Below are 53,865 nucleotides of genomic sequence, written 5' to 3'. Positions count from 1 at the left end.
CGGACAGATTGAGATGAGTGCTCCTGAGGGCTGATTGTCTCCGTTGGTCAACGCGATGCCAGCCAGCTGCAGTCTGCCATCGGGGGATCGGTCTACTTCGGCAACGACGGTGAACGACTGGTCGTACGAGTTGTAGAGGTTGGCGCGCACCAGGCTGCCGACGACGATCCCAGTCAACGACTCGGTGAGTGTGCAGTGGCTCGCATCGGCTGATCCGGGTACAGGCCCGAAGGCTCCAGGGTGGGTTCCGCAGTGCAGGGTCGGTGATTACGCTGAGGCTTTGTCGTAGGCGGCGATGATGTCGGTGGAGATCCGGCCACGGGTGGAGACTGTGTGGCCGTTTTCGATCGCCCAAGCCCTGATGGCGACGAGGTCGGTCCGGCGACCCGTCCGGGTGGCGGGGGTCGTGGTGGCGTGTCGGCGGGTGTTGCTGCTTTTGGTGCGGCTGGTTCGCCGAGCGTAGGGGGTCCATTGTTCGAAGGTGTTGCGCAGTTTGGTGGCGTTGGTTTCGGACAGGTCGATTTCGTAGGTGTGTCCGTCGATGGCGAAGGTAACGGCTTCTTCAGCGGTGGATGTGCCGTCGTAGTCGTCGATGAGGGTGACAACGACCTTGCGTGCCATGCGATTTCCTGTCTGTTGTGTCTGGTTGTGACTGTGTGAGGGTAGTCGCAGGTGGAGCGGATGCGGAGATCAGCTTCCTTGAACCGGACAAATCTCGAGCGCACGTTGCCCGAGGCGGGCTCGAGTTGGGTGGCCGTCTTCGCGATGGTGTCGGTGCATTCGAGGAGAGATCTGATGTTAAAAATGATCGAGCTTGGTGGGGCTCGTGTCGTTCACGACGATCGTTCTCTGTTGGGTTCCGGCATGCAGTTGCGTTGTTGGCCCGCATGGCATGAGTTGGCGGGTGATTCGAGTGCTATCGGTCGCTGGCTACAGCCTCAAATCGATCTGGCATGGCGTTGCATGGAATGATATGTTGCGCAGGCCAATTCACTCGCCATGACCGTGCCGGGAGGCTCCGTGGCCGTGGACGAGTGATATCCAATCCGAGGCGGGGGAGGACCCATGCGAAAAGCCATCTTTGCCATTGCGAGCACCTTCATCGGTACTGCTGTTGTGGTGATCAATGCCGGCGCGGCCCAGGCTGATTCCAACAGCATGCTCTGTGTGAAGGGTGGAGGGCACATCGTCGTTCAGAAGATGTATCAGCCGAAAGGTTGGAAGCATGTGTGCCAGGGCGGCAAGTACAACGGGCAGGTTCTGTCGAAGCACTACACCTTCTGAGTCGCCTGCCTGGTAGGTAGGCGGGAGTACCCGAACCCAGAAGATTAGGGGTTCGATTCCCTTAGCTCCACAATAAGTGCAGGTGAGGGCGGGTTCCGAGAAGTCATCGGAGCCCGGCCTGACTCATCTTCGCCAACCCCATCCGAGCCGCGGCCTATGCTACAGGCCAGCTGTCGCCGCTATCGTCATTACTTCGCCAGGAGGTAACACCGAGTGCCAAGATCAGGGCCACGTCGGCCGATTATCGGGCTCCGCATGGCAGACGAGCAGATCGAAGCTCTCGACGAACGCGCAGTGGCTGAAGATCTGCTTACCAAAGCGGGTGAGCCGAACCGCTCCGAGCTGCTAAGGATCATGATCGAGTATGCGAAAGAGCGCATGCCGGACGGCTGGCGGCCCGAAGGCTGGGAATATCGCGGCTGACCGAGTGTCCCGCCGTACACCTCCAGCGGGGTTTGCTGACAGGTGAGGGGCCTGGTGTCCACGCAGCACTGTCCCGTGGCCCCGTGCACACCAGGGTCTGGCCGCGACGGGTTCGTCACTTCGTGTGAATCGGCTGGCGCCCAGACGAAATTTCGGGTTTCATGGACTGTGGAAGAGCTGTTGACAGGGTTACAGGAGTTCTGTCATGTCACCTTCCAGTCAATCCTCTTCGCCGAATCCGGCTAACTGCCCGGTTGGGCCTGATGATGATGCCGAACTCGACGCAGTCCGCGTCGTCGGCCCTCGAGACCTATCCGTTCTCGATGTTGCTGCAGCAGATGCACTTTTGAGGCTGCTGCAGCGAATCCCGCGTTCAGAGCCCGTCCGCAGTCAGTTGGCAACTCCGGCAGAAGCAGCGAAGTACCTGCGAACTTCGGTCGGGAAGCTCGCCAATGACCGGCACCGTGGCGTCGGTCCCTCCTATGTGAAGTACGGCCGCAGGGTCCTGTATCCATGGGATGCTCTACGCGCCTTCATAGAAGAGCACACGGTCGGAGATGCCTAGTGCTACTCGCGAACTCTAATAGCCAACTTGCAGCTATCTTTACGGGCTTTCATGCTTGTCCTGGACTTCCTACGCTCTCGCTGGAAGTCATGGCTGATTGCAGAGCCCGAGCGGGCCGAGGAGGACGAGTGCCCGGGAAGTCGGTGAACCATGTCTCAGATCGAACTGGCGCCCGGAGTTCCGGGCAACTTCAGCGAGCCGAAGTGGAACGCTGCACGCCGTACATTCCAGATTTACTGTCTGGTGGGCGAGCCGTACGGAGAGCCGTCGAAGCTGCACGCTTCTGGTAATAGCAAGCCGAAAGCCCGCGCAAATCTGAAAAGGCGTATCGCGGAGTGGAAGCCGAGGGCCGAGTCGCTCGGTACGTACAGCTCGAATGTGACCGTCGAGGAACTGTGCCAGGCATGGCTTCATCGCTATGAGCGCGATGCCACGAAGCGACCTCAGAACGCCAAACATTATCGGCGCGAGATCTATCCCGCAGCGAAGGGTCGCGGCAACAAAGACAAGATCACGATTTCGGGTTCGGTGCTGGGCAAGATGAGGGCATCGGAGACTAGGCCGTTCCATGTCCGAATCCATCTGGAGCAGATGACCGGGACCGCGTACAAGAAGAACAGGCAGAAGTCGATCCTGCGCAACGCGTTCCAGTTGTTGATCGACGACGGACTCCGTGACGACAATCCGGTGAACAGCGTGGCAGGGAAGGGTGGGGCAACCAAGGTGCCCAGCGGCCGCGCGGGCCTGCGAAGTGCTGTCAACCCGTACTTTACTGATGAGCCGCGGCCGTTCAGTGCAGACGAGATGAGCCGATACTGGGAGGCGGAGCGTTGCTATTTTCCTCGTCCCAACGCCTGCCGTTGGTTCGAGCAGCGATACATGGACTTCACGCTTCTTGCTTACGAACTTGCTGCGCGCCCGAGCGAAGCGCTTGCAGTGCGGCTGGACGATGACGTCGACTACGACCGATGCGAAGTGACGGTTGCGGGCACCATCATCGATACCGAGCTGCGCGTACATCAGGTCAAGAGCATCGTCGAGCAGTACAACCTCCGGGACGATGAGATCGTCTTCCCCAGGGGCTGGCCGGATTTCGACGACGAGGACGTGGTCTGCGTCGCGTATCGGCAGCCCTTCACCAAGACGGCGAAGTCGATGCGCACGATCAAAGTCGGCTCCGCATGTATGGCTATGCTGCGGCGTCGAAGGATCGGCGCGAAACCTGGACATCGACTGGTGCTCCCATCTCGAACGGGAAAGGTGGTGAGGTCTGAGCAGATGTCGCTAACTTGGAGCAAGGTCGTGAAGGAAACCGGCCTGCAATGGTCCACGCCTAGGACTTTGCGCTCCACGCGCGCAACCCGTGTCGCGGAAAAGTACGACTTGCCAGCAGCTCGGCTGATCCTTGGGCACGAGGTGGATTCGCCTGTCACCGCACAGCACTACGTTCCCGACGAACGTCGGGTCGTCGATCTGGCTGATGCCCGATGAGGACCGGTCATGTCGACTGACCTCGCGCAAAACGGCCACAAAACGGTCACACGCCAACCTCTCTCAGCAATAGCTACAGGTCAGGCTAGGTAGTGAGGCCGAAATAGGTATACCGAGCCGATCCTGCACCGGCGTCGTCGTGAGTTCAAGGCTGCGCAGAAGTAGTGATGGCGTGTGATTGAAAAGTAGCTCGTAGCAGCACTTTTCGTTCGAGGCCCCGCATCGGAGACGTCCGATGCGGGGCCTCTGTCGTCACCGGCGGTCGCCTCGGATACCGCTGTGCAGCGGATCGTGGCCGAGGCCACCGGCCGCGATCTCACCTGCCTCGAACTCACCGACGAGGAGGCGCGCACCCAGATGCTGGAGACCACTCCCGTCGAATACGTGGACGCCTTCCGCTGACAGCGCCACTGTTCAGCGTTGGCGGTGGGTGGCCGAGTCGGCGAGGCCGGTCAGGGCCTCGATAGCGGCCGGGTCGCCGGGCAGTCCGGACAGGGCGAGCATGAAGCCTGGAACAGCGTGCGGAGGGTGGGCCGGCAGATTGTCATCGGCCTGGTATCTGTTTGGCGCCAATGGTTGCTGACCGGCAGCTCATACTGTGAACCGTAGTGACTACTCGGCTGGCGTACAACGACTGCTCAGGGAGGTTGCTCGATGCATGCGAACGTCGGAGACCATCTGGTTGTCAACACCCGCGCTGTGGGGATGCGGGATCGCAGGGGTGAGATCCTCGAAGTCCGCGGGACTGATGGGGAACCCCCATACGTGGTGCGTTTCGACGACGGGCACGAGAGCCTGGTCTACCCCGGGCCGGACAGCCTGATCGAGCCGAGCTGAGCTCAGGACGCCGCACCGCCGATCCCAGGCAACTTGTCGACCGCGGTACGCGGAATCGCCGCGCACGATGCTTACAGGTGCGTCGGCGAGTTGCTGGGCGGAGAGGAAGCTCGGATGCCCGGGTCAGTTCAGCTGGACGTGGACGGCCACCGCGGTTTCGTCGATAGCGAAGATTCATTGCGCTGAGCGGGCGTAGGCGTTGAACCGGGCCAAGTCGGGTTCGGTCAGCTCATGGACGCTCGCCTGCCCCGAGCGCCATCGCCAGCCGATCTTGATCCGTACGCGCGGGTCGGCTTCGATATTGCGGACCCAGTCCGCGGCTCGCCCGTGCACAGCCAGCAAAAGCAGCGTGTCGCCGTCGCGAGGCCCACGGGCCAACGGGATTCGCCGCGGAAGCCTGCTGCGGCGGCCGATGGTTTCGATCACAACCCACCACGGGCTGATCGGTGCCAGCAATTTCGTGGGCGGTCCGATCACCTTCCACAGCAGCAAGGTCCCCGCCGGCCGTTCGGCTGTACTCCCCATGGGCACATGCTACGACGCGAGGCCGTCAGCGTTGGACGTTGTCGTGTCGACGACATGGGGGCTTCGATGTGGATGCCGGGGTTGGGTCTTTGACAATCGATCGTATCGCGGCAGTGGGGTGGTTCCACGACAATGGCATGGTGCTGCCGGATGAGGACTACGCGAGCTTGGTACCGAACCCGCCGACCCGGTTCGGGGTGGGTGAGCTTCGTGATGCTTATGTCGATGTCGTTACCGACGAACGCAATCCGCGGTGGATGGCCGAGGAACGCCGCGCCTACTTCGATGGGCTGTGCGGGCTGTTCGACCTGGATCTACCGACCTCACGCCAGAACGTCGGCCGCGGCCGAAACCAGTATGTGCACGGCCTCCTGCTCAACACTGTGGAGTCGTTGCAGCGCACCGGAACCCCGTGGGACGGTTACCTCGTGGCGGGAGCACTGCTGAAAGAGTTGGACCAACTCGGGATCGGTGAAGCGCACCGGGAGTTCGTGTTCGAACTGCGTGCGGCAGTGGACGCCTCGCGGACCAAGCATCGCGAATTGCTCGACCTGCTCCTGAGCGGTCTACTCGGTGACCGAGCGAAGCAGGTGTTCACCCTCGATGAACTCGAAGCAGCCGGGATCGAGCGCGCTGTCCCGATCCGCTATCTGCCCGACTGAACTTCGTCGTGTCGCCACAGTGGGGGCAGGGCGGTGAGAGGACTCATGATGTCGTGGAGTGCGCTGCGAAGGAGCCCGAGACGACCGTGACTGCGAGCCTGACAATCACCGCCACGGCCCAGACCGTCGCGATCCAACTCGCCACCCGCGAACGGCGACACGCCAGTCCATTTGTTGAAGCGCCGTCCTGACATACGCGATGCGCCACATGGGAAAATGAGCAACCGTATTCGATGGTGTTGTGTCACTGGCGTATTCGCGACTGCTCTGTAGATCCGAACGCGGGCCTGATCGTGCCCGCCCAAGGTCGCTGAGCCCACACCGTAGCCGCGCCCCTGCCGGGCAGACCCGAATTCGGCCTGACCATGGTCGGCTTCACCGACCTCGGGTTGTACCTGCGGTTCGACGGCTGAGGCGGGGAACGGCAGGCTGATCGGCAATCAGGGTCGAAACCGAGGACGAAGACCGGACTGGGTGACGAAACCTCGTTGACGGCGTGTCATCGGGGGGCTTCGCGGGAGTCGGCGCACACTACAGCACACGCATCGATCGCGAAGATTTCATACAGAAGGGCCTTCTGGATGAAGACATCGATTCTCGCCCTGCTCGGACGAATTCGCGTCGGAAATACGGTGCTCGCGCTGGTCGCGAGCACGCTGTCGGTGATAGCGGCTGTGCCCGGTCCGGCGATGTCAGCGCCCGCCGATTCCTTCACGTCCGCCGACGTCGGCTTCGCGGAAGGCTCAGGTGAGGGTGCGGACATCGTGCTGCGTCTGTCCGCCATGCAGTCCGCGGTGGCGCCCAAGGTTCCGGTGCTGCGCCTCGACCTCGACTGGTGGTCTGTCGAACCGGCTCGTGGTGCGCCGTTGCGGTGGGACCGGTTGGACCCGGTCGTTGATGCCGCCGCCGCCCGCGGAATGCGGGTTCTGCTCGTCCTCGCCTACGCACCGCCGTGGGCGAACGGCGGTCACAGCGGCGACAAGTGGTTCCCGACCCGCGACCAGGACTGGACCTCGATCGTGGATCGCACGGTCGCGCACTTCGGCGGCAAGGTCCAGGCATACGAGATCTGGAACGAACCGAACTTCGTGAACTTCGCCAACTTCGTCGGCGACCGCAAAGCGCGATACTGGCAGCTCGTCAAACTCGCCTACCCGCGGGTGAAGGCGCGCTGTCCCGGGTGTGTTGTTGTGGCCGGGGCGTCGGGGGCGGGGACGGTGCAGGGTGGGACCAATCCGAACGCGCCGTCGGTCTGGTTGGACTGGGCGTACAGCCGTGGGTATCGCGGCTATTTCGATGCCGTCGCGCACCACCCGTATCCGGCGTGGAACTCGGGCAAAGGCCCTGCCGACCCCGAATGCGTCAATCGTTGGTGGAATATGTTCGGGCCACCCTCGGAGGCCACGCCGTGTGGTGAGCTCGCCCTGGTGCACTCGGTGATGGTTCGCCACGGCGACACAACGAAGAAGGTGTGGGCTACCGAATTCGGCTATCCGACAGCCGGACTCGCAGCCATCCCGAGCGCGAGCACCGTCAGCAGGTACCTGGTGCAGGGCGTCCGGATGTGGCGTGCGCTGCCATACGCGGGTCCGCTGATCGTGTACTCCTACCGTGATCGCTGCACCGCCGCCGATGATCCCGAGTGCCACTTCGGCCTGGTTACCACGACGATGACGAGCAAGGAACCGATCACCGCCGATGTCAGCGCGGCCCTGCGTGGTGACGGTGGCACACCGGTCCCGAGTTGGCCCGAGCGGTTGGCAGCGGGCGCGACCCTGCCCCGCGCGTCCGCGCTCCGGTCCCGCAACGGACTCTACGAGCTGTGGCTACAGGATGACGGCAACCTGGTGCTTTATCGGACCAGCGGGGAGGTGCTGTGGTCCACCGCGACGACGAACGGAGAGAATCTGGTCAACCAGAACGACGGCAACCTGGTCCTGTACACCGGAAGCGGGGCCGCGGCGTGGTCGTCGAGGACGTGGACCATGGGCCCGTCGACGTTGGTTCTGGAGGACACCGGCAATCTGGTGCTCTACCGCAATGACGGAGGAGCGATCACCTGGTCCACGGGAACGGCACAAGGATAATCGAAGGTCCCGAAACAGAGCCCACACCGCCTGATCTGTCCTCGTCGACGCTAGGACTCGCTTCCTGCCGTCGCAACACTTCGTCCTTTGCCGACAACTACGCCAAAGCCGCTGAGGCCCGCTGCATTCCGATCTCGCGATACAGGATGATCAGGTAGTGAGGGCAAAATAGGGATACCGAACCGATCCTGCACCGGCGTCGGCGTGAGTTCAAGGCTGCGCAGAAGTAGTGCTGTCGAGTTCTTGAAAAGTAGCTTGTAGCAGCATATTTGGCTCGAGGCCCCGCATCGGAGTCATCCGAGGTGGGACCTCTGCCGTCACTAGAGATCACCTCGGATACGGCTCGTCACCCTCAAAAACGGTCACGGTACGAAAGTCGTGGCGAAAGTGGTGAATTCCGCGCGGAATTCGCGGTAGGTGCGGCGCAGGTCGGCACCCGGCCACGGTTGTGGCAGGAACTCCGTGGGCAGGATGGGGTCGTGCAGGATATGGCGCACGATCGCTGCTGCCACTTCGAGACGGTCACGCATCGTGTCGGCGGTGTCGAGGGCCGTCAGTAGTTCCGTCGCGGTGTCGGCCCAGTCGGCGGGGTGGAACAGACGGGTGGCGAGTTCGATGGGGTCGTCGGGGCGGCCGGTCACATAGGTCAGTCGGTGGGCCGCGGTGATCTGGGCGGTGCCCAAGTTGTCCGGGCGTCCCCAGACGCCTTCGCGGATCTCGCCGAACTTGTTGGCCTGCAGCGATTCCCGGAGCAGGGTACGTTCGGCCGCGGCCTCGGCGCCCGTGGTGACGATCGCCAGGCGCCAGTCGCCGTCGTAGGGGCGCAGGATCGGGTCGAGGGCGAGGTCCTGCAGTTTCTGGCGGTTCAGCAGCCTGGGGGTGAGCCGGTAGGTCGCGTCGTCGCGTTCGAGGTCGCCCGCAGACACCATGCGGGTCAGGGCCGCGCGCACCGTCGACTCCTGCAGGCCGAGTTCGGTCGCCACATGCACGATCGTCGCCGCCGACGCCTGCGCCGGGTGCGCGCCGAGCAGCACGCTCAGGATTGCCGATCGCGCCGTGAGCCGGCGCCGCGGCAGCGAGTTCCGCACCATCGGTCGATGGTAGCCAGTCGGCGGTGCGCGTCCGCGCAAAGATCGTCGAGCAGGCATTGCAATTTCTCGTCACGCGATGCAAACTTGCAATATCGGTCGCGAGTGAGCCGCGACACGCACTGCCGGAAGGATCAGCATGGCAACCCACGAGGTGACGAATCAGGTACCGCCGCTGGTCGACTACGACCCGGCCGACTACCCGGTGGTGCTGGAGGCGCTGCACCGCGCCGATGCCGGCCACGCCCTCGACGAGCTGCACGAGGTCGGCAGGCTGGCGGGCAGCGCGCAGGCGCAGGAGTGGGGCGACCTCGCCGAGGCGCATCCGCCGGTGCTGAAGACCCATGATCGCTACGGTCATCGCGTCGACGAGGTCGTCTACGACCCCAGCTACCACCAGTTGATGACCAAAGCCATCGGCTTCGGCCTGCACGCCGCGCCGTGGGCCGACGACCGCCCGGCTCCGCACCTGGTCCGGGCGGCCAAGATGAGCGTCTGGGCACAGGTGGACGCGGGCCACGGTTGCCCGATGTCGATGACCTACGCGGTGGTGCCCGCGCTGCGGGCGAATCCCGAACTCGCCGCGCGCTACGAGCCCCTGCTCACCAGTGCGGTCTACGATCCCGAATTGCGGGTGCCCACAACCAAACCCGGTCTCACCGCGGGAATGTCGATGACCGAGAAGCAGGGCGGCTCCGACGTCCGCGCGAACACAACCACCGCCGTGCCCCAGCCCGACGGTTCCTATCGGATCACCGGCCACAAGTGGTTCACCTCGGCGCCGATGTCGGACTTCTTCCTGGTGCTCGCGCAGGCGCCCGGCGGCCTGTCCTGCTTCTTCGTGCCCAGGGTGCTTCCCGACGGCACGCGCAACCCGTTCCGGCTGCAGCGGCTGAAGGACAAGCTGGGCAACCACTCCAACGCCAGCAGCGAGGTCGAGTACGAGAACACCGTCGGCTGGCTGGTCGGCCCCGAGGGCCGGGGCGTGCCGACCATCGTCGAGATGGTGAACCTCACCCGCCTCGACTGCATTGTCGGCAGCGCCGCGGGCATGCGGGTCGGGGTCACCAACGCGGCCCATCACGCCGCGCATCGCAGCGCCTTCGGCGCGACGCTGATCGATCAGCCGTTGATGCGCAACGTGCTCACCGATCTGGCCGTGGAGGCCGAAGCCGCGACGCTGGCCGGACTCTGGCTGGCCGAGCTGACCGACCGCGCGGCGGCCGGGGACGAGCACGCCTCGACGCTGCGCCGGATCTCGCTGGCGGTGACCAAGTACCACGTGTGCAAGCGCGGCCCGATCCACGCCGCCGAGGCACTGGAATGCCTGGGCGGCAACGGATATGTCGAGGAGTCGCGCATGCCGCGGCTGTACCGGGAAGCGCCGCTGATGTCGGTGTGGGAGGGCTCGGGCAATGTCGCGGCCCTGGACACCCTGCGCGCCATGGCCAAGCAGCCCGAGACCCTCGGTGTCTTCCTGGACGAGGCGAAGTCGTCGGCGGGCTCCTCGGCCGAACTCGACACCGCGATCGCTCGCCTCGAGCGGGAATTCACCGACTTCGAGACCATGCAGTACCGGGCTCGCCGCGTCGTCGGGCAGATGGCGCAGGTGCTGCAGGGTTCGCTGCTGGTCCGCTACGGACACCCGGCCGTCGCCGACGGGTACCTGCGGACCCGCCTCGCCGGTGACCGCGGCGACGTCTTCGGCACCCTTCCGCTCGGTATCGACACCGCGGCGATTCTCGAACGATCCACACCGAAGCTCGCCTGAGCCGGACAAGGAGCGCGATCAATGACGATCACACCCGAACGCAATGCCGCCGGCGAAGCCCTCGACTACGCCGAGATGCTGCACGAGTTGGCCGACGCCTCGGTCCGACGCGGCTTCAGCCCGTATCACGACATCGACTGGGACGCACCGGAATTCCAGGTGACGCCCGGCGACCGCCGCTGGATTCTCCCCGAATCCGACCTCATCGGCCGCCACCCCTGGTACCAATCACTGCCGGAATCGACCCGGATCGAGATCGGCATGCACCGGCAGGCCGGCATGGCGAAGGTGGGGCTGCAATTCGAGCAGCTGCTGATGTCGGGGATCATGCTCTACCTGCTCGACCTGCCCAACGGCTCGGCCGAATTCCGCTACGCCACACACGAAGTCATCGAAGAGTGCAATCACACGCTGATGTTCCAGCAGGCCGTCAACCGGGCCGGGGCCGATGTGGTCGGCTTCGGCAGGCTCTTCCGCGGTGTCGCGCCGCTGATCCCGTTGATCGCGCGGGTCTCGCCGACGTTCTTCTTCATGTGCATCCTCGCCGGTGAGGAGCCGATCGACCACATCCAAAAGGCCTTCCTGCGCGGTCATCCCGAGGACTATCACCCGATTCTCAAGGGTGTCATGCGGATTCACGTGGCCGAGGAAGCACGCCACATCTCGTTCGCGCACGAGTTCATCCGTAGGCACGTTCTGGAATCGGGGCCCGTCGCCCGGGGCGCGCTGTCGGTGCTGCTGCCGGTGGCCATGCGCGTGGCGTGCGAGCTGATCGTTCCGCCCTCGCGCGAGTTCTGGTCGCGGTTCGACGTGCCCGAGCACGTGCGGCGCGAGTTGTTCTGGGCGTCGGCGGGATCGCGCCGCGAACGGCGCGGATACTTCGGCGATGTGCGCGCACTCGCCCACGAGATGGGACTCATGAACCCGGTGGCGCGCGGTGTCTGGAAGCTGGCGGGCATCGACGGGCCGCCCACGCGGTATCGCGGTGAGCCGGTCCGTGAACCGGCGCCCCGAGTTGCCAGCTGATCGTTACCCGTCGAAACCGAAGGAGCACACTGTGTCCCACCCCGAGCCCGAATCCGGCGGACGACCGGCGGCCTGGTACGAGAGCTGGGCCGAAGGCCCCGACTCACCGTGGCGGCACCGCCCCGATCCGGACTTCGAGCGCGAGTACTCCACGCTCACCTACGAACGCGACGACCGGATCGCCCGGATCACGTTCAACCGCCCGGACAAGGGCAACGCGATCACCCCGCACACCCCGCGGGATCTGGCGCACGCGGTGGAGCGGGCCGATCTGGACCCGCGCGTGCACGTGATCGTGGTGTCCGGGCGCGGCAAAGGGTTCTGCGGCGGCTACGACCTGGACATGTTCGCCGAGCAGAGTTTCGCGGGTGCGGACGGACCGGACGAGGTCACCGGAACCGTGCTCGACCCGGTGGTCAACGCGATCAACCACAACCCGCAGGGGGTGTGGGATCCGATGATCGACTTCGCCATGATGAGCCGGTTCACCAAAGGCTTCGCCAGCCTGATGCACGCCAACAAGCCGACGGTGGCGAAGCTGCACGGCTTCGCGATCGCGGGCGGCACCGACATCGCGCTGCACGCCGACCAGATCATCTGCGCCGACGACACCAAGATCGGCTATCCGCCCACCCGGGTCTGGGGCATTCCGGCGGCGGGCCTGTGGGCGCACCGGCTCGGCGATCAGCGCGCCAAGCGGCTGCTGTTCACCGGGGACTGCATCAGCGGCAAGCAGGCCGCCGAATGGGGACTCGCGGTGGAATCGTGCCCCGCCGAGGAACTCGACGAGCGCACCGAGGCGCTGGTGGAGCGCATCGCGCGGATGCCGGTCAACCAGCTGATGATGGCCAAACTCGCGCTCAACTCCGCGCTGAACACCCAGGGCGTCGCCAACTCGGCCATGATCAGCACCGTCTTCGACGGCATCTCCCGGCACACCAGGGAGGGCTACGCCTTCCAGACCCGTTCCGCCACCGCGGGTTTCCGCGAGGCGGTGCGCGAACGCGACGAGCCCTACGGCGACCACAAGCGCGCCCAGTTCGAGCGGTGATGGGCGCCTCCGACGCGGTCTCGTCCGCGCCCCCGTGGGCCGCCGATCCCGAATCCCTGGCCCTGCGCGACACCGCCCGGAAATTCTTCGCGACCTCGGCGGTGCCGAATCGCGCTCGCTGGGCCGAACAGGGTTTCGTGGACCGGGAGTTCTGGCGCGAAGCCGGTGCGCTCGGTCTGCTCTGTCTCGAGATCCCGGCCGAATACGGCGGCGGCGGAGGAACATTCGCCCACGAGATGATCGTCCTCGAAGAACAGGGGCGCATCGATGAACCGGGCTTCGGCAACCATGTGCACAGCGGCATCGTGGCGCCCTACCTGCTGGCCTACGGCACCGAGCGGCAGAAGCGGGACTGGCTGCCGAGGATGGCCACCGGCGAGGTCGTCGCGGCGATCGCGATGACCGAGCCCGGCGGCGGCTCGGACCTGGCGAACATGAGCACCCGCGCGGTCGCGGAGAACGGGGACTACCTGATCTCCGGCGCCAAGACCTTCATCACCAACGGGGGCTCGGCCGATCTGATCCTGGTGGCCGCGAAGACCGATCCGGACGGCGGCGCCCACGGCGTCTCGCTGTTCCTGGTCGACGCGGCGACGCCGGGCTTCCGGCGCGGCCGGGTTCTGGACAAACTCGGCCAGCGCAGCGGCGACACGGCCGAACTGTTCTTCGACGAGGCGCGCGTGCCGGCGTCGAATCTGCTCGGCGAGGTAGCCGGGCAGGGCTTCTTCCAGTTGATGACGCAGTTGCCCCAGGAACGCCTGCTGCTGGCGGTGGGCGCGGTGGTGAGTGCCGAGAGCGCGGTCGACCTCGCGGTGGCCTACACCAAGGAACGGCAGGCGTTCGGCAAGCCGCTGTTCGCCAAGCAGCACGTCAAGTTCGAACTCGCCGAATGCGCCACGCTCACCCGGGTGGCCAGGGTGTTCGTCGACGACTGCGTGCGCAAGCACGTCGACAGGACACTCGACAGCGCGACGGCGTCGATGGCCAAATACTGGGCCACCGATGTCCAATGCCAGGTGATCGACCGCTGCCTGCAGCTGTTCGGCGGCTACGGCTACATGCGGGAATACCCGATCGCCGAGATGTTCGTCAACGCGCGGGCGCAGCGCATCTACGGCGGCGCCAACGAAATCATGAAAGAACTCATCGCCCGGTCCCTGTGACCGAGGAGGGCCTCACTCCCGTGACCGAGCATCTCGTGACCGTCGAACACGACGGTCCAGTGACCACCATCAGTATCAACCGGCCGCACGCCCGCAATGCGGTGGATCGCGCGACGGCCGAAGTACTGGCCGACGCCTTTCGCGCCTTCGACGCCGACCCCGGCGCGGCGGTGGCCGTCTTCCGCGGGGAAGGCGGAACCTTCTGCGCCGGAGCGGATCTGAAGGCTTTGGCCGCCGGCGACCCGAACCGTTTTCAGCCGGACGGAGACGCCCCGATGGGAGTCTCCAGGCTGCGGCTGTCCAAGCCGGTGATCGCCGCCGTCAGCGGCTACGCCGTCGCCGGTGGGCTCGAGTTGGCCATCTGGGCCGACCTGCGGGTCGCCGACGAGGACGCGGTGTTCGGCGTCTTCTGCCGCCGCTGGGGCGTGCCGTTGATCGACGGCGGAACCGTGCGGCTGCCCCGGTTGATCGGGACGAGTCACGCCATGGACCTGGTTCTCACCGGACGACCGGTGGGGGCCGAGGAGGCGCTGCGGATGGGGCTGGTCAACCGGGTCGTACCGACCGGACAGGCGACCGCCGCCGCGCAGGCACTCGCCCGCGAACTGGCTGCCTTCCCCCAGACCTGCCTGCGCCAGGACCGGCTCTCGCTGCTGGAGCAGGACGGCCTGACCGAAACCGCGGCGCTGGCCAACGAATTCGAGCACGGCGCCATCTCGATATCCCAGGACACCCTCGCCGGCGCGACCCGCTTCGCCGACGGCGCGGGCAGGCACGGCGCGTTCGCCCACCACGGAGAAGGAATCACCGAGCAATGAGCAGTCTCGCCGGAAAGTCGGCCATCATCAGCGGGAGCGGTCGCGGGATCGGCGCCGCCATCGCCCACAAGCTCGCCGCGCACGGCGCGCGGGTCGTGGTCAACGACCTGGATGCCGCGGCCGCCGAACAGACCGTGAGCGAGATCAGGGCCGCGGGCGGCACCGCGGTCGCCTGCGCGGGCAACATCACCGAGACCGGCTTCGCCGACCGGTTCGTCACGACGGCCGTGCGGGAGTTCGGCGGACTCGACATCATCGTCAACAACGCCGGATACACCTGGGACGGGGTGGTACAGAAGGTGAGCGACGAGCAGTGGGACGCCATCCTCGACGTGCACCTCAAGGCGCCGTTCCAGATCCTGCGGGCCGCGCAGCCGGTGATCAGCGCGGCGGCCAAGCAGGAGAAGGCGGACGGCGTCGCGGTCACCCGCAAGGTCGTCAACATCTCCTCGCTCGCCGGTCTGCACGGCAACGCGGGGCAGATCAATTACTCCGCGGCCAAGGCGGGCATCCTCGGCGTGACGAAGGCGATGGCCAAGGAATGGGGCCGCTACCGGGTGACGGTCAACGCGGTCGCGTTCGGGTTGATCAAGACCCGGCTCACCGAGTCGGCTGCCGACGGGGACGCCACCATCGACATCGACGGCCGGGAACTGAAAGTCGGCGTCAATCCGATGATCCTGCAAGCGGCACAGCACATCGCCCCGCTCGGGCGCCTCGGCACGCCGGAGGAGGCGGCGGGCGCGGTCTACCTGCTGTGCCTGCCCGAATCCGACTACGTCACCGGCGAAGTGCTGGCCTGCAGCGGGGGACTCGTCGGCTGAGCCGGGCTAGCGGAGGTCGTCGAGCATCTGCGCCCAGCGGTCGGCGACCTGCGCGCGGCGGCGGGAGTCGTCGTTGAGCATGCCGGCCAGGCCGAGGCCGCGGGCGCTGTCGAGGAAGGCCTGCACGGTGGTCCGGACGGTGGGGTTGTTGCCGTCCAGCCGCAACAACTCGATGAGCGCCCAGAAGCTGCGGGCGCCGACCTCGAGTTCCATGGCGGCGACCCGGGGTGCCAGCACCGGGTCGTCGGAGGCGGCGATACACAGTTGCAGGGCGGCCTTGAACGTCGGGCCCTGATGCAGCTCCACCACGCGGTGGACCGTCTCGCGCGTGCTGTCGGGACCGGGCGCGACGGTGTGCTGGAAAGCCTCGATCTCCTGGACGCGGGTTTCCAGGATGTGCTGCACCGACGCGGTGAACAGGCCGTCACGGTCCTTGAAATGGTGCTGCACCGCCCCGCGGGTCACCCCGGCGCGCTCGGCAACCTCGGCGACGCTGGCATTGCGCCAGCCACGGGTGGCGAGCACGTCCAGGGCCGCGTCGACGATGCGCTGGTGGGTCGCGACGCCGTTCTCGTTCTGCGGACCGCGTCGCGCGCTCGCCGTCATCGCCGGCCTACAGGTCGACGGTCAGAGTTCCCTTGGCACGTGACACGCATGGGAGGAAGTATCCCGCGTCCAGTTCCTGGGGGCTCAGGGCGGTCGACCTGTGCTCGGGCGTGCCGTCGAGCACCCGGACCGCGCACGACCGGCAGAAGCCCTGCTGACAGGAGTAGGTGGTGTCCGGTCTGGCGGTCAGGAGGGCGTCCAGCGCCGTCTGTTCGGCGCCGACGGTCAGGGTTTCGCCGGTGCCGGCCAGGCGGAGGTCGAATTCCTCGCCGTCGACTACCGGGGCGGGGGAGAACCGCTCGTAGTGGAACTCGACCTCGGATCGGCCTGCCAGCGCTACGCGCAGGGCGTCGACCATCGGCGGCGGCCCGCAGGTGTAGACCGCGGGGGCGCCGGCCAGCTCGCCCAGCAGCAGGTCCGGTCCGGCCAGGCCCGCTTCGTCGTCGCAGTGGACGGTGATCTTGTCCCCGTACGCCTCGAGTTCGGGCAGGAAGGCCATCGACTCCCGGTTGCGTCCGCAGTAGATCATCGTCCACGGCATCCCGACCTGGTCGAGGACCGCGAGCATCGGGAGGATCGGCGTGATCCCGATGCCGCCCGCGATGAGGCGGACCGCTGTCGTGGCCTGGTTGTAGCCGCCGACGGCGAGCGGGAAGGCGTTGCGCGGCAAGCCGATCCGCAGATGTGAACCCACCGGAAGACCCCGATGGACTTCGGCGGAACCGCCGCGACCGTCGGGGATGTAGCGCACCGCGATGCGGTAGCGGTGGCGTTCGGCCGGGTCACCGCACAGCGAGTACTGCCGCATCAGGCCCGAGGGCAGTTCGACGTCGAGGTGCGCGCCGGGCCGCCACGGCGGCAGCTCCGCGCCGTCCGGCAGTTCGAAGGTCACCGCGACGACGTTCTCGTCCCGGGCGACCACGCGGCGCTCGGTCACCACGACGTCGAAGAAGCGCTGCGGCCGCCCCAGCCCGAATTCGGGCGGCTCGGTGAACCCGTCGATCCAGTTCAGCGCCTCCCAGCCCCTGGCAAGCACCCACATCAGGGGGTCGCGGCGGAAGCGGCCGTGGGCGTGGGCGGGGATGTCGCGCAGGTGCGGGCGGTCCGTTTCCCTCATGCCGCGGTCCGGGATTCGATGGTGGCCAGGTAGGACAGCGCCTGCGCCATCGAACCGGTGTCGTCGGGCTGGTAGCTGGGTTTCAGGTAGTCCCAGACCGAGCTCAGCACCATGGTCAGCGTCGGCAGCAGTCCCCGCCGTCCGTCGCGGATGATCTCGTAGAGCACCCGCAGCCGGGAGTCGGTCGCGGCGGGGTCGTTCTTGACCAGGTACCAGATGAACCGGCTCGAGATCCAGACGGTCACCGGGAACACCACGAGCATGGTCCGCAGCCTGCGGAAGTAGCGGTCGTCGAAGTACTCGGCCATCTCGTGGGCGACGGTGCGGTGCTCCATCTCCTCGGCACCGTGCCACCGGAACAGCGCGGCCATGTTCGGGTCGGCGTCGTACTCGTCCCAGGTGCAGTTCAGGACGTAGTGGCCGAGGAACGCGGTGAAGTTCTCCAGCGCCGCGGTGATCGCCAACCGGTTGATCAGGTGCTGCCTCGTTCGTCGCGGATTGCGGTAGGTGCGCGGTCCGAGGACGCGGCGCAGGAAGAAGCGCGCCTGGGCCAGCAGCGGTTCGGGATCGATGCCGTTGCGCTGGAAGTAGTCGTCGAGCGAATCGTCGTGCGCGTTCGCGTGCATGGTCTCCTGGCCGATGAACCCCAGCACGTCCTCACGCAGGCGCGGGTCGCGTACCTCGGGCAGCGCCTCCTTGAACGCTTCGATGAAGAACCGTTCGACCTCGGGGAACAGCAGGTGGTAGGAGCTGATCGCGTGCGAGGCGACCGGCTGACCCGGAATCCAGTGCAGGGGAGTGTCGGTGAGATCGAAGGACACCTGGCGGGCCTTGAGCTGGAGCGGCCCGATGTCGACGGTGTCCAGCACGGGCCGGGTCCTCTTGCGCAATTTCATGTCAGGCTCCTTTGCCGACGAAATCGATGATGTGCCGAGTGACGATCTCGGGCTGTTCCAGGTGGGTGAAGTGCCCAGCGGCCGCGACGACGACGCGTCGGCTGCCCGGGGGGAGATGCTCCAGCGCGTCGGCGCCGGTGTCGACCAGTCCACAGGTGTCCTGGGCCCCTTGCAGATACAGGGTGGGAACCCGCGGCGGGCGGAAAGCCGCCAGCTGTTCGTAGCGGTGGGCCCGGGAGCGGCGGTAGAGCGGGTTCCAGACCGCGCGGTAGTAGCTGAACGCGGCGCGGCGTCGAGCGCGGCCCGCCAGGGCGATCAGTCCCTGTTCACGCTGCCGGGCCACCGCCGCGACCGAGTGCGGCGCCCAGGCCCGCCAGAGCCGGTCGATCAACCAGGCGCCGATCGCGTCGGAGACCCAGGGCGTCGAGACCACCGTCATGTACCAGCTGCGCGGGGCCTGGCGCACCAGCCGGGCGGCATTGACGCGCAGTCGGGACGGGGCGAACAGTGCCGTGATCGTGGCCAGCGGCGGAATGGCGATCAACACACTGCGGTGGAACAGATCCGGGTGTGCCGCGGTCAGCGCGCTGACGATCGCGCCACCCCAGTCGTGGCCGATCACGATCGCGCGCTCGTCGGCGCCGATCTCACGATGGATGTCGACCATGTCGCCGACCAGTGAGCCGATCGAGTAGTCGTCGTCGGTCGCCAGCGAACTCGGCGCGTAGCCCCGGGTGAACGGGGCGACGACATAGCGGCCGGTTGCCGCGAGGGCTGGCCCGAGCACGTCCCAGGTCCAGGCGCTGTCGGGAAAACCGTGCACGAGCAGCGCGAGCGGGTCACCGGGGTCACCCCAGGTGAGTGCCACGAGTTCGGTGGTGGTCGACCGGAACCGTCGCGTTTCCGGGGTGGGCGAAGACATGCGTGCCCTTTCGGTCCGTGGCCGGATCAGCCCTTGCATTTCGACATTCACTAGTGCATGGTTTTACATGTTACTTCGCGTCGCGTCAATCGTGAAGCGATAAGTTCCCAGGTAGACGCAGTGATAGAGCTGTATGGGTTCTCGAATCTCGATGTGAATGACATGCATGCAAGCATGAAGGGAGTCCGGTATGGGTAGCTACGACCTGCTGATCCGCGACGGGATCTGGTTCGACGGCGCCGGATCGGCGGCGCGCACCGCCGATATCGGCATCAAGGACGGCGAGGTCGTCGCGATCAGCTCCCGGCCACTCGACGTCACCGAGGCCGATGAGGTGATCGAGGCGGGCGGCAAGTGGGTGATGCCCGGCTTCGTGGACATCCACACCCACTACGACGTCGAGATGCTCGCCGCCCCCGCGCTGACCGAATCGCTGCGCCACGGCGTCACCACCACGGTCATCGGAAACTGTTCGCTCACCACGATTCTGGCGACCGACGTCGAATGCGCCGACATCTTCAGCCGCGTCGAGGCGGTGCCGCGCGAAATCGTGATCGGCACCCTCGGCGAGCATCGCACCTGGTCCACCCCGACCGAGTACGCCCACGCCATCGACAAGCTGAACATCGGCCCCAATGTCGCGACGTTCCTCGGCCAGTCCGACATGCGGATCCACGTCATGGGCATGGACCGCGCCGTCGACGACGAGGTCGAGCCCACCGCCGCCGAACTCGACCGGATGATCGCGATCCTGAACGAGGCGCTCGACGCCGGATTCCTCGGCATGTCGGCCACCACGAACTGGATCGACAAGCTCGACGGCGACCTCTACCGCTCGCGCTCGCTGCCCACCACCTTCGTCAAGCGCCGCGAATTCCGCGCGCTGAACAAGGTGCTGCGCGATCGTGAGCGCATCCTGCAGAGCACGCCGGAGATCTCGCTCACCCCCAACCTGCCCAAGTTCTTCCTCGCCGCGGGTGGCCGCTTCCGCCGCAAGGCCCTCAAGGTCTCGCTGCTCGCCGCCGCCGACTCCAAGGCGTATCCGCCGCTGGTGTACTTCATGATGTACGGCGCGCCGATCATCAACCGCCTGCTCAACGGGGTGTTCCGCTGGCAGCATCTGCCGGTGCCGTTCACGGTGTACGCCGACGGCATCGACCTGGTCGTGTTCGAGGAATTCGGTTCCGGCGCAGCCGCTCTCGACATCAAGGACCAGGTCGAGCGCAACGAGCTGCTGCGCAGCGAGGAGTACCGGCGCTGGTTCCGCCGCGACTACGAGAACAAATTCAGTCCGAAGATCTGGCACCGCAACCTCTACGACGCCACCGTCGTCGACAGCCCCGACCCGTCGCATATCGGCAAGAGCTTCGGACAGCTGGCCGACGAGCGTGGCATCCACCCGGTCGACGCGTTCCTCGACCTGGTCGTCGAGCATGGCCGAAAGATCCGCTGGCGCACCACGATCGCCAACCACCGCCCGAAGTACGCCGACAAGCTCGCCGCCAACAAGAACGTGCACATGGGCTTCGGCGACGCGGGCGCCCACCTGCGCAACATGGCCTTCTACAACTATCACCTGCGGCTGCTCGAACGAGTGAAGTCGGCGCAGGGCGAGCGCAAGCCGTTCCTCACTCTCGAACACGCCGTGCACCGGCTCACCGGGGAACTGGCCGACTGGTACAACCTCGACGCGGGCCACCTGCGCGTCGGCGACCGCGCCGACATCGTCATCGTCGACCCCGAGGGGCTCGACGGCGAGGTGCACGAGCTCGCTGAACAGGAAGTCCCCGAATACGACGGCCTGCGCCGCATGGTCAACCGCAACGACCGCGCCGTCACCGCGACCATCGTCAACGGCCGCGTGGTCTACCGCGAGGGGACGTTCGCCGACGGGCTCGGAAAGGGCTGGGGCCCTGGCCGTTTCCTGCCCGCCGGGCGCAAGGTCCGCGGCGCCACCCCCACTCCCACCGTCTCGGCGCAGTAGTGCCGGAAAGGAACACCGTGCTCGACACCTCCGAACTCGCGCGCTCGCTCACCCTGCCGGTGGTCGCGGCGCCGATGTTTCTCATCTCCAAGCCGAAACTGGTGATCGCGCAGGCCCGTGCCGGGATCATCGGCGCGTTTCCGACGCTGAACGCGAGGTCGGTGGAATCGCTGCGGGACTGGCTGGCCGAGATCGGCGAGTCGGTGGCGGGCGCGCCCTACGCCGCCAACCTGATCGTGCACCGGTCGAACACGCGCTGGGAGGAAGACCTCGCCGCGGTGGTGGATCACCGGGTTCCGGTGGTCATCACCTCGCTCGGCCTGCGCTCCGAAGTCGTCGGCGCGGTGCACTCCTACGGCGGCATCGTGCTGCACGACGTGATCAACAACCGCTTCGCCCGCAAGGCCGCCGACACAGGATACGACGGTCTGATCGCGGTCGCGGCAGGCGCGGGCGGGCACGCGGGCACGCTGTCCCCGTTCGCCCTGCTCTCCGAGATCCGCCAGTGGTTCGACGGGTTGCTGTTGCTGTCGGGCGCGATCGCGCACGGCCGCTCGGTGCTCGCCGCTCAGGCCGCGGGCGCCGATCTGGCCTATGTCGGCTCGGCGTTCATCGCGACCGACGAAGCCGACGCCGCGGACGCGTACAAGGAGCAGATATCCACCTCGGCGGCGGCCGACATCGTCTACACCAACCTGTTCACCGGCGTGCACGGCAACTACCTGCGCGGCAGCATCGTCGCCGCAGGTCTGGACCCGGACAACCTGCCGGTCTCGGACCCCTCCGCGATGAACTTCGGCTCCGGCGGCAACACCGACGCCAAGGCCTGGCGCGACATCTGGGGTTCCGGCCAGGGCATCGGGCCGATCGACGCGGTCGTGCCCGTAGCCACCCTGGTCGATCGCCTGACCCGTGAGTACGCCGAAGCGCGTCAGCGCCTGGCCGCCCTCACCGCCCAAGACCTGCTGCCCGCCCAGTGATCCGACACCCCGAGGACGTCATGGCCTACGAAGAGATCCTGTACTCGGTGCGCGACCACATCGCCACCATCAGCATGAACCGCCCTGGCGCGCGCAACGGGTACACGCTGACCATCGCCGCCGAACTCGCCGACGCCTTCACCGAGGCCGACCGCGATCCGGCGGTGCGCGCGATCATCCTGACCGGCGAGGGCACCGACTTCTGCGTCGGCATGGACCTGTCCGGCGGCACGCCGGGCGTCGACATCGACGACGAGTGGCTCGAACCGGCCGGACAGTGCTCGCGCCGGATCTTCGAATGCACCAAACCCGTCATCGCCGCCATCCGCGGCGCCGCCGTCGGCGCCGGCTCGACGATCATCCTGCCCGCGGACTACCGCATCGCCGCGACCGACAGCCGGTTCGGCTACGTCTTCACCCGACGCGGGTTCTTCCCCGAGGGCGCCTCGGCATGGCATCTGCCGCGCGTCGTCGGCATGGGCCGGGCGATGGACTGGATGCTGTCCGGGCGGGTGTTCCCGGCGGCCGAGGCGCTGGCAGGCGGGCTCGTCCACCAGGTCGTCGAACCCGATGAGGTGCTGCCTGCCGCCGAGGCGTACGCACGCGAGCTCATCGCGCACACCGCACCGGTGTCGGTGGCCGTCACCCGCCAGATGCTGTTGCGCCTGAGCGCTTTCGACAGCCCGTACCCGGCGCACGCGCTGGATTCGAAGCTCATCGGCGGACTGGCCGACAGTGCCGACGCGATCGAGGGTGTCACCGCGTTCCTGCAGCGGCGCAGCCCCGAGTTCCCTGGCCGCGTCCCCGCCGACATCCCGGCGTTCGTCCCATGGCACGGAATCGACGATGCCGCCGTCGTGTCGCCGGGCGACCGCCGATAGCCGCGCCACCGATACCGGGACGCCGATGTCACCCGACGACCACATGCGCGCCGCCGTGCTGGAAGCGGTCGGCGATCTGATCGCCGACCGCGGCTGGTCACGCACCAGCGTCACAGCGATCGCCGCACGGTGCGGAATCGACAGGCAGCAGATTTTCGACGCCTTCGGCACGCGCTCGATGATCGCGGCCGCCTACATCCATCACCGCCTCGACTACCTGCTGCTCGAAATCGAGGCAGTGGTGGAGTGCGGGCCGACACTCGAGGACAGTGTGGCGACCGCCTTCGAGTGCTTCTTCGACGTCGTCGACGACAGCTTCCTCGCCCTCGCACTGGCGGACCGGCGAAGACAGTCGTTACTGCTTCTCCGCACGGCCAATGAACAGGTCCTCACCCGGCTGGCAGAAGTGATACGCCTCATCGAGCCGACCCTGGCCCCGCCCGAAGCTCGCCTGGCCGCGGGCTCGGTGGCCCGTGTCGCCCTCGCCTATCTCATAGGCCCCGAGTTGCCACGATCTCGCGCCATCGAGCAACTCACCGCGCTGTCGCTGACCATCCTCGACGGAGCACACCGTTGAAGACCTGGGGATCGCCCTGCTCGGACTCGTCGGCCCTCCTTCCATTCACGCCGGACCCGGCCGCTCAGCACGCTTTCGCGGCCACCGCAGGCTGTTCGGGGTGTTCCAGTTCTTCGTCGATGTCTCCGGCGAGCCGGGCGACCATGGCGGACCGCAATCGCCACAGGTCGTCAGGCTTTCGGGGGTCCAAGCCGATGACCTCGGCGATCCGTTCGAGTCGATAATCGATCGTGTTGGGGTGCACGTGCAATGCCTTGGCCGTCCTCAGACGAGCCGCTCGGGTGGAGAGGTGGGTTTGCAGCGTTTCCAGCAGCACCGGTTGTGGGTTGAGCGGATCGAGGACGGCCGCAAGGTGGTCGCGGGCCGCTCCTGGACGGGTCAACTGGTATTCCACCGCAAGGTCCCCGAACAGGTGCAGGCCTCCGCGCCGCATACGGTGCATGAGTCGGAGCATCGCGTCCACATGCTCGATCGTCGCTGGGACGGAGTCGATGGTCGCGGGCAGGAAGGTGGCACGGACCGGGGCTTGTGCGGCGCCCGATATCGCATCGACGAAACGTTCGGCATCGGCTGTGTCCAGCTGGGAGGCGGGAACAAGTAGGGTTCCACCGCTGGCCGTCAACAACATCAGGACGTTGTTGCCGCACCAGCGGGTGACCTCTGTCCTGACCCGGCGGACCTTGCGGCCGGCGATGATCCGGCGATCGAGGCGCGAGTCCGACTCGTCGACGTGTGGCGCGATCTCCAGCGCGAAGACCAGGTAGTTCGCGGACAGTCGAAGCCCATGCGCGCGGGCCATGGCCGACGTCGCTGTGCCCGCCATCACCGCTGACACCAGGGCATCGACGGACTCATCTCGGCCATCGAGTGTTTCGGTCAGGTAGCCCTGCGAGATCGCCACGGCAAGCCGGTTCGCGATCTCGACGAACGCCCGACCTGCCACGATCATCGACCCGTCGTCGGCCCGCGCCCGCGCGGCGACGTGGTCGAATGTCCAGGCCAACCCTTCGTGCATCGCGTGATGCATCGCATCGACCGACGCGCCCGCGTGGGCCCAGTCCACAGCGCAGGTGCGCACCTCGGCGAGTGATTTCCGGGGGTCGACGCCGTCGAGCACGTCGGCTGCCACCGCCAGGCACGCACGCACCATCGCGAGGACATCGCGGCGCAGCATCGTGGTCGGCACCGTGGTGGGTAGTGGGCTAGTGATGACGAATCGGTCCATGATCTGCCCGGCGATCACCGCTGCCCCGGGTAGATCATCGGATATCCTTCGGCCCGTCTGTGTGGCGTCCTGCGGTGGGCGGGGCCTGTTCGGCATGCAGAGCTCCTGTCTTGGTCAGTGCTCGTCCATCGTGCTGGTCGGTGACCCAGCTCACCAATGGCAAAGCGCACCTGAAAGCCGACCGGCGGGTGCAACATGCACCAAGCTGCACCGAGGAACGACCACTGCTGTACACCGAAAGACCGATCGATGAGGCTTCGGCAGCTGTGAAATCTCCGTCGCAGCGCAGGTCGGCACGGATCGGCCGACCTCAGACCGCGAAACCGCCGCTCGGAATTCTGGTGAACGGGTGTGTACTATTCTGCTCGTGACGAGCTCAGACGCCCAGGTCAGGCACGGTTCGACCGGAGGCGTCCCCGCCCTGGACCGCCCGCGATGAACACGGTCGTCATCATCGTGCTCGCGATCCTCGTCGCGGGCGAAGCAGCCGGGTTGCTCACCCTGTCGATTCTGTTGGCCCGCAGCAGGCGCAGGCAGGCGATGCAGCGGCGGCCCACGACGACCCAACGGCTCGTCGGAACCAGCCGGGAGGCGGTGCGAACTGTCTGGCAGGCCGCTGACCTGGTGCGCGCCAAAGGCTTTCGGGCCGCCGTGCTCACCTCCGTGGAAGACCTCGCAGGCTGGGCGCGCGTCGAACGTCCGGACCTGGCGCGACTGGCACCCGACGGCAACGTCGTGATCATGTTCTCCGACATCGAAGAGTCCACGGCGCTCAACGAACAACTCGGCGACCGCGCCTGGGTGAAACTGCTCGACCAGCACCACCGTCTCGTCGAACGCTGCGTACGCGATCACAGCGGACACGTCGTCAAGAACCAGGGCGACGGCTACATGATCGCCTTCGCCGCGCCCGAGCAAGCGGTGCGATGTGGGCTGGCCATCCAGACCGCACTGCGCAAAGAAAGCGGATCAGAATCCCCGCAGTCCAGTTTCCGTGTGCGGATCGGTATTCATATGGGCAGCTCGGTGCGCCGGGGTGACGACCTGTTCGGCCGTAATGTGGCCATGGCCGCCCGGGTCACCCAGCAAGCCGACGGCGGGGAAACTCTTGTCAGCGAACCGGTACTCGCCGCCGTCGCGACCAGTGCAGGCATCTCGGTGGGGCAGGGCCGTGAGGTCGGCCTCAAGGGCCTGCGCGGCACCCACCTGCTGACCCCCGTCACCGGCTGACCGGCCGGGCGTCACCGATTTCGCGGCGCACTCTGGCGCCAGCGCAGCGCGTCGAGCGCGACCGCGACGTGCACGCTGTTGTCCGCCAGCGGGCGCGGCAGCAATTCCTCGGCCCGCGCCAGCCGCCGCATGACGGTGTTGCGGTGGGTGAACAGCCGCGCCGCCGCCCTGGTCACGCTGCATTGCTCAGTGACGTAGGCCAGCACGGCCTCATGGATATCGCTGTCGGCGTGTTCCAGCTCGCCGAGGGTGTACTTGATGAATCGGTCTGCCTGCGCGCCGTTCTCGGAGATCAACGAGGTCAACTGAACCTCGGCGAACGTGGCGAGACGGCGGGTGCAATGAGGGCGGGCCAGGATGCGATGGGTGGCCTGGGCATCGAGGTGCGAGGTCCGGAATCCGGCGATACCCTGCCCGGTCGAACCTACCGCTATCCGTACACCGGGGATGTGGTCCACGGCCTCGGCCAGGTCGGCGAGATCGGGCGGGGTAGGGCCGGGGACCCACACCCAGAGGGTGGCAGCGCTGGCCAGCAGGCTCAGCGATGTCGCCGCACCCGCGGCCTGCGCCAACGCACGGGTCACCCGGTGCGGTTCCTCGAGTTCGGCGCCGGGGGTGTCACTCCAGGCGATCGCGGCGGTGTGCGTCGTGTCGAGCCGGTAGCCGAGCCGGCTCGAGGCACGGTCGATATTGTTCGGTTCGCCTTCGAGGAGCAGCGAAATCAATTCGCGGCGTTCGGCGTAGGAGCCGTGTGACATCTCGTCGCGCTCACGGCTGATGACTTCGGTGATCGCCTCGATGGTGCCGTCCACGAAATCGGCGATCGACGCGGCCGTGACCTCGAAGACCTCCTTCAGTTCGAACGGGTCGGTCGTGAGGATGAAAACGATCGTCATCCACCGTTGCCAGACCACATCCTGGCCGACCCGATAGGCCTGAAGCGCCGTCTCGTTCGCCCCACGACGAACCAGATCCCGCACGATACCGATCTGCTCCGCGCCGAGATTGATCGGCACCGGCATCCCCGGGTCCGCAACGTTGGCCGAGGCCCAATGCAGCAGATTCGCGCGATTGACCCGTCGCACCGCCTCGGCCAGCAGCGGGTCCGCAGCGATCGCGCGCAGGCTCGTCTTGTACAAGGTGGCGTCATGCAGCTCGTCGAGCCACTCGTCCGGAGCGTTCAACGCGATCTCAGCACCTTGCCGGATCACCTCGCGAGCGCGGCCGGACAGACGCCGATCGAACAGACCCTCACCCACGTGCATCGCCTCATTATGCAACCCACGCGCCCGAGGACAGGGCGGTGTACTGGTCCGACCTCTGAACGGCGACGCTCGCTGATGGGACTTGATCACTCCGATTTCGCAACACGTCTTAGACGCGCTGGCGAGGTTGTCGGCCTGCGGGTTGATCAAGGGGTCGAGGCGTTCGAGAACCGATCGGTTTTCGACAGCCAGGTCGTTCGGCGGCCATCGGTGGCTCGGCCCGCCTGCTGGGGAATGCGATGGGCTGCTCACGCCCGTTCCGGGGATGAATCGGGCGCCGAGGACTGCCGTCAGTTCGGCGGTGGAGCGGTGCTGAAGATCGGCCAGCAGATCTCCGTGGCGGTGAACGCTGTCGGATCTGAGGGCGTGCCACCGATGTAGTGTTCGCGGATCGGCCCCTGGTCGCTGATCAGATGCTCGTTTGCGTATTTTCCCAGAGCCCCGTAACTGCGGTCGATACTTTCGTCATGACCGCCGGGGTGGGTGAGCACGGCGAATTCGGCCTGAGGTAAGACCTCGGCACGGATGCCCTCCGGCGGGTTCGCGGAGTGCGGCGCGGGTACGAACAGGGTGGCTTTGCCGCGTGATTCGAGGAACAGTGCCCGGTCGTAGAGGCCACCCGGTACCACCGCCGACGGTGTACCTGCTGTCGTGGCAATTGCGTCTCGCAGTGTCTTCAGGGTCGCCGAGAACCAGCTGTCGATCTGGGACACCTCGATAGTGGCGCCGATCGACCACACGGCGAGCGCAGCTTCACGGCGCAACTCCACGTGGGCGGGGGTGGGCACTGGAGAAAGCAACTCCCGCAGCGCGCCGACGGTGTCACGGGTCTGCCGCAGTTGCACCTCCATCTGTTCGAGATGAGTTGTGATGATCTCGGTGCGAGCCGCGGCGTCGTCTGTACTCAGCAGCGCCTTGATGTCGGGAATGGACATGCCAAGAGTGCGGAACCTGCGGATGATGTGTGCGTGATCGACCTGGCTGGTGTCGTAGAACCGGTAGCCGGTGTGGGGGTCGATGTGGGCTGGTTCGAGAATGCCGATGTCGTGGTAGTGCCGTAGCGCCTTCCTGCTCAAGCTGGTCATCACGGCGAAGTCACCGATCGAGACCCGTGCGCCCATGGCATCCTCCTCTGCGTTCGGCCGCCTGCGGACGGTGTGAGGCCATCCTGAAGTCTTCCCCTGGGGCAAGGTCAACATCGCGGCGTCAGCCCGAAGGTCCCGTCCCGTTTAAGGGTCCTCCCTGGGATCCGGGGGCCTGGCCGTCGGGGGCACGAATACGAGATTCGCCGTCCGAGGGTTGACCTTCCCCTTGGGGGAAGATCCAACGTGGGGTCATGACCACAGGATGGGACGCACTCCCGGACAACATCAAGACGTTCATGACCGCGCTCAGCACACCGGAGGACGGCCGAGCGGCCGCCACGTTCACCACCGATGCCGTCGTGACCGACGACGGCCGCACCTACACCGGCCGAGACGAGATCAGGGCCTGGCTGACCGCCTCGGCCGGGGAGTACACCTATACCTCCCAGTTCACCGGCGCGACCATGACCGACGCCACCGTTGACGTCGGACAGCACTTGGAGGGCAACTTCCCCGGCGGGGTCGTCGACCTGCACTACCGCTTCACACTCGACGGCACGTCGATCAGCCGGTTGGTGATCGAGCCGTGAGCAGGCGATGGTTCATCACAGGGGGCACGCCCGGGGGCTTCGGAGTCGCGTTCGCCGAGGCCGCGCTGGAGACCGGGGACCGCGTGACGCTCACCTCCCGGCGCCCGCAAGAGCTGGCGACGTGGGCCGACCAATACGGCGACCGAGTTCTCGTGGTCCCGCTAGAACTGACCGATGCCGCGCAGGTACAGCGCGCGGTGCATGACGCCGAGGAACGCTTCGGCGGCATCGACGTACTCGTCAACAACGCCGGCCGCGGTTGGTACGGGTCGATCGAAGGGATGGACGAGTCCTCCTTGCGGGCGATGTTCGAACTGAACTTCTTCGCAGTGCTGTCCGTGACCCGTGCGGTGCTGCCGGAAATGCGCGCCCGCGGAAACGGCTGGATCGTCAACGTGTCCTCGGTAGCCGGGCTTGTGTCAGCGCCCGGGTTCGGCTACTACAGTGCGACGAAGTTCGCTATCGAAGCCATCACCGATGCGCTGCGCGATGAGGTCGCTGAGCAGGGCATCTCCGTATTGACGGTCGAACCGGGAGCGTTTCGGACGAACGCCTACGCCGGCTTCGCCAGCGAGCCCGTCGAGGAGCCGATGCCGGAATACCGCGACATGCTGGAGCAGGTCCGGGCAGTCTTCGTCGGGATGGACGGCGTGCAGCCCGGCGATCCGCACCGCGGTGCCCGTGCGGTGATCGCGGCGATGGCCCAAGATCCGCCGCCTCGCCGGCTGGTCCTGGGCAATAGTGGCTACGAAGCCGTAATCGATACGCTGGAGAAGAACCTGGCCGACATCCGGACGAACGAAACACTTTCCCGCAGCGCGGATTTCCCCGCCTAGTAAGCCGCCGAGCGAGGCACACCCGACCCGGCCGGCCGATCTCACCTGCGCCGGCTGACCGAGATCGACGGGTCGGGTGTGGTGCGCGGCCCCACCAGGTAGGTCCCCGATGATCGGCCGTCGATCCTGATCGGGTGACGTCGATGAACCGCCGCACATCGGGCACCGCACGCCCGAACTCACGAGAGGCGAGCACCATTCAGGGGGTGTCGTGGTCTTCGCTCGCTGTGATGCGGTGGGCGTGAAGCCGGTGATACCGGCTGTACCGAGCGGGGCCATTGATTCATGGGAAGCCTGAGCGTCCCAGACGTCATTTTCCGCCGATCAACACGGCCCTGATCCACGCCTTCCGACGCCAGTATCGGACGGCCAACGACGTCGGAATCTACCGGCGTACCCATAGTGGGCTTATTTGGTGCGGTATCGGTGTCCTCGTCGCCAGGTCGACCAGTGAGTGCCACGCCGGACAGCAAGTTGCCTTTCATCGAACAGCGTGGGCGTGTACATGGCGTCGAATGATCAGCCGAGGGTGTGCCGGGCGTGGGTCGGTGAGGGACGAGCGAGTCGATGAGCTCGGGCGCTTCGGCATCCTGCGCAGGGGAGGCGAGGGTGTTCTTCGGGCCGACCGTGAGGATGTAGAGGAACAGGGCACCCATGACGCCGACACCCACCCACATGGCCTGCAGCCAACCGTCGACGAAGGATTGCTGTGCAGCCTGGATCAGCTCACCGAAGAGGCGGACATCCAGCAGGGCCGCGTCGCGGCGCCGTAGCTCCCATGCCGCGAATCCGACGGTCGCGATGAGGCCCACGATGAGGCTGATCAGTGTCGCGGGTGTCCAGCCTCGTTCGGGGCCTTCTTGCAGAACGAAGATGAGACCACACCGACTCGATCCGGTGGACCACCCGCTGTCAGAGGTAGGGTTTGTCGCAAGGGATCGTGACGTCGCTTCGAGGTTCTGGCAGGCCCCGTCGCCGCCTATCGCGTGTCGACTGGCCGGATTTTAGCCAAGACCAGTGTCACGACGCGGTAAGCGAGAACCGCTGGGACGGCGATGATCAGCACGAGGCGCAGGGCTACCACGACAACGGCCAAGGTCACGAAGCTTGTTCCGAGGCCATCGGGTGACCCGTACCCGTGCCGAGCCGACGCCGCCGCCAGAGCCGCATGCAGGGCGAGGTAGAACACCGCCAGGACCAGCGGAATGCGGAACAGGCGCCACACGGTCGACACTGCGTTGGGGACCTTCATCGGGCCAGCTCCGGTCCCGAAGACAAGAACGCGAGCAGGAGCGCGTTGCCGATCGCGCCGCCGGTCGCGAATCGTGTGCGGGTTCCGCTCTGTAGTGACAGTCCGAAGAGGTCGGCGGTGCGGAACAGGCGGGTGAAGGTGTCGCGGTGGCCGAAGGCGCGGGCGGGGGCGAATGCGAAACCGGTGGCCGACACCGATATTCCGAAAATCAAGGGGCCACTGTCCATGTCGCCGGGGCCGCTGTAGCCATCGCCGTACTCATCGATCGCGCTGAATCCGAGGACAGTTCTTTCCTGCCTGAACAGCCCTGCTGCCAACTCTTCGGCCAGCGACCGGTCCGCGAAGCCGGCGAAATAGGCCGCCAAACCGGTTCCCGAAGCGCGTGGTGCGTCCTGGGCCCGGCCGTCGGTGCCCATGCGCTGGATCACCAGTCCGGTGTCGCGATCGATCTGAACCGCGCGCACCTGTCGCGCCCAATGCGCGATGACCGCCGTGTGATCGACTCCTGTCACCCTGCCGTGCACCGCGATCGCCGCCGCGACCGCGGCCACATCAGTGGGGTACGCCCTGCCGGGAAAGGTGTCGAGCAACCCGGTCGGCGAAGCGAGCAGCCGCCGCTCGAGGGCGGTGATCAGAGCGTCGTGCTGAACGGCGAGGTCAGCAGGGAAGGCTGGATCGATCCACCGCGCCATGCCGAGCGCGAGGGCCGGATAGGAGAGATAGGCGTGACCGTCGGTGCTGTCGAGTTCGGCGAGTCCGTCGCGGCCGTCCCATGCCGACGTGAACTCCGAACGCATCTGGGGCAGAAGACTTTTGATTGCGGCGCGAGTGATGACCGGGGCGTACCGCTCCCGCCATTCGGGATGTTCCAGACACGCTTGCGCCAAACCCTGTGCTGTCATCTGATGGGCGAGCAGGCCCCACATGCCGACGATCCCGTCTCCTCCGCCGGTGGCTCGTCGGTGATCATCGGCGGCTTGGAAGGCGACCATCTCCTCGGCGAGTCCGCGCAGCAACGTCGGGTCACCTCGATACCACCCGTCGGCGTCCCGGCCGCACCACCATCTCGGTAGCACGCACACAACCGAAATCGCGACCACCATCGCGATCACCACCGTGAGCGGACCGCGTAACCTGCGCACCGCTCCGGCTGCACTCCCCATGTCCCGAAGGTACATGCGCGGCAGGAACGTTCACCGGGTGTGGCTGTGCCCTAGGGGTCGGCTTCACGGTCAGCAGTGATCGAGTGTCGCCTGCAAGAACTCGCGGGCGAGACGATTGAATTCTTCGGGCTGGTCGTAGGTGACGATGTGCCCGGCGTCCGCGATGGTGACCAGTCGACCGTTCGGTGTTGCGGCAGCCGCTGCCGACATCTCGGTTGCGCCGACGAGCCGGTCGTTGCCACCTCGGACCCACAGAGTGGGTGTGGTCATGCCCGGGAGGGCTGGTAAAAGGTTGAGGCGCATGGCGAATGGACCGTACGCGCGGGTCATCCAGTCGTCGAGGACCGGTTCGCCGTGTTCGGCTTTCGCTACGGCTTCGGCGGTGGCCAGCTCGACGATCGTGTCGAAATCGGGGGTGTTCGCGCCCGCGGTGAGGGTGCTGATCATCGACTTGCGGATCGCTGCGGGATGTCGCGCCAGGTATCGGCTGGTGAGCCGCAGGACACCGGGGGTTCGGATGAGTAACCAGGTGAGGAATTGTGCTGTGCGTTCGGCGCCGATTCCGCCGGGGCCGATGGTGATCAGGGCGGTGACTCGTTCAGGATGGTCCAAGGCGTATCCGGTCGCGACGCCCGCGCCGAGTGAGATACCGATGATCGCCACTCGGGGCAGGTCGAGGGTGTCGAGCAGTTCGTGGAGGAACCGCCGGTAGAAAGTGTCGTCGAGCACTCCTCGCCAGGGGCGGCTGTCGCCGTGGCGGGGGAGATCTATGGCGTAGACGCGGTGGTCGACGGCGAGGTCGGGCACGATCCGGCGCCATACACCCTGGGCGGTGTCCAGCATGCCGCCGTGCAGCAGGAGCAGCGGCGGGCCGGAATCGCCTGCGCGATAGAGCCGCACCGGGCCACCGGCAACGGTCACGTCGGTGTAGGTGTCGAAAATGTCGGTCATGGCGCCTCCTGCGGATCGAGTTGGGTTTCCAGTCGTCCGAGCAATTCGAGTTGCGCTGCACGCGCCGCTTCGGGATCGGTGGGGAGGCCGGTCGCGAGACCGCGCCCGACGAGATCAGCGAACAGTCCCACCGCGGCAGAGAGCATTTCCGCGCTGGTGGCGCCCAGCGTTCCCGGCGCATGGATCAGACCGACGGTGAACACGCTGAGTACCTGGGTGATGGTGTCGGCGGGGATCGTCGTGTCGATGACGCCGATGTCTTGGAGGCGAGCGATATAGTCGCCCAGCCAGTCCTGGCGCTGCAGATAGCGGTCGTCTGCGACGGTGTGCACGTAGTCGCCGAGCACGTTCTGATCACCGGTGTACAGCGCGCACATCAACGGATCCGCGAGGAGAGCCTCGACCCCGAACCGGTAGACCGCCGGCAGATCGACGAGGTCCGGGGTCTCGACGACCCGGGTATGCACCTGGGCACTCAACTGCCGCATCCGGTCGTGCAGGACCGCGGCCAGGATCGCGGGCTTGTCCGGGAACTCCAGGTAGACGGCACCTTTGCCGATACCCGCCCGAGCGGCGATCGCCGACACCGTCGTTGCGGGCCACCCTTTGTCCAGCAGCAATTGCTGTGCTGCGGCAAGGATGCGCCCTCGGCGGTCGGGAAGTAGAGGTCGGGGCATGTGCGCTCCTAGGTAGTGACCCAATCCTGTCAGACGGTCACTACGTGAGGCAAGACCTCGGGCGGTTGAAGGATGGCTCTCCTCCTGGACACAGTAGAACTGGAATCGTCCGAGCGCGGCGTACGTCCCCACAGACTTCCCCGACCGATCCGAGAGCGATTCGCCGATCCGCAGCTCACCCTCATGGATCGTCACCATCACCGCTCTCGCGCCCGGGGAGAAAACGGTCGAGATCTGGCTCCCGCACAACGAACAGATCGTCAAGCTGGGAATCAATGTGGTGAACCACGACTCCATGAGGCTGCGCGGCTTCGTTCCCGCCGTTCACGGCTTCCTGGACACCATCCGAGACGGCCACCCCGTCACGCCGCTGCTGCTGATCTCGCCCATCCATTGCCCGATCCACGAGGACACCCCCGGCGCCGGTGCGATCGATCCGACCACGCTGGGCACCGACTCCGTGCAGTTCATCGCGACCGGAAAGAAGGGCGATACCACCTTGGGCCGGTTGACCCTTGGGGCCGTTCGGGACGCCTTGGCGGAGATCATCGACAGCAGGTCCGAGGACCCGAACCTGCACTACCTCGACGGTCGCACTCTCTACGGCCGGCACGACGCGCAGCACCATCCACTTCCCGACGGCCTGCACCCGGACACCGACACACACGCCCTCATGGGACAACGGTTCGCGGACAACGTATTCGGGCAGGGAGGGGTGTTCGGAAAGGTTCGGCACCCAGCGGGGACAAAGGTTGCGTCGGGATACAACCTGTGCGCTGAAACTGATGTGAGGTAACACAATTGGTGCTCTGCTGCCCACGAATCAGTAGGGAGCTGCCTAGGCTCGGTAGTGGGCAAGGTCGCCTCCGGCCGTTTGTGAGATGGGGTCTGTGGACCCGGGCTTCGATATCGCACAGCTCGTCTGTCGAACCCAGGAAGACCCTGAAATCGTGTCCGAAACTGATCATTCGCCGGAGCCGAGAAGTACCGAACCGCACCGCGACGTCCCGCAGCTCCTCTCTCTCGACCCCTTCATGCGCTGTCCCGCCGATATCGCCGCCTACGCACCGGGCTCGTTGATTCGGAGCAGGCGAGTCGAACTGTCACTGTTCGGATCGGTGCGGCAGCAGGTCCAAGCCTGGCAGTTGGCCTACCGCAGCAACGACCTTTTCGGGCGGGCGGAGATCGCGATAACCACCGTCGTGCTCCCGGCCGGGGCTGTCGCGGACCAGGACCGTCCGCTGTTGTTGTTCCAGTCCGCAATCGACTCGGTGACCGAGCGTTGTGCTCCGTCCTACGTGTTGCGCCACCATACGCGGGCGCCGGGTTCGATCACCCGGCTCGAATGGCCGCTGATCGCGAATGCGCTCCGGCGTGGCTGGGCGGTCAGTATCGCTGATCACGGTGGTATGAAGGGAAGTTTCGGCGCGCCGCGGGAACCGGGCTATCGCAGCTTGGACGGAGCAAGAGCCGCGCTATCGTTCATGCCGCTCGGCCTGCATCCGCGGACGTCGATCGCGTTGTGGGGGTACTCCGGTGGTGGCATGGCCAGTGCGTGGGCCGCCGAGATGGCTCCGAGTTACGCGCCCGAGTTGAACGTGGTGGGTGCGGTGCTCGGCGCACCGGTCGGCGATCCCGGCGAAGTGTTTCTTCGCCTGCACGGCAGTCGATTCTCGGGTTTTCCGCTGATGGTGGTGGCGGCGCTGCGTCGGCTGTATCCGGACCTCGACGCTGCCCTCGATGCCGATATCCTGCCCGAGGGGCAGGCGTTGTTGGCAGCCGTCGAGAAACTACCGCCGATTGTCGCGCTGCTGCGGATGTCGGGGCAGAGTTTCGACGACCACCTACGGCGTCCGCTCGACGAGATTCTCGCCGAGCCGAAGATCCGAGCGGTGCTCGACGATCTGCGGTTGGGTTTGTCCGCCCCCGGCTGTCCGCTGCTGGTGATGCAGCCGGTCGATGATCAGGTGATCCATTGCGGCAGTGTCGACCAGCAGGTCGAACGGTACCGGGCTGCGGGCACCCACGTCACCTATGTACGGGACCGCATGAGTGACCACTTCACGTTGCTTCCGCTGTCGACCCCGATGAGTTTGGGCTGGTTGTCGGACCGTTTCGCTGCCGATCCCTTGGCGCCACCGAGCACACGAACCGTGCTCTCGTCGAGCATCTCAGCGCTGAGTCTGCGCGGACTGGTCGGGGTGGTCGGTACCGCGCTGGCGGTCGCAACCGGGCGGCCACTGATCGGCGCGCCGATCGTTTCGCGCGGACCTCACCCGGTAGAGAAGGCGGCCTAGGCTTCTGCCGACAATCGCAGCGCCGTCGCCAGCGTGGCGTGTCGATGAGATCGGTGCCGGAGGCTTCGGCGGTCGCTGCGTGGTCAGGGGTGGGTGGCGCTGCCTACACGGTCATGACCCGCAACAGCTAGCCTGATTCCCGATGAGACGCGCGACAGCCTTGATCTGGATCGTCGCGGCGGCGCTGGTGGTCTGCCTGCCCGGCACGGCGACAATCAACGACCTCCTCCCGGTCGCCACCGACCTGGCTCACGACCTCAAAGCCGACGAACTCGGCTCCCGCACAGCCACATTGACCATCACCTGCGTCTGCGCCCACCTGCCGAGTCGGACCGAAGTACGCGACGAGGACTTCCCTGCCCATCCATGGAACGGCACCCCGTCCCGCGAGGCCGAGTACCGGACCTGGACCAGGTCCGACAGCTGAACCGCCAGTTGCGCGACGACGCGCGGTCAGCGACGGAATCGGATCGACGAACCCATGTGCGGCCGTTCACGGGGTGGTGGGGTTCGGCCTCGCGCTGACCATCGCGCCCGGCGGCGAACCGGTCGGTGGGATGCCCAGCGCGCGCTGTGGCGGTGTCGCGCTGCACTTCACGGGCAAACTTGGTTCCGGATGGACCCAGCTGGCCGCGCTCGTCGCCCCGACCTCCGCGGCCATGTCGTCGACGACCGGCGCATTCTGCGAGCAGGAGAACGAGGCGCCCGCGCATGACTATCCGCTGGGCGAAGTCCGATTTCGTTGGTCAACCGCATGAACGAGTCGACCGCAAGTTTGTATATTCGGACATGGCTGTTCTGTTCTGGTGATATACCGATGGAGTAACCTACAAAGGTCGTGGTGAAAGCTTATGAATTGATATCAAAATATTTCGGGTCGAACTCCTGCTGTGAGAATTCGAGCACATGCCTACGAGTTACACTGATATATGAGCGTGTTCTGGCTGAGGAATTAGCCTGTGACCGGCTTCTGGTCGGACGAGCTGCACATACCCGGCCTAGTAGTCCGAATTCTTTCTGTAAGCGTGACATTACTCGTGGGTCATGATCTGATGTGACCGGTCCCGCCCATGGGACGCATCACAATCGCACTATCGAGGATGGCAGTATGAGTTTCAGAATCTATCGGCCGCTGGCGGCGGCGGCGATCGCAATGTCCGCGAGCGCGATCGGCGCCGGCGTGGCGTCGGCGGAGGCTCCGACTGCTGCTCCGGTGTCCGGCTCGGTGGAAGTGTGCTTGCCCATCCACTTGGGTCCGCTCGAGGTCAGCTTCTGCCTGTGATTTGTTCGCTGAACTCGTGATTCGGTGGCGAAGCGTGGGATCGCGCGGGTCCCGCGCTCTGGCCACCGGCACGAAACGGCGTCCGGAGGGGCCTGGGGCCGATCGTCGTCCCCAGGCCCGTCCTTCCCGGTTGAGGTGGAGAGTGGCGGCGGTCATCCGGCCGAGGGTACGTAGGGACCGGTAAATGGAGTATGGGCACAATGATCGAAACAATTGCCGACGCAACCACGTTTCGCCAGATCGTGCAACGCCGAGACCCACTATTTGCGGTGCTGTTTCACGTCGGTCGCGACCCGAATTCGCACAAGATCAGACAGGTATTCGAGCAATTCGCCGGATCCGGAACACCCGGTTGCGGCCTCCACGGCCTCAGGCCCAGTCGCCGTGTCGCGTTGAGAAATCAACCGGTTGCGCGGGCTTGGATCTCGGTGTCGGCGAATGCCGCGACCAGTCGGGCGGTCGTCGCGATCACCTCGTCGCGTATTCGCCTGTCCTCCAGTACGGCGGTGCGTAGGACGATGCCGAAACACGCGCTGATGATCGTGGTGGTCAGCACGTCGTACTCGTCGTCGTCGCCGGGTCCGAGAGTTTGGATGATCTGCATTTTGACCAGCAGGCGTAGGCGTACTTCGAGCTCGGGCATGCCGCTGCTGTAGAAGTTCAACCCGGCTATCAGCGCGCGTACGAGTGGGACGTCGGTGACCATTTCGTCGACGATGGCCGCCAAGACGCCCGAGACCAGTTGTTGCACCGGGGTGTGGGAGAGGTCGTTGACGCGTTCGGTGAAGCGTCGTTCGATGTTGTTCTGGATGCGGGTGAGTAGTTCTTCGACGATCGTCGCGCGGTCGGGGAAGTATCGATATACGGTTCCGATGCTGACCCCGGCAGCGGCGGCGATGCGGTTGGTGGAGGTGTCGGTGATGCCGCGTTCGCCGAACAGTGCCGCGGCGGCGTCGAGGATGTCCTCGCGTGTTGCTTTGGCGCGGTCTTGGGTGGGGCGCCGTCGGTTGTTCGATTTGGGCGGCACCCGTATCCTCCTCGAGCCCGGTGGCGATCTCAGCGTCGGCAAGTCTAGTTACGGTGATGATTGCCTGAAATGGGGCGAGGACCGGAATCCACGCAAGTCCCACGGTGGCCGGTCACGACCCCGCCCGACGTTCGGTGACCATTCGCCGACCGGTAGAGGCAGGTCTCGCTGTGCCCGGTTCGAAGGTGCCAGAAGCTGGACGACGGCGCGGGCGCGTCACTCGATCCATCCCCTCTGGGTGATGTTTCTCGTGGCGCCGACACCGACGATGGATGCGGCCGACCTGCCCAGGGAGCCGGTGAGTGCGCTTATGCTTTGCCGAACGCAAGCGCGACGTTGTGTCCACCGAATCCGAACGAGTTGTTGAGTGCGTAGTCGATTCGCTGTGGTCGTGGCGCGCCCGCGACGATGTCGAGATTGATCGCCGGGTCGGGGTTTTCGAAATTCAGGGTGGCCGGGATGATCTGCTCACGCAGGCTCAGGATCGTGAGGACCGATTCGAGCGCGCCGACCGCGCCGATCGAATGGCCTAACGCTGATTTCGGTGCATACACCGACGCTTCAGGAGTAACGGCGGTGATAGCGGCTGCTTCGGAGGCGTCACCGATCGATGTCGACGTCGCGTGTGCGTTCACGTGGTCGATGTCGGAAGCCCGCAGTCCGGCAGCGTGAATCGCCTTGCGCATCGCCCGTGCGGCTCCGGTGCCGACGGGGTCGGAGGCGACGATGTGGAAGGCGTCGGAGGTGATACCGGCACCGAGCACCCTGGCATGGATCTGCGCGCCTCGGGCTTTCGCGTGCCGCTCGGATTCGAGCACGAGCAGCGCGCCCGCTTCGCCGAAGACGAAGCCGTCGCGGTCGTGGTCGAAGGGCCGGGAGGCACGCTCGGGCTCGTCGTTGCGGGTACTCATCGCCCGCATCATCGCGAAGCCCGCGATGGGGACAGGGTCGATGTGTCCCTCGACGCCGCCGGTGACCACCACATCGGCCTCGCCGGTTCGGATCAGCCGCCATGCGTGCGCGATCGCTTCCGATCCCGACGAGCAGGCTGAGACCGGTGCGAAAACACCACCCTGCGCGCCGATTTCGAGCCCGACGGTGGCAGCAGGGCCGTTGGGCATGACCATCGGCACGGCCAGCGGAGAGACCTTGCGGTAGCCGCCCGCCCGCATCGCGTCGACCGCATCGACCAGCGCGTCACCGCCGCCGAGGCCGGTGCCGATGGCGACAGCGAGGCGCTCGCGGTCGACATCCGGCGCGCCCGCCGCCTGCCAGACCTGCCTTCCCAGGACGAGAGCCATACGTTCGACGTAGGAATTCCTGCGCTGTTCGATCCGCGTCAGCTCGGTGTCGGGCGAGGTGACCAGCGGTCCGCCGATCCGAACCGGCAGATCGTGCTCGGCGAGGAATTCCGCAGGCAGCGCACGGATTCCGCTCTCGCCGCGCAGCAGCCGCGACCAGGTCTCGTCCATGGTGTCGGCCAGAGCGGTGGTCGCCGCGTACGCGGTCACCACCACACCTTCCGCAGTTTCTGAAGCGATCGGTACATTCATGCCGTCATGAATACCTGTAGCAGTCGGTACAGTCAACCTATGGCTCGTCCTCTCGACCACCGCAAACGCGCTGAGCTGTTGGCCGGTGTCGTCGCGTATATCGCTTCGCGCGGTTTGACCGAACTGTCCCTGCGGCCGCTGGCCGCCGCGCTCGGGACCAGCTCGCGAATGCTGATCTACTACTTCGACACCAAGGAAGAGTTGCTGGTCCAGGCCCTGGCAACACAGCGACCAGATCTGGCCGGCGTTTTCGCCGACGTGGTCGAACCCGCGCAGCTGCGTGAGCGGCTCATCGGCTTCTTCGATCTGAATTCCGACGGCGCGGAGGCGGACAGCGTGCGGGTGCTGTTGCAGGTGCTCGGTGCCGCGTGTGCGCCGGAATCGCCGTATCAGAACTATGCGAATACCGCGATCGCAACCTTCGTCGACGAACTCTCAGCGGCGCTGCGCAGGACCGGATCGGCCCAAGATCCTGAAGTGGTGTCGACGCTTCTGATCTCGGGACTGCGGGGCATTATTCAAGACCGTGTGATCACCGGCGACCGGGAACGCACTGGCCACGCAGCCCGCGCCCTGATCAATGCGGTCTTACCGCCCGATCGATAGGTCGTAGGTGCGGTGATTCGGAACCCCAAACGGCGACGCCCCGAGGCCCCTTTCACGGGATTTCGGCGCGAATCGCGGAAGCCATGACCGTCCGTACCGGCACGGGCGGGTCATCTGTGATCCGGGTAATTCCGGCGAGACCGACGCCGAGCATCAGCAGGCGAGCGGCGGCCGCTCGCGCCTGGGTCGCATCGGCGACGGAACCGGACAGCACGGCGGTGAGTACGTCGGTCAATTGCGTGAGGGTTTCGACATAGCTGCTCGCCACCGGGCCGCGCAGTTGGGCGTGCGCACCGGCCTCGGCCCAACGAGCCAGTGCGTGACCCTCGCCGTCACCGACCAGGTCGGAGAAGAACAGTGTCAGCGCGGCGGCCGGCTCGAGGTCGAGGATCGCGTGCTGGTAGGCCGCTATCTCGCGGGCCGCGTACTGCCGCCACGCATCGGCGGCGAGTTCGTCGGTCGAGGAGAAGTGATGGTGAATCTGTCCTTGTGAGCCGCCGAGCTCGCTCGCGACGGTGCGAGCCGTCACCGCGCTCAGTCCATCTCGTGCCACCACCGTGGCTGCCGCCTCGACGATCGATTGGCGACGCGCGGCACGGGCCAGGTAAGCCATCGATCTCTCCATCGCACGTGTCGTTCGGCCTCGGACACCGAACGTCAGGGTGCGATCGTACGCGAGCGGGAAATTGACTGGACAGCCAATTTGTACATGGGTACAAATTGGCTATGCCCACTGCAATCCGATCCCTGTCCACCCCAGACCTCGACCGTGCCGCGCAGGTACTCGGCGAGGCCTTCGTCGACTACCCCTGGACGAATTGGTGCGTCGCGGAAGACGATCACCTACAACGCATTTCGTCGCTACAGCGCATCTATCTCGAACACATGGCGCTTCCGTACGGGAGCGCCTACATCGACACCACCGGCCATGGCGTGATCGCTTTCCTGCCGCCCGACACCCCAGCGCCGAGCGCGGCGGTGTCGGCCGAAATCGCGGACCTGCACGGCGACCGACTGGATCACCTGCTGGTGGCCGAGAAACGAATGTCGACGCTGCCGGTGCCCGACGGCGCGTGGCTATTGGCCACCATCGGTACCACACCACAATCCAGGGGAGCCGGCCTCGGCACGGCGCTGATGAAACATGGCCTGACCGAACTGGATCGAGCCGGGCATGCCTGCTGGCTGGACACCTCGACCGAACGAAACCTCCCGCTGTATCATCGGTTCGGGTTCTCGGTGGTCGACCACATCACGCTCGACGGTGGCCTGTCCGTGTGGCGAATGCACCGTCGCGAAGCCTAGCGAGCCATGCCATGCGAGACCGATGTCGCAATACGGGTCACACGATCACCCAACAGCCGCGACCCTGCTCGTTTCGGAGCTGTGTGTTGTCAGGGCAGCGGGCGTAGGCCGATGGCTGTTCGTGCGCTGATGTAGACGAGGCGGTCGTCGGGCTGGGACAGTGGCGTGCCGTTCGCGGTGAGGGCGTAGGGGTCTGAGTGGATGGCGCTGAAGGGGATGTCCCAGAGTGAGTCGCCGGTGGTGGGGTCGAGGGCGGTGAGGCCGCTGGGGTGGGTGATGACGATCGAGTCGGTGGTGGTGGCGACGGTTTCGATAGGGGCGGAGTGAGGGCGTTGCCAGCGGCGGTGGCCGGTGTGCATGTCGAGGGCTGTCAGCGTTTGGGCTTCCGGGTCGGCCAGGAGGGCGGTGTCGTCGACGACGGCCACGAGGGTCGAGATGGAAGTGGCCTCCAGGTCGGGGGAGGTCCACACGGTGGCGCCGGTGCGGCGGTCGTAGGCGTGGTTGCCGAGGACGACGGGGATCGTGTCGTCGGCAGGCTGATCGAGCAGGGTGCGGCCGGGGGTTTCGGTCGTGGCCAGTGGTTTGCCGGTGCGGTCGAGGATGTCGGTGCCGGTGTCGCAGGAGACGCGCCGCACCAGCGCACCCGCGAGGGCGCTCGACCAGCCGCAGCCCATGCGGGTGGCGGTCCAGGTGCGCGCACCGGTGTCGATGTCGAAGCCTGCCAGGTCGCTGCTGAGCGCGAGCACGCCCTGGCCGTGTGTGACGTCGATGATGATGTCCATCAACACGTCCTCCCAGGCGCCGCCCAGCGCGAACTGCGAGGTCCAGAACCGATCCGGGTCCTGCAACGTGCCCGCTCGCACGCGCACGTCGTCGTCTTCCGCGTTGCCCTCCACCAGATACACCCGGTCCTCGGTGGCCGCGATCGCGAAAGGAGACCAGTCGATCGGGGTGCGTGTCGATTGTCCCGTGGACAGGTCGTAGCCGACCACCGCCGTATCGTCGGCGCTGAACCCCGTGAAGCACACCAGGTGCCCGTCGACGGGCACGTCGGCGCAGCCACCGAGATAGGCGGCGGGCGCACGCCAGCGGATGTTCCCGTCGTACGCATCGATGCCGTACAGGGTCGAGGCCTCCCCGGTGCCGACCGCGGTCACCAGGATGTCGTCGGTCGCGACGAAACCGGCACTATCGGAATCGTATTCGGTGCCGAATACCGGCGAACGGAAGACCGCATCTGCTGACCCGGACAACTCGGACGCGCTCACCGACCAGGCCAGACCCGGTGCGGCACTGTTGGTTCCGGTGATCTTGCGAGTGGTATCGACGGGTTGTGACAACACCACCACCGCCCCGACGCCGGTGACGAGCGCGGCGACAGCGGCGACGATCAGCCCACGTAGCCCCGGCGTCGTCACGGCGTCACCGAACCCGGTGCGAGAGCGATCTTTTCGAGTTGTTCGAACGGCATCGGTGACGACGGCCTTTCCGCTCGACAGGTGACGTCGATGCGGGTGCCGTCCGGTTTGGTCAGAACGACGGTCCGCACGAATTCGTCGGCGGTGCGCCCGGATTGATCGGCGGTGGTGAAGTTTTCCTCACGGGTTTCGATCACGGTGCCGTCGGCGCTGGTCCGTGCGGAACCGCCATACTTCGGTTGAGTGTTCGGCATCGGCTGACCTGCGGCGATCGACACGGTCAGCGTGGACGGCTGCCCCGGCGTCGTGACCCGAACCGCCTGACACAGGCCAAGACCGAAACCGTCGGGCCGCACGTCGCCGAGCGGGCGGTCGGTGCTTACCCCGTCGAGCGCGCCGGCCAGCGCCGCGTTCACCCGCGCTGCTACCGCTTCGCCGAGTGTCGGCGAAGCGTCCACGCGCACATGACAAGGCGGCGGCGGTTCGATGGTGCCCGGCGGAATCGGATCGCCGACACCGAGCCCGTCGGCGATCGCGACCGCGACCAGCTCATCCCTGGTGAGCGGCACGGTTCCGGTCGGCATCGACACCGACGGAGCATCGGTGGAGCGGACCACTATCCGGCTGCCATCGGGGCGATAGGCCATGACGCTGCGTGACAATGTGCGAAAACCGTCGAGCTCCTCCCAGGTGTCGTGCAGGTCGACGGTCGAACCGTCCGGCATGGTCCGGCGCTCGTCGAGCCAACCCGCCGTGCATGCCGGGACCGGGTCTGCGGACTGTTCGACGGTCACCGACAGCGTCCCGGCACCCGCGCCGCGCCGCAGGTCCGCCCAGGCATCGGTGAATCCACCGAACGGGCTGTCGGGTTCCCCGAGGATCGGAGTGAACAGCAGTGATCGGTCGGGCGGCCCGAATTCGAGCGTCACATCGGTCGGGAGCGCGGCACGCAGCGCCGTCGACATCGCGACGGCCTTCCGTCCGGAGAACCACGGATAGGCCGGGTTGTCGTATTCGCCGGGACCGAAGACTGCGCCATACGTCTCGTCGGACGACGGTGCTTCGACACTCGAACAGCCGGGAATCTGCGTCGGGAACGTCACGGACGGGCGAACCCGGACCGGCGTCGGCGGTTCGGGTTCGGGCGTGGGGGAAACAGTGGTGGTGGGCGGCGCGGTGGTGAGCTCGGGTTCCGGTTCGTGCAGGAGCCCTCCGACGATCACCCCACCGGCCACCGCTGTGAAGCTCCACAGCCCGACCGTCCACGCCGTGATCGCGCGCGCAGGCGTCTTGTCCGACATCCGGTCTCCTCGGGAACGGCTCGGACATACGTTGGCGCTGTCCGAGTTGCTCAGATCGTAGAAGATCCGGTTCATCCCGCCCGACCTCGAGGAGTTCGTACAGGCACGGGTGCTGGAAGTCTGGGGCAACTGTGCATTGCTCATCGGTGTTGTCCGGCATACGGAATGTGGGCGTCGTGATCGTCTACTCGACGAGTCATCAGGGTTGTGATCAGCTCGGAGAGTGCAAGTTCTGGGTGTGTAGGCGGGCGGCGAGCCGCTCGTCGACCTGGGGCCAGTCTTCCGCGGTGATCGAGAAGAGAGCGGTGTCGCGGATTGTGCCGTCCGCGCGACGGAATTCACGGCGCAGCGTTCCTTCGTAGTGGGCGCCGAGTCGGGCGATGGCTTGCTGGGAGCGGTGGTTTCTGACGTCGGTTTTGATCTGGACGCGTCCGGCACGCATCGTGTCGAACGCGAAGCCGAGCAGTAGCCGTTTGGTCTCGGGGTTGACCGTGGTTCCCCAGACGGTAGGTGTGTAGACGGTCGCACCGATTTCCAGCCGCGCGTCGCGGACACCCACATTGAGGTAGGAGGTCATGCCGACGATCGAGCCGGCGGGCCGGTCGCGGATGTTGCGGTTGAGGCGGACGATCCAGGGATGCCATTCTGGATGCGTACGCCAATGCGCGAGCTGGGCCGCGAGTTGAGCCGTATCGCGGGTGCGTAGCGGGATGTGCGTCCATGCTTGCTCGTAATCGAGCGCCTCGAACAGTCCGGCCGCATCGGATTCCGGGTCCGCCGTTGTCAGTGTGACCACATCGCCCACCAGTTCGGTGTCGTCGGGAATCGGCCACATCAGCTCGGGCCACGGCTTGTCTTCGGGCCGTGGGTCCGGCACGGGCTCGAACCGTGCCGAATCGGTATACGGGGTCACGAAATGATCGTAAGGCCAACATGTTTCAGTACAGCGTCGGCAACAAGCTCGATCGCCCACGCGACTGCCGCCGGTGGCCATGCGATGTGTCGGCCGTTGACCGCTCAGCCGCCGAGGGTGTCGGTGAGCGTGCCGATCGCGTAGGTCACCGCCATGGCCAGTGCGCCGCCGACGACGACCCGCAGCACTGCTCTGCCTCGCGCGCTTCCGCCGAGTCGCGCGCTCAGCGACCCGGTGAGCGCGAGCGCTACGAGTACTGCCACGAAGGTCACCGGCACCCGCCAGTGTGCCGGTGGCAGCACGATCGCCAGTAGCGGGAGCAGCGCCCCGCAGGTGAACGCGATCGCCGAGGAGCCTGCGGCGGCCCATGGATTGGTGAGTTCGCTCGGATCGAGTTTGAGTTCGGCTTCGGCGTGGGCGGTGAAGGCGTCATGGGCGGTCAGTTCCTCGGCTACCTTGCGCGCGGTCGCCGGGCTCAGGCCCTTGGCCTGGTAGATCTCGGTGAGCTCGGCCAGTTCGTAATCGGGGAAATCGGCCAGTTCCCGCCGTTCCTTGGCCAGCAGCGCCTTCTCCGAATCGCGTTGAGTGCTCACCGATACGTACTCGCCGGCCGCCATCGAGATCGCGCCCGCGACGAGTCCGGCCACGCCCGCGGCGAGGATCGTCGTGCTGTCGTTCGTCGTCGCCGCGACACCGACCACCAGCCCGGCGGTGGAAACGATGCCGTCGTTGGCGCCGAGTACCCCGGCGCGCAGCCAGTTCAGCCGGGAGGCGAGGCCCTCGGCATGGGGTTCGTGCGGGTGGGTGTCAGTCGGCGAGTCCTGCACCCGATCAGCCTAAACGAGCTCGTCGCACCGCTGGTTCACGAAGACCTCGACGTGGCCGATGTCTAGGCTGTCGAGCATGACGAAGTCGGGGGTGGCGTCGGAGGCGGTCGAGACATCGCGAACATGGCGGTACGTCATGCGCGCGACAACTGTGGCGTCGTGCTTCGGGATCGCGGTGTTGCTGTTCGAGGTGGTCACCGACTACACCTTGATGGCTCTGCTGCTGGCGGGTGCTGTGCTGCTCGCGGCTGGGGTGGCGTGGATGGTTCTCGCCCCGATCGGATGCGCGAAGTACCGCGAGTACCGGGCTGTCGTGACCGCTCCGCTCGTGGTGGGAATCGGTGTGGCGCTGGTGTTTTCGGGAGTACCGGATCGGCTCGCCTGGTGGTTGTCCGAAGATTCGTTCACGCGTGCCGCGCAGGCGTGCGCGAAGGGTGGTGCGGCCTGGTTCGGTGTGATGCACGTCGACAACGTCTATCCGTACGACGGCGGGTGCATTTTCGCGATCTACCCCACCGACGGCGGTGTCGCCTACTTCGCTCCCGGATCGACACCGCCGAGCGGGCCGCCGCGACCCTATGAACACGTGTACGAGCACTTCGCCCCGAACTGGTACCGCTTCAGCACACCGATCGTGCACGACTGACTTCCTCCGCTGCCTGTCCACGGGAATTCTGCTGAGCCTCCTGGCATCTCGGGTGCACGGTAGGGTCCGGGCGTGGCGACGATACGGGAGCTTCAACGGCACGACTGGCGAGGTTCGAGGCCGTGGTCGAGGCGATTGACGATCACCGCAGTCGGTTAGAGTCCGTGGCGTGTCTGTGAATGTCGGTGTCTTCGTGGAGATCTCCGGGTTGCGCGACGATCGGGAGCAGGTGGGGATGACCACGTTGTTGACCGAGGTCGTGCGGGCGGAGCGGTTGGACGACGAAGTGTTCGTGAGTATGCGGGGTGAGGGGGACGACCTTGCTGTGTGCGCCGATTCCGGCGACCACAAGGTGATCTTCGCCGGGTTCTTCCGGTGGCAGGCCGACTTCGAGCGGCGGCTCACGGCGCGGGTAACGCAGCTGGTGCCGCATGCGCGGGTGCGTTTCGGATGGGAGCACGAAGATGATTTCTGATCCACGCATCGACGGTCCATGGGCCGACCAGCTTCCCGACCCGGTGCCGGTGGTGCATCGAGACCTCGAGGTGCGCGTCGGCGGCTGGGACTTGACGACGCTCACTCGTGCGCACCTCCAGTACTGGGTGGGTTGTATCCCTCTGCAGTTCGGCAACACCTTCATGGTCGTGTCGCGCAAGGATCAGCCAGGATTCATCCAGACCTACCGCAACGGCGCCGACGACTACGACCTCGAGTTGTCTGATGCACCCCCTGAGGTCAGGCGCACGGTCATCCGGGACGAGGCACAACTCGTCGAGATCCTGTGGGCCTGGCTCGAAGATGATCGCGAAACGGTCGACGCCCTGGATTGGGGTCCTCTCGAGCAACCGTGACAGACGGGCCGACGAGCAAGGGGTTCGCGAGATATGCGTGGCAGTCCGGTGGTCTGAGAGGGGGCGTGCCACCGGGTACCGTTGGGCGGTGAACCCAGCCGACGCGCGACTCCTCAAAGACGGTGACCTCGATACTCGCGAGGAGAACCTGCGGCAGCTGCTGCTGCGCACCGAGAAGGGTGACGCATCGGCGGCGGAAACTCTGCGTGCGCTCGTGCGGGACTATCGCGACTATCACCGGTCGCTGTACAGCCGGGCGCTGAATCGGGCTGGACTCTTCGGCGACGACACTCTGCGCGAGCCACTGCTCGCTTCCCTTGCCGACACCCGCTACAACTGCCAGGCGTGGGCGGCGATGGGCTGTGCTGCCCTGGGCTTCCACGACGCGGTCCCGGGACTGGTCGCCATGCTCGACCACCCGCAGGACATCGCCCGCGACCAGGCGATCGTCGCGCTGGGTGTGCTCGGCGACGAGTCGGTGGTGCCTGCTCTCGTGCCCCTGCTGGGGGACTCGAACAGCGGTATGCGCGAGCGTGCCGCCGAAGCCCTCGGCATGATCGGCGGCGACGCGGCACTGGCCGCCCTCTGGGACGAATTCGAGAACCGCCGCTACTACCGCATCGGCTACATCGCCAGCGCACTGTCCGAATTCGCCCCGGAGATCATTCCGCGACTGATCGAAGCCGCCGCGAGCGCGGACCCCGACCAGCGCTACTGGGCGGCCGTCGCCCTCGGCTCGACCGGCGACGACCGCGCGGTGCCGACACTGGAACGGCTGATGGCCACCGACCGCGGCTCGACGGTGTTCGACGGCATGGTGAGCGTTGCCGCGAAGAAGGGCCTGCGCACACTGCGCCGCATCCAGGCCGCGATCGCCGCCCGCGAATCCTGATCGACCGGCACGTCGGCGCCGGTCCCGCACGGTTCTCCCGCGAGCAGGTCAGCTCCGCGGCAAGTGCGGGTCCATCCAGCGCAGCATCCGATCCACCGAATCCGCGCAGTCACCGTGCGCCCCTGACTCCGCCCATTCGATCAACGCGGCGAAGGTGGCGGACTGGTAGGCGGTCGCCATGGCCCGGCAGATGGCGGCGGGGGAGTTGGGCAGCCGATCGGCCAGGTAGGCCGAGAGCGTATCGATCCACGGTCGATAGATCCGCGGTGCGGTCGCGGCCAGTTCCGGCTCCGACGAGATCAGCCGCAGCCAATCCGGCGCGAGCTCCTGGATCCGTGGATCGCGCGACACCGATTCGACGATCGCGGTCCTGACGACCACCGCGGGCGCCTCATCGGCGGCGGCCCCGGCGAGGGTCGCACGCAGCCGCTCCGTCGCCGGTGCGACACCGATCCAGGCGATGTCGGATCGGGAAGAGAAGTGCCGCAACAGGGTTCGTGTGCTCACGCCCGTGGCCTCGGCGAGCTCGTTCCAGCCGGTGGTGGCAAACCCGCGCTCGGTCCACAACCGCAACGCACCGGCGGACACGGCCGCGGTGTCCAGCACGGAGGGGCGGCCGGGACGGCGGGCAGCTGGCTGGGTCACGGCGAAAGCCAAACAGTTTTGGCGAAGTGTGTCAATATCGGTGGGCCGTCACCGAAACAGGAGAAAAGTATGGATTTCGTCAACTCGTCCGCGATCGTCACGGGCGGCGCGTCGGGCCTCGGCTTGGCGACCGTGCAGGAACTGCACGCCAAGGGCGCCAAGGTCGTCATCGTCGACCTGCCCTCGTCCAACGGCGCGGCCATCGCCAAGGAACTCGGCGAGGGTGCGGCTTTTGCGGCCGCGGATGTGACCGATGAATCGGCGGTGGTCGCGGCACTCGATGTCGCCGAATCGCTGGCCCCGCTGCGCATCGCCGTGAACTGCGCCGGAATCGGCAACGCGATCAAGACGGTCGGCAAGAAGGGTGCCTTCCCGCTCGCCGACTTCACCAAGGTGATCAACGTGAATCTCGTCGGCACCTTCAATGTGATCCGGCTGGCCGCCGAACGCATGTCGGCCACCGAACCTGTCGGTGAGGAGCGCGGCGTCATCATCAACACCGCCTCGGTCGCCGCCTACGACGGCCAGATCGGCCAGGCCGCCTACTCGGCGTCCAAGGGCGGCATCGTCGGCCTGACCCTCCCGGTCGCACGCGACCTGGCGAGCTTCAAGATCCGCGTCGTCACCATCGCGCCCGGCCTGTTCCGCACGCCGCTGTTCGAGACGCTGCCCGAGGAGGCCCTGCAGTCCCTCGGCGCCCAGGTCCCGCACCCCTCCCGTCTCGGCCGGCCGGCCGAGTTCGCCGCGTTGGCTCGCCACATCGTGGAGAACCCGATGCTCAACGGCGAAACCATCCGCCTCGACGGCGCCATCCGCATGGCCCCGCGCTGAATCGGACTGTGCCGCAGGCCATCCGGCCGCGACGTTTGCGTGGCCGGATGCGGTTCGCCTCGACGTTGTTCAGCGAAGTGCGTTGTCATCTGTCCGTTATCACAACGTTGTGCACTCGAAGCCGGTTGCTATGGTGAGGACGCAAGAGTGTTCGTTCGGATGAAGGAAGACAATGGGAAGTACTGTCCTCGACGTCATCGCTTTGGTGACGAACCGCGCTGCGGAGTTCTGGAACTGGATGGCGACCGGATCGTCGGGGTTCCCGCCGCTGTGATCGGCTGACACACCATATTTGTCTACGAAACCTCCGAAGGCCCTTAGGTTTTCGGGGGTTTCGTGGTTTCCGGAATGGGGCCGCGGCCGGGTTTGTGTCGTACCCCGGCGCTACCGTTGGCGCACAACCCGAGTCGAGGAGGGTGACGATGACCGACAGTATCGAGGGTGCCAGGGAACGGGCGAGGCGCCCGGAGGATCTGAGCAGACTGGTGGTCGAACGGTTGAACGCCGGCGATGTGGACGGCCTGGTCGAGCTGTACGAGAGCGACGCGGTGCTCGCGTTGCCCGACGGTGTCGTCGCCACCGGGATCGAGGAGATCAGGGCCGCCTACGCCCGGCTCGTCGCCGACCGTCCGGTGTTCCAGCCGGGCCCGCAGGCACCGGCATTACGCGCGGGCGACCTCGCGCTCACGTCCTCCCGTCTGCCCGGCGGTACCGGGGCGACCGTCGAAGTGGCCCGCAGGCAGCCCGACGGGACGTGGCGCTGGATCCTCGATCAACCCAACGTGCTCGGATGAGCACGGCGCACAACGGTTCCCGGTGCGTCAGTTCTGGTTCAGGCCGGTGGAGAGCACGACGACGACCTTCTCGTCGGTGACCTCGCTGACGCGCACGTCCATCCCTTGCGCGGGCTGGGATTCCCCGGCGGGCACGGTCACTTCCTGACCGCCGATGCGCAGGGTGACGATATTGCCGTTCACGGCGACCAGTTCGGCGTCGATGCCGAGTACCGACGCCTTGGCGTTCACGCCTCGGTCGAAGGTCACGGTGCAACCGCTGACGGTGCATTCGGAGGTGGTTCCCGGCCCGGTGACGGTGCAGGCGGCGGCGGAGAGGGGGAGCAGCAGGGCGAACGCGAGGAGCGTGATCCGCCGTCGAACAGACATGCGATGAGTGTAATCGGGATTCGAACCGGCAACGGATCGGTCTCGTCGGGTTGGTCCGTGATCTCGGCGGGGTAGTTCTTTACCGAGAGGTAGCCAGGCATCGCAGGCGGAGGTGCGAGACATGGACATGAGCGCGATGACGACGGCGAGTCGCTGGTGGTGGCGGCCGGGGTGGACCCCGGGCCGTTCCTTCTACGACTGGCAGGTGATGCCGACGCAGCCCGTCGCCGACAAGCTCGTGGAGATCTTCGCCCCTACTGTGGCGCGGGTGCCCGGTCTCGAACAAGTCGACGCGCCGCGTCTGCGGGTGGAAGTGCAGGGCGTGGGCTTCGTCGACGGGGTGAAGGGCGTCGATCTGGCCCGTCTGGTCGAGGGTTCACGTGGCCTGCTCGCCGAGCACGCGCCGTTTCCCATCACCTTCGGCCCGCCGGTGGTCGCCGCCGACGGGGTGCGATTACCCATCGCGTTGCCCGAGGAGTTGCTGCGTGTCCGTGAGGACCTCACTCGCGCGTTGACCGATGTCTGGATCCGGGAGCGCGTCCCCGAGTTCGGTGAGCCGTTGCTCCCGTACCTGGCGCTGGCCTACACGAAGACACCGGTGCCGGTCGGCGAGATCGAGAACGCGCTCGCCGCCGACGGGTTCGCCGACTTCACCCTCGACGACACGGTCTCGTCGTTGTCGCTGGTCGAGTTGGTGTGCGAGAACGGTCGGTACGACTGGTCGGAAGTGGTGACCGCCGAGTTGTCGCGCGACCCGCATCCGCTGCTCGAACGCCTCGGTGCGGGGACCGCGCTGGCCGGTTCGCCGCGCTAGTTGTTGCTGGCCATGAGGTTGTTGACGTGCTTTGGGGGTGGCGACGCAGGCGGCTACGATGAGTCGTATGTCGAGCCCTGAATCGGACACTCAGGGGCTTTCGGTCACTCCGTTAGCCCCTCACCTCCGCTGACCCCCCTAGCTCCTCGCTGCCCACTACGCGCAGCATGTCATTCGGGTGTCCCTTGGGCGCTGACCGTGGTGACGAGACGTTCTCTTGTTCGTACTCTCGCTTCGGAGCTATCTCGATGCCTTTCGCTCTCTATCTTCTTGCCCTGGTGGTCTTCGCCATGGGTACTTCCGAATTCATGCTCGCCGGCCTCGTGCCCGACATCTCCACATACTTCAGCGTTTCCGTGGGGACCGCTGGTCTCCTGACATCGGCGTTCGCCGCAGGGATGGTGATCGGTGCACCGGCGATGGCCGCGCTCACTCGTCGCCTCCCCGTGAAGGCGACACTCCTAGGTTGCGTGATCGTATTCGCGCTATCCCACGTCGTCGGGGCACTCACGCCGGATTTCACTGTTCTGTTCATCACGCGCGTGATCGCGGCGATCGTGAATGCAGGCTTTCTGGCGGTCGCGTTGGGTGCGGCGACGAGACTCGTAGCACCCGATGCCAAGGGTCGGGCCGTGGCGATTCTGCTGGCGGGTACCACCGTCGCCACCGTCGCCGGCGTCCCCGCAGGTGCTCTGCTTGGGACGGCACTCGGTTGGCAGTCGACGTTCTGGGCGATCGCTCTTCTCTGCGTCCCCGCTGCGATCGGCATTGCCGTGGGCTTCACCGCTGACGCCGACGACCCGTCAAAGGAGGAGTCGTCCTCGACCTCGCTGCGCGTGGAACTGGCGCAGCTGTCCTCCCCGCGCCTCGTTCTAACTATGCTGCTCGCCGCCCTGGTGAATGCCGGCACCTTCGCCACGCTCACCTTTCTCGCGCCGATCGTTACGGACACGGCCGGCCTGAGCCAGTGGTGGGTACCGGTGGCTCTTGTGCTCTTCGGCGTCGGCTCCTTCATCGGCGTCACCGTTGCGGGACGACTCTCGGATGCCCGACCCGGGAGCCTCATCGTGGGCGGTGGCAGCGTTCTGGTACTCGGGTGGGTCGCGCTGGCGCTCTTTGCAACGAACCCCGTTGCCCTGCTCGGGCTCGTATTCACTCAGGGTGTGGTGGGGTTTGCCGTCGGGAGCACGCTGATCACACGAGTGCTCTATGCCGCGGCGGGTGCACCCACCATGGCGGGGTCATACGCGACAGCGGCACTCAACGTTGGCGCGGCCGCAGGTCCCGTGCTCGCCTCTGCCGCACTCAGCGTTATGCCGGGCGCGCTCGGACCCGTTTGGGTAGCCGTGCTCGCGACCACCGCGGCACTGCTGCTCGCAGTTCCGCTTACTCGGCTGATTGCATCCGTCGAGAGCGAGGTGGTCAAGTGACGCACGCAAATTCGCCACTGACGGTCGAAGGTCGTCGTCGACTCGTCGCGCGCTGTCGGACTAGACCTATTTCTCATGTTGCCGCAGAAATGGGGATCTCCCGCGCGACCGCCTCGAAATGGGTCAACAGATACAGACGATTCGGGAAGTTCGGCCTACTGGACCGCTCGTCGTCGCCGATCCGGCAGCCATCTGCAACGCCTGGCCGCCTT

At 66.2% G+C, this 53,865-nt stretch carries 63 protein-coding genes (2 of these 63 only partly in view); 38 read left to right on the top strand and 25 right to left on the bottom strand.

Going from position 1 to position 53,865, the window contains the following annotated elements:
- Positions 1-177, bottom strand: partial view of a hypothetical protein gene (locus tag ACWEVR_RS12125; protein WP_452466958.1) — the 5' portion only. Its footprint begins 192 nt before the window's first position; 177 of the gene's 369 nt are visible here — the first part of the coding sequence; the start codon lies at positions 175-177; the stop codon falls past the left edge of the window.
- Between the two features lie 90 nt (positions 178-267).
- The gene (locus tag ACWEVR_RS12120) at positions 268-621 is read right to left on the bottom strand and encodes a histone-like nucleoid-structuring protein Lsr2 (protein WP_452466957.1); all 354 of its coding nucleotides are present in this window, start codon (positions 619-621) and stop codon (positions 268-270) included.
- Positions 622-1,065: 444 nt separating this feature from the next.
- Here ACWEVR_RS12120 and ACWEVR_RS12115 point away from each other — a divergent pair, with 444 nt between their 5' ends.
- From ACWEVR_RS12115 to ACWEVR_RS12090, 6 genes are all read left to right on the top strand, one after another.
- Positions 1,066-1,284: a hypothetical protein gene (locus tag ACWEVR_RS12115; protein WP_452466956.1), complete on the top strand. Its 219-nt coding sequence runs from the start codon at positions 1,066-1,068 to the stop codon at positions 1,282-1,284.
- A 255-nt stretch (positions 1,285-1,539) separates the two neighbouring features.
- Positions 1,540-1,707 (top strand): hypothetical protein, encoded by a 168-nt coding sequence (locus ACWEVR_RS12110; RefSeq protein WP_157104661.1) that lies wholly within the window; start codon positions 1,540-1,542, stop codon positions 1,705-1,707.
- A gap of 205 nt (positions 1,708-1,912) precedes the next feature.
- The gene (locus ACWEVR_RS12105; RefSeq protein WP_452466955.1) at positions 1,913-2,272 is read left to right on the top strand and encodes a helix-turn-helix domain-containing protein; all 360 of its coding nucleotides are present in this window, start codon (positions 1,913-1,915) and stop codon (positions 2,270-2,272) included.
- Between the two features lie 150 nt (positions 2,273-2,422).
- The gene (locus ACWEVR_RS12100; protein ID WP_452466954.1) at positions 2,423-3,763 is read left to right on the top strand and encodes a tyrosine-type recombinase/integrase; all 1,341 of its coding nucleotides are present in this window, start codon (positions 2,423-2,425) and stop codon (positions 3,761-3,763) included.
- Between the two features lie 279 nt (positions 3,764-4,042).
- Positions 4,043-4,165, top strand: a complete 123-nt coding sequence (locus ACWEVR_RS12095) for a hypothetical protein (protein WP_452466953.1) — start codon at positions 4,043-4,045, stop codon at positions 4,163-4,165.
- A 252-nt stretch (positions 4,166-4,417) separates the two neighbouring features.
- On the top strand, positions 4,418-4,600 hold the full coding sequence (locus ACWEVR_RS12090) for a DUF1918 domain-containing protein (RefSeq protein ID WP_452466952.1): 183 nt from the start codon (positions 4,418-4,420) through the stop codon (positions 4,598-4,600).
- Between the two features lie 174 nt (positions 4,601-4,774).
- Here ACWEVR_RS12090 and ACWEVR_RS12085 read toward each other — a convergent pair whose 3' ends face one another.
- On the bottom strand, positions 4,775-5,125 hold the full coding sequence (locus ACWEVR_RS12085) for a nitroreductase family deazaflavin-dependent oxidoreductase (protein ID WP_452466951.1): 351 nt from the start codon (positions 5,123-5,125) through the stop codon (positions 4,775-4,777).
- 89 nt (positions 5,126-5,214) lie between these two features.
- Here ACWEVR_RS12085 and ACWEVR_RS12080 point away from each other — a divergent pair, with 89 nt between their 5' ends.
- Both ACWEVR_RS12080 and ACWEVR_RS12075 read left to right on the top strand, forming a co-directional pair.
- Positions 5,215-5,787 (top strand): hypothetical protein, encoded by a 573-nt coding sequence (locus ACWEVR_RS12080; RefSeq protein WP_452466950.1) that lies wholly within the window; start codon positions 5,215-5,217, stop codon positions 5,785-5,787.
- Between the two features lie 581 nt (positions 5,788-6,368).
- Positions 6,369-7,874, top strand: coding sequence for a hypothetical protein (locus ACWEVR_RS12075; RefSeq protein ID WP_452466949.1), 1,506 nt, complete (start codon positions 6,369-6,371; stop codon positions 7,872-7,874).
- A 362-nt stretch (positions 7,875-8,236) separates the two neighbouring features.
- On the opposite strand, the gene ACWEVR_RS12070 is transcribed toward ACWEVR_RS12075, so the two are convergent.
- A complete protein-coding gene (locus tag ACWEVR_RS12070; RefSeq protein WP_452466948.1) occupies positions 8,237-8,965 on the bottom strand; it encodes a PaaX family transcriptional regulator C-terminal domain-containing protein in 729 nt (242 codons plus the stop codon).
- A 136-nt stretch (positions 8,966-9,101) separates the two neighbouring features.
- Between ACWEVR_RS12070 and ACWEVR_RS12065 the strand changes: the two genes are divergently transcribed.
- The 6 genes from ACWEVR_RS12065 to ACWEVR_RS12040 are packed head-to-tail and all read left to right on the top strand — an operon-like array spanning position 9,102 to position 15,615.
- Complete coding sequence (locus ACWEVR_RS12065; protein ID WP_452466947.1) at positions 9,102-10,733, top strand: acyl-CoA dehydrogenase family protein; 1,632 nt, start codon at positions 9,102-9,104, stop codon at positions 10,731-10,733.
- 21 nt (positions 10,734-10,754) lie between these two features.
- Positions 10,755-11,759, top strand: coding sequence for an AurF N-oxygenase family protein (locus tag ACWEVR_RS12060; protein WP_452466946.1), 1,005 nt, complete (start codon positions 10,755-10,757; stop codon positions 11,757-11,759).
- Positions 11,760-11,790: 31 nt separating this feature from the next.
- Positions 11,791-12,810: a crotonase/enoyl-CoA hydratase family protein gene (locus ACWEVR_RS12055; protein WP_452466945.1), complete on the top strand. Its 1,020-nt coding sequence runs from the start codon at positions 11,791-11,793 to the stop codon at positions 12,808-12,810.
- Positions 12,810-13,973 carry an acyl-CoA dehydrogenase family protein gene (locus tag ACWEVR_RS12050; RefSeq protein WP_452466944.1) on the top strand — a complete coding sequence of 388 codons (1,164 nt, stop codon included), beginning with the start codon at positions 12,810-12,812 and terminating at the stop codon, positions 13,971-13,973. The genes ACWEVR_RS12055 and ACWEVR_RS12050 overlap by 1 nt, the downstream gene beginning before the upstream one ends.
- A gap of 20 nt (positions 13,974-13,993) precedes the next feature.
- Complete coding sequence (locus ACWEVR_RS12045; RefSeq protein WP_452466943.1) at positions 13,994-14,791, top strand: crotonase/enoyl-CoA hydratase family protein; 798 nt, start codon at positions 13,994-13,996, stop codon at positions 14,789-14,791.
- Entirely contained in the window at positions 14,788-15,615 is an 828-nt protein-coding gene (locus tag ACWEVR_RS12040) for an SDR family NAD(P)-dependent oxidoreductase (protein ID WP_452466942.1), read from the top strand. Before ACWEVR_RS12045 ends, ACWEVR_RS12040 begins: the two co-directional genes overlap by 4 nt.
- A gap of 6 nt (positions 15,616-15,621) precedes the next feature.
- Here ACWEVR_RS12040 and ACWEVR_RS12035 read toward each other — a convergent pair whose 3' ends face one another.
- From ACWEVR_RS12035 to ACWEVR_RS12020, 4 genes are read right to left on the bottom strand one after another with little or no spacing between them, the layout of a single operon-like run.
- Positions 15,622-16,221 carry a TetR/AcrR family transcriptional regulator gene (locus tag ACWEVR_RS12035; RefSeq protein WP_452466940.1) on the bottom strand — a complete coding sequence of 200 codons (600 nt, stop codon included), beginning with the start codon at positions 16,219-16,221 and terminating at the stop codon, positions 15,622-15,624.
- Between the two features lie 7 nt (positions 16,222-16,228).
- Entirely contained in the window at positions 16,229-17,338 is a 1,110-nt protein-coding gene (locus ACWEVR_RS12030) for a PDR/VanB family oxidoreductase (protein ID WP_452466939.1), read from the bottom strand.
- Positions 17,335-18,234 (bottom strand): metal-dependent hydrolase, encoded by a 900-nt coding sequence (locus ACWEVR_RS12025; RefSeq protein ID WP_452466938.1) that lies wholly within the window; start codon positions 18,232-18,234, stop codon positions 17,335-17,337. Before ACWEVR_RS12025 ends, ACWEVR_RS12030 begins: the two co-directional genes overlap by 4 nt.
- A 1-nt stretch (position 18,235) precedes the next feature.
- Positions 18,236-19,156 (bottom strand): alpha/beta fold hydrolase, encoded by a 921-nt coding sequence (locus ACWEVR_RS12020; RefSeq protein WP_452466937.1) that lies wholly within the window; start codon positions 19,154-19,156, stop codon positions 18,236-18,238.
- A gap of 190 nt (positions 19,157-19,346) precedes the next feature.
- Between ACWEVR_RS12020 and ACWEVR_RS12015 the strand changes: the two genes are divergently transcribed.
- The 4 genes from ACWEVR_RS12015 (at position 19,347) to ACWEVR_RS12000 (ending at position 23,578) form a co-directional block, all read left to right on the top strand.
- A complete protein-coding gene (locus tag ACWEVR_RS12015; protein ID WP_452466936.1) occupies positions 19,347-21,140 on the top strand; it encodes an N-acyl-D-amino-acid deacylase family protein in 1,794 nt (597 codons plus the stop codon).
- A 74-nt stretch (positions 21,141-21,214) separates the two neighbouring features.
- A complete protein-coding gene (locus ACWEVR_RS12010; protein ID WP_452467027.1) occupies positions 21,215-22,120 on the top strand; it encodes an NAD(P)H-dependent flavin oxidoreductase in 906 nt (301 codons plus the stop codon).
- 20 nt (positions 22,121-22,140) lie between these two features.
- The gene (locus ACWEVR_RS12005) at positions 22,141-23,001 is read left to right on the top strand and encodes an enoyl-CoA hydratase-related protein (RefSeq protein WP_452466935.1); all 861 of its coding nucleotides are present in this window, start codon (positions 22,141-22,143) and stop codon (positions 22,999-23,001) included.
- Between the two features lie 25 nt (positions 23,002-23,026).
- Positions 23,027-23,578, top strand: a complete 552-nt coding sequence (locus ACWEVR_RS12000) for a TetR/AcrR family transcriptional regulator (RefSeq protein ID WP_452466934.1) — start codon at positions 23,027-23,029, stop codon at positions 23,576-23,578.
- Positions 23,579-23,642: 64 nt separating this feature from the next.
- On the opposite strand, the gene ACWEVR_RS11995 is transcribed toward ACWEVR_RS12000, so the two are convergent.
- Positions 23,643-24,899: a PucR family transcriptional regulator gene (locus ACWEVR_RS11995; protein WP_452466932.1), complete on the bottom strand. Its 1,257-nt coding sequence runs from the start codon at positions 24,897-24,899 to the stop codon at positions 23,643-23,645.
- A 339-nt stretch (positions 24,900-25,238) separates the two neighbouring features.
- Between ACWEVR_RS11995 and ACWEVR_RS11990 the strand changes: the two genes are divergently transcribed.
- Positions 25,239-26,033: an adenylate/guanylate cyclase domain-containing protein gene (locus ACWEVR_RS11990; RefSeq protein WP_452466931.1), complete on the top strand. Its 795-nt coding sequence runs from the start codon at positions 25,239-25,241 to the stop codon at positions 26,031-26,033.
- Positions 26,034-26,044: 11 nt separating this feature from the next.
- Here ACWEVR_RS11990 and ACWEVR_RS11985 read toward each other — a convergent pair whose 3' ends face one another.
- Positions 26,045-27,298, bottom strand: coding sequence for a PucR family transcriptional regulator (locus tag ACWEVR_RS11985; RefSeq protein WP_452466930.1), 1,254 nt, complete (start codon positions 27,296-27,298; stop codon positions 26,045-26,047).
- Positions 27,299-27,588: 290 nt separating this feature from the next.
- On the bottom strand, positions 27,589-28,419 hold the full coding sequence (locus ACWEVR_RS11980) for a MerR family transcriptional regulator (protein WP_452466929.1): 831 nt from the start codon (positions 28,417-28,419) through the stop codon (positions 27,589-27,591).
- Positions 28,420-28,634: 215 nt separating this feature from the next.
- Here ACWEVR_RS11980 and ACWEVR_RS11975 point away from each other — a divergent pair, with 215 nt between their 5' ends.
- The 3 genes from ACWEVR_RS11975 (at position 28,635) to ACWEVR_RS11965 (ending at position 30,582) form a co-directional block, all read left to right on the top strand.
- Positions 28,635-28,973, top strand: coding sequence for a nuclear transport factor 2 family protein (locus ACWEVR_RS11975; RefSeq protein WP_452466928.1), 339 nt, complete (start codon positions 28,635-28,637; stop codon positions 28,971-28,973).
- Positions 28,970-29,809, top strand: a complete 840-nt coding sequence (locus tag ACWEVR_RS11970) for an SDR family NAD(P)-dependent oxidoreductase (protein ID WP_452466927.1) — start codon at positions 28,970-28,972, stop codon at positions 29,807-29,809. Before ACWEVR_RS11975 ends, ACWEVR_RS11970 begins: the two co-directional genes overlap by 4 nt.
- 548 nt (positions 29,810-30,357) lie before the next feature.
- A complete protein-coding gene (locus ACWEVR_RS11965; protein WP_452466926.1) occupies positions 30,358-30,582 on the top strand; it encodes a hypothetical protein in 225 nt (74 codons plus the stop codon).
- A gap of 206 nt (positions 30,583-30,788) precedes the next feature.
- Here ACWEVR_RS11965 and ACWEVR_RS11960 read toward each other — a convergent pair whose 3' ends face one another.
- From ACWEVR_RS11960 to ACWEVR_RS11945, 4 genes are all read right to left on the bottom strand, one after another.
- Positions 30,789-31,043 (bottom strand): hypothetical protein, encoded by a 255-nt coding sequence (locus ACWEVR_RS11960; protein WP_452466925.1) that lies wholly within the window; start codon positions 31,041-31,043, stop codon positions 30,789-30,791.
- A 14-nt stretch (positions 31,044-31,057) separates the two neighbouring features.
- Positions 31,058-32,224 carry a hypothetical protein gene (locus ACWEVR_RS11955; protein ID WP_452466924.1) on the bottom strand — a complete coding sequence of 389 codons (1,167 nt, stop codon included), beginning with the start codon at positions 32,222-32,224 and terminating at the stop codon, positions 31,058-31,060.
- A 69-nt stretch (positions 32,225-32,293) separates the two neighbouring features.
- Positions 32,294-33,175: an alpha/beta fold hydrolase gene (locus tag ACWEVR_RS11950; RefSeq protein ID WP_452466923.1), complete on the bottom strand. Its 882-nt coding sequence runs from the start codon at positions 33,173-33,175 to the stop codon at positions 32,294-32,296.
- A complete protein-coding gene (locus ACWEVR_RS11945) occupies positions 33,172-33,852 on the bottom strand; it encodes a TetR/AcrR family transcriptional regulator (protein WP_452466922.1) in 681 nt (226 codons plus the stop codon). The genes ACWEVR_RS11950 and ACWEVR_RS11945 overlap by 4 nt, the downstream gene beginning before the upstream one ends.
- 280 nt (positions 33,853-34,132) lie before the next feature.
- On the opposite strand from ACWEVR_RS11945, the gene ACWEVR_RS11940 reads away from it, so the two are divergent.
- From ACWEVR_RS11940 to ACWEVR_RS11920, 5 genes are all read left to right on the top strand, one after another.
- Positions 34,133-34,648: a hypothetical protein gene (locus tag ACWEVR_RS11940; protein ID WP_452466920.1), complete on the top strand. Its 516-nt coding sequence runs from the start codon at positions 34,133-34,135 to the stop codon at positions 34,646-34,648.
- A gap of 154 nt (positions 34,649-34,802) precedes the next feature.
- Positions 34,803-36,149: a lipase family protein gene (locus ACWEVR_RS11935; RefSeq protein WP_452466919.1), complete on the top strand. Its 1,347-nt coding sequence runs from the start codon at positions 34,803-34,805 to the stop codon at positions 36,147-36,149.
- Between the two features lie 142 nt (positions 36,150-36,291).
- Complete coding sequence (locus tag ACWEVR_RS11930; protein ID WP_452466918.1) at positions 36,292-36,576, top strand: hypothetical protein; 285 nt, start codon at positions 36,292-36,294, stop codon at positions 36,574-36,576.
- A 73-nt stretch (positions 36,577-36,649) separates the two neighbouring features.
- Positions 36,650-36,907 (top strand): hypothetical protein, encoded by a 258-nt coding sequence (locus tag ACWEVR_RS11925; protein WP_452466917.1) that lies wholly within the window; start codon positions 36,650-36,652, stop codon positions 36,905-36,907.
- Positions 36,908-37,257: 350 nt separating this feature from the next.
- On the top strand, positions 37,258-37,431 hold the full coding sequence (locus ACWEVR_RS11920) for a hypothetical protein (RefSeq protein WP_452466916.1): 174 nt from the start codon (positions 37,258-37,260) through the stop codon (positions 37,429-37,431).
- 400 nt (positions 37,432-37,831) lie between these two features.
- Here the strand turns inward: ACWEVR_RS11920 and ACWEVR_RS11915 are convergent, their stop codons facing one another.
- Both ACWEVR_RS11915 and ACWEVR_RS11910 read right to left on the bottom strand, forming a co-directional pair.
- Positions 37,832-38,458, bottom strand: coding sequence for a TetR/AcrR family transcriptional regulator (locus ACWEVR_RS11915; RefSeq protein ID WP_452466915.1), 627 nt, complete (start codon positions 38,456-38,458; stop codon positions 37,832-37,834).
- Positions 38,459-38,766: 308 nt separating this feature from the next.
- The gene (locus ACWEVR_RS11910) at positions 38,767-40,011 is read right to left on the bottom strand and encodes a KasA/KasB family beta-ketoacyl-ACP synthase (RefSeq protein ID WP_452466914.1); all 1,245 of its coding nucleotides are present in this window, start codon (positions 40,009-40,011) and stop codon (positions 38,767-38,769) included.
- Between the two features lie 78 nt (positions 40,012-40,089).
- Between ACWEVR_RS11910 and ACWEVR_RS11905 the strand changes: the two genes are divergently transcribed.
- Entirely contained in the window at positions 40,090-40,617 is a 528-nt protein-coding gene (locus ACWEVR_RS11905; RefSeq protein WP_452466913.1) for a TetR/AcrR family transcriptional regulator, read from the top strand.
- Positions 40,618-40,669: 52 nt separating this feature from the next.
- Here ACWEVR_RS11905 and ACWEVR_RS11900 read toward each other — a convergent pair whose 3' ends face one another.
- Positions 40,670-41,230, bottom strand: a complete 561-nt coding sequence (locus ACWEVR_RS11900; protein ID WP_452466912.1) for a TetR family transcriptional regulator — start codon at positions 41,228-41,230, stop codon at positions 40,670-40,672.
- 113 nt (positions 41,231-41,343) lie between these two features.
- On the opposite strand from ACWEVR_RS11900, the gene ACWEVR_RS11895 reads away from it, so the two are divergent.
- Positions 41,344-41,922: a GNAT family N-acetyltransferase gene (locus ACWEVR_RS11895; protein ID WP_452466911.1), complete on the top strand. Its 579-nt coding sequence runs from the start codon at positions 41,344-41,346 to the stop codon at positions 41,920-41,922.
- An 89-nt stretch (positions 41,923-42,011) separates the two neighbouring features.
- On the opposite strand, the gene ACWEVR_RS11890 is transcribed toward ACWEVR_RS11895, so the two are convergent.
- From ACWEVR_RS11890 to ACWEVR_RS11870, 5 genes are all read right to left on the bottom strand, one after another.
- The gene (locus ACWEVR_RS11890; protein WP_452466910.1) at positions 42,012-43,340 is read right to left on the bottom strand and encodes an outer membrane protein assembly factor BamB family protein; all 1,329 of its coding nucleotides are present in this window, start codon (positions 43,338-43,340) and stop codon (positions 42,012-42,014) included.
- Positions 43,337-44,641, bottom strand: a complete 1,305-nt coding sequence (locus ACWEVR_RS11885) for a hypothetical protein (RefSeq protein WP_452466909.1) — start codon at positions 44,639-44,641, stop codon at positions 43,337-43,339. Before ACWEVR_RS11885 ends, ACWEVR_RS11890 begins: the two co-directional genes overlap by 4 nt.
- Positions 44,642-44,852: 211 nt before the next feature.
- Entirely contained in the window at positions 44,853-45,554 is a 702-nt protein-coding gene (locus ACWEVR_RS11880) for a GNAT family N-acetyltransferase (protein WP_452466908.1), read from the bottom strand.
- A gap of 104 nt (positions 45,555-45,658) precedes the next feature.
- Entirely contained in the window at positions 45,659-46,381 is a 723-nt protein-coding gene (locus ACWEVR_RS11875; protein ID WP_452466907.1) for a VIT1/CCC1 transporter family protein, read from the bottom strand.
- A 9-nt stretch (positions 46,382-46,390) separates the two neighbouring features.
- On the bottom strand, positions 46,391-46,519 hold the full coding sequence (locus ACWEVR_RS11870) for a hypothetical protein (RefSeq protein ID WP_452466906.1): 129 nt from the start codon (positions 46,517-46,519) through the stop codon (positions 46,391-46,393).
- Here ACWEVR_RS11870 and ACWEVR_RS11865 point away from each other — a divergent pair.
- From ACWEVR_RS11865 to ACWEVR_RS11850, 4 genes are all read left to right on the top strand, one after another.
- Positions 46,518-47,027 carry a hypothetical protein gene (locus ACWEVR_RS11865; RefSeq protein ID WP_452466905.1) on the top strand — a complete coding sequence of 170 codons (510 nt, stop codon included), beginning with the start codon at positions 46,518-46,520 and terminating at the stop codon, positions 47,025-47,027. The two genes, ACWEVR_RS11870 and ACWEVR_RS11865, sit on opposite strands and share 2 nt — an antisense overlap.
- A 169-nt stretch (positions 47,028-47,196) precedes the next feature.
- A complete protein-coding gene (locus tag ACWEVR_RS11860; protein WP_452466904.1) occupies positions 47,197-47,502 on the top strand; it encodes a hypothetical protein in 306 nt (101 codons plus the stop codon).
- Positions 47,492-47,878: a hypothetical protein gene (locus tag ACWEVR_RS11855; protein WP_452466903.1), complete on the top strand. Its 387-nt coding sequence runs from the start codon at positions 47,492-47,494 to the stop codon at positions 47,876-47,878. The genes ACWEVR_RS11860 and ACWEVR_RS11855 overlap by 11 nt, the downstream gene beginning before the upstream one ends.
- Before the next feature lie 88 nt (positions 47,879-47,966).
- Positions 47,967-48,770: a HEAT repeat domain-containing protein gene (locus ACWEVR_RS11850; RefSeq protein WP_452466902.1), complete on the top strand. Its 804-nt coding sequence runs from the start codon at positions 47,967-47,969 to the stop codon at positions 48,768-48,770.
- A gap of 48 nt (positions 48,771-48,818) precedes the next feature.
- On the opposite strand, the gene ACWEVR_RS11845 is transcribed toward ACWEVR_RS11850, so the two are convergent.
- The gene (locus tag ACWEVR_RS11845) at positions 48,819-49,415 is read right to left on the bottom strand and encodes a TetR/AcrR family transcriptional regulator (RefSeq protein WP_452466901.1); all 597 of its coding nucleotides are present in this window, start codon (positions 49,413-49,415) and stop codon (positions 48,819-48,821) included.
- Between the two features lie 69 nt (positions 49,416-49,484).
- Between ACWEVR_RS11845 and ACWEVR_RS11840 the strand changes: the two genes are divergently transcribed.
- Together ACWEVR_RS11840 and ACWEVR_RS11835 are read left to right on the top strand one after the other, a co-directional pair.
- Positions 49,485-50,246 (top strand): 3-hydroxyacyl-CoA dehydrogenase, encoded by a 762-nt coding sequence (locus ACWEVR_RS11840; RefSeq protein WP_452466900.1) that lies wholly within the window; start codon positions 49,485-49,487, stop codon positions 50,244-50,246.
- A 422-nt stretch (positions 50,247-50,668) separates the two neighbouring features.
- On the top strand, positions 50,669-51,040 hold the full coding sequence (locus tag ACWEVR_RS11835) for a YybH family protein (protein ID WP_067489281.1): 372 nt from the start codon (positions 50,669-50,671) through the stop codon (positions 51,038-51,040).
- A gap of 27 nt (positions 51,041-51,067) precedes the next feature.
- Here ACWEVR_RS11835 and ACWEVR_RS11830 read toward each other — a convergent pair whose 3' ends face one another.
- A complete protein-coding gene (locus ACWEVR_RS11830) occupies positions 51,068-51,409 on the bottom strand; it encodes a hypothetical protein (RefSeq protein WP_452466899.1) in 342 nt (113 codons plus the stop codon).
- Between the two features lie 121 nt (positions 51,410-51,530).
- Between ACWEVR_RS11830 and ACWEVR_RS11825 the strand changes: the two genes are divergently transcribed.
- The 3 genes from ACWEVR_RS11825 to ACWEVR_RS11815 all read left to right on the top strand — a co-directional run.
- Positions 51,531-52,223 (top strand): hypothetical protein, encoded by a 693-nt coding sequence (locus ACWEVR_RS11825; RefSeq protein WP_452466898.1) that lies wholly within the window; start codon positions 51,531-51,533, stop codon positions 52,221-52,223.
- 248 nt (positions 52,224-52,471) lie between these two features.
- Complete coding sequence (locus ACWEVR_RS11820; RefSeq protein ID WP_452466897.1) at positions 52,472-53,653, top strand: Cmx/CmrA family chloramphenicol efflux MFS transporter; 1,182 nt, start codon at positions 52,472-52,474, stop codon at positions 53,651-53,653.
- Positions 53,650-53,865 carry the start of an IS481 family transposase gene (locus ACWEVR_RS11815; RefSeq protein ID WP_452466896.1) on the top strand. 786 nt of this gene lie beyond the right edge of the window, so 216 of the gene's 1,002 nt are visible here — the first part of the coding sequence; it begins with the start codon at positions 53,650-53,652; its stop codon lies beyond the right edge, outside the window. The genes ACWEVR_RS11820 and ACWEVR_RS11815 overlap by 4 nt, the downstream gene beginning before the upstream one ends.

This window comes from Nocardia sp. NPDC003979, assembly GCF_053605015.1.
This window is presented reverse-complemented; position numbering and strand designations above follow the sequence as displayed.

Coding starts and splice junctions, on each gene's coding strand:
- ACWEVR_RS12120 (WP_452466957.1), bottom strand. CDS start 621: ATGGCACGCAAGGTCGTTGTCACCCTCATCGACGACTACGACGGCACA.
- ACWEVR_RS12115 (WP_452466956.1), top strand. CDS start 1,066: ATGCGAAAAGCCATCTTTGCCATTGCGAGCACCTTCATCGGTACTGCT.
- ACWEVR_RS12110 (WP_157104661.1), top strand. CDS start 1,540: ATGGCAGACGAGCAGATCGAAGCTCTCGACGAACGCGCAGTGGCTGAA.
- ACWEVR_RS12105 (WP_452466955.1), top strand. CDS start 1,913: ATGTCACCTTCCAGTCAATCCTCTTCGCCGAATCCGGCTAACTGCCCG.
- ACWEVR_RS12100 (WP_452466954.1), top strand. CDS start 2,423: ATGTCTCAGATCGAACTGGCGCCCGGAGTTCCGGGCAACTTCAGCGAG.
- ACWEVR_RS12090 (WP_452466952.1), top strand. CDS start 4,418: ATGCATGCGAACGTCGGAGACCATCTGGTTGTCAACACCCGCGCTGTG.
- ACWEVR_RS12085 (WP_452466951.1), bottom strand. CDS start 5,125: ATGGGGAGTACAGCCGAACGGCCGGCGGGGACCTTGCTGCTGTGGAAG.
- ACWEVR_RS12075 (WP_452466949.1), top strand. CDS start 6,369: ATGAAGACATCGATTCTCGCCCTGCTCGGACGAATTCGCGTCGGAAAT.
- ACWEVR_RS12070 (WP_452466948.1), bottom strand. CDS start 8,965: ATGGTGCGGAACTCGCTGCCGCGGCGCCGGCTCACGGCGCGATCGGCA.
- ACWEVR_RS12065 (WP_452466947.1), top strand. CDS start 9,102: ATGGCAACCCACGAGGTGACGAATCAGGTACCGCCGCTGGTCGACTAC.
- ACWEVR_RS12060 (WP_452466946.1), top strand. CDS start 10,755: ATGACGATCACACCCGAACGCAATGCCGCCGGCGAAGCCCTCGACTAC.
- ACWEVR_RS12050 (WP_452466944.1), top strand. CDS start 12,810: ATGGGCGCCTCCGACGCGGTCTCGTCCGCGCCCCCGTGGGCCGCCGAT.
- ACWEVR_RS12040 (WP_452466942.1), top strand. CDS start 14,788: ATGAGCAGTCTCGCCGGAAAGTCGGCCATCATCAGCGGGAGCGGTCGC.
- ACWEVR_RS12035 (WP_452466940.1), bottom strand. CDS start 16,221: ATGACGGCGAGCGCGCGACGCGGTCCGCAGAACGAGAACGGCGTCGCG.
- ACWEVR_RS12030 (WP_452466939.1), bottom strand. CDS start 17,338: ATGAGGGAAACGGACCGCCCGCACCTGCGCGACATCCCCGCCCACGCC.
- ACWEVR_RS12025 (WP_452466938.1), bottom strand. CDS start 18,234: ATGAAATTGCGCAAGAGGACCCGGCCCGTGCTGGACACCGTCGACATC.
- ACWEVR_RS12020 (WP_452466937.1), bottom strand. CDS start 19,156: ATGTCTTCGCCCACCCCGGAAACGCGACGGTTCCGGTCGACCACCACC.
- ACWEVR_RS12015 (WP_452466936.1), top strand. CDS start 19,347: ATGGGTAGCTACGACCTGCTGATCCGCGACGGGATCTGGTTCGACGGC.
- ACWEVR_RS12010 (WP_452467027.1), top strand. CDS start 21,215: ATGTTTCTCATCTCCAAGCCGAAACTGGTGATCGCGCAGGCCCGTGCC.
- ACWEVR_RS12005 (WP_452466935.1), top strand. CDS start 22,141: ATGGCCTACGAAGAGATCCTGTACTCGGTGCGCGACCACATCGCCACC.
- ACWEVR_RS12000 (WP_452466934.1), top strand. CDS start 23,027: ATGTCACCCGACGACCACATGCGCGCCGCCGTGCTGGAAGCGGTCGGC.
- ACWEVR_RS11995 (WP_452466932.1), bottom strand. CDS start 24,899: ATGCCGAACAGGCCCCGCCCACCGCAGGACGCCACACAGACGGGCCGA.
- ACWEVR_RS11990 (WP_452466931.1), top strand. CDS start 25,239: ATGAACACGGTCGTCATCATCGTGCTCGCGATCCTCGTCGCGGGCGAA.
- ACWEVR_RS11985 (WP_452466930.1), bottom strand. CDS start 27,298: ATGCACGTGGGTGAGGGTCTGTTCGATCGGCGTCTGTCCGGCCGCGCT.
- ACWEVR_RS11980 (WP_452466929.1), bottom strand. CDS start 28,419: ATGGGCGCACGGGTCTCGATCGGTGACTTCGCCGTGATGACCAGCTTG.
- ACWEVR_RS11975 (WP_452466928.1), top strand. CDS start 28,635: ATGACCACAGGATGGGACGCACTCCCGGACAACATCAAGACGTTCATG.
- ACWEVR_RS11955 (WP_452466924.1), bottom strand. CDS start 32,224: ATGGGGAGTGCAGCCGGAGCGGTGCGCAGGTTACGCGGTCCGCTCACG.
- ACWEVR_RS11950 (WP_452466923.1), bottom strand. CDS start 33,175: ATGACCGACATTTTCGACACCTACACCGACGTGACCGTTGCCGGTGGC.
- ACWEVR_RS11945 (WP_452466922.1), bottom strand. CDS start 33,852: ATGCCCCGACCTCTACTTCCCGACCGCCGAGGGCGCATCCTTGCCGCA.
- ACWEVR_RS11930 (WP_452466918.1), top strand. CDS start 36,292: ATGAGACGCGCGACAGCCTTGATCTGGATCGTCGCGGCGGCGCTGGTG.
- ACWEVR_RS11920 (WP_452466916.1), top strand. CDS start 37,258: ATGAGTTTCAGAATCTATCGGCCGCTGGCGGCGGCGGCGATCGCAATG.
- ACWEVR_RS11910 (WP_452466914.1), bottom strand. CDS start 40,011: ATGAATGTACCGATCGCTTCAGAAACTGCGGAAGGTGTGGTGGTGACC.
- ACWEVR_RS11900 (WP_452466912.1), bottom strand. CDS start 41,230: ATGGCTTACCTGGCCCGTGCCGCGCGTCGCCAATCGATCGTCGAGGCG.
- ACWEVR_RS11895 (WP_452466911.1), top strand. CDS start 41,344: ATGCCCACTGCAATCCGATCCCTGTCCACCCCAGACCTCGACCGTGCC.
- ACWEVR_RS11885 (WP_452466909.1), bottom strand. CDS start 44,641: ATGTCGGACAAGACGCCTGCGCGCGCGATCACGGCGTGGACGGTCGGG.
- ACWEVR_RS11865 (WP_452466905.1), top strand. CDS start 46,518: ATGCGCGCGACAACTGTGGCGTCGTGCTTCGGGATCGCGGTGTTGCTG.
- ACWEVR_RS11870 (WP_452466906.1), bottom strand. CDS start 46,519: ATGACGTACCGCCATGTTCGCGATGTCTCGACCGCCTCCGACGCCACC.
- ACWEVR_RS11855 (WP_452466903.1), top strand. CDS start 47,492: ATGATTTCTGATCCACGCATCGACGGTCCATGGGCCGACCAGCTTCCC.
- ACWEVR_RS11840 (WP_452466900.1), top strand. CDS start 49,485: ATGGATTTCGTCAACTCGTCCGCGATCGTCACGGGCGGCGCGTCGGGC.
- ACWEVR_RS11835 (WP_067489281.1), top strand. CDS start 50,669: ATGACCGACAGTATCGAGGGTGCCAGGGAACGGGCGAGGCGCCCGGAG.
- ACWEVR_RS11830 (WP_452466899.1), bottom strand. CDS start 51,409: ATGTCTGTTCGACGGCGGATCACGCTCCTCGCGTTCGCCCTGCTGCTC.
- ACWEVR_RS11825 (WP_452466898.1), top strand. CDS start 51,531: ATGGACATGAGCGCGATGACGACGGCGAGTCGCTGGTGGTGGCGGCCG.
- ACWEVR_RS11820 (WP_452466897.1), top strand. CDS start 52,472: ATGCCTTTCGCTCTCTATCTTCTTGCCCTGGTGGTCTTCGCCATGGGT.